Genomic DNA, 56693 nt, shown 5'->3' with positions numbered 1-56693 from the left:
CGTCCTGCCCGGCACGGCCGACACGGCCGGTCCGCGGAGGGCCGCGTCGTTCGCGGACGGATTCGCCGAGCGCGCACGCGAAGTGAACCGCAGGTTCGGGACGAGCGAGGCACGTGTCGGAGTGTCGATCGTGCACCTGGGACTCGCGGCCCGGCTGTGGTCACCACTCCTGGCATGCACCGTCCTGCACGGCATCGTGCCCGACCTGAGGAACCTGGAATGGGTCGACGACACCTCCGCCATCCGGTTGCAGAGGTCTCCCGAAGGACGCCCGGCAGGCGAACTCCCTGACATGGTGACCGCCGTGTACGAGCAAGTGGCGGCGCCCTTGCAGGAGTTGGAGGATACCTTCGAGGTGAAGGTCGCGCAGCGGCTCCTGGACGGGAACGCCGCCTCCGCGCTCGTGGGGTCCGCCGCCGTGCTGCTGCGGGCCCGCCCCGAGGCGCGCTCGGCGGTGATCCGCCTGACCCGCGACCTGTTGAACGTGGGTCGACTCGTGGGCACGGGCAGCATCACCGGCCCGGACCTGACGTTCCGGCGGCGCAGCTGCTGCCTGCTCTACCGCGCACCGAACGGCGGCATGTGCGGTGACTGCTGTCTGTCAGGTCGGTGACCCCACGAGGTCGACCGCGAGGGACGCCGACGCGGTGGACGGCAGTGAGGGAATGACGGGCGACAGATGCCCGTCGCTTCCGAAGGAATGCGGCAGCTGGAATGCCGTAGGACGGACGCCGCTCCACCGGATGGGGATCAGCCGCACTTGGTGCGAAGCTCCGCGATGGCGTTCTCGAAATCGGTGAGCGATTCAAAGGCGCGGTATACGGAGGCGAACCGCATGTATGCCACTGGGTCCAGTTCGCTCAGCGGCTCGAGAACGGCCAATCCCACTTCGTGAGTGGACAGTTGCGCGCTCCCGGTGGCCCGCACGTTCTCCTCGACCTGCTGACCGAGACGGTCGAGCATGTCCTCGGTGATGGGGCGGCCTTGGCACGCCTTGCGGACGCTGCTGACGATCTTGGTGCGACTGAACGGCTCGGTGACTCCACTGCGCTTCACCACGAGCAGGGAGTAGGTCTCCAGAGTGGTGAAGCGCCGCTGGCACGTGGGGCACTGCCGCCGTCGACGGATCGACGTCCCGTCGTCGGTCGCCCGGCTGTCGATGACGCGACTGTCGGGGAGCCTGCAGAAGGGGCAGTACACCGTTTGTTGTTTCCTCTCGGGATGCAGGAAACGGCCGGTGCATCTTCTGCTGTCCGGCCGATCGCGCGACGGCGTCGATCATATCCGAACTGACCTGGGCTTATTCATCAGATCTACAAATCCTGACGACCCCTTCGGCCCGGAGTGCGGGAGAAGCACCGACGGGTGTGGAAGGGGGTCCGAGAAGCGGAGGGCCGAGCCGATTGCCTCTTCAGCCGAATTCCTCCTGGTGGGCAATTTCGCGCCCGCTCCAAGCGAGGGGCGACGGCCCTCCCTCCGCTCCCCGGCGGCACCGTCAGAGAGGGCGTACGCGAGTCTTGAGCAGGCAGAACGCATTGCCCTCGGGGTCGGCGAGGACGTGCCAGGACTCCTCGCCGGTCTGCCCGACGTCGGCCGGGCGGGCCCCGAGCTTCAGGAGACGTTCGAGTTCGGCGTCCTGATCGCGATCCGTGGCGTTGACGTCGATGTGCAGCCGGGGCTTGGTCTCGTCCGCCGGCTCCTCGGGGCTGAGGATGATCGTCGGCTGCGGGCCGCCGAACCCTTCGCGCGGCCCGATCTCCAGGCTGCCGTCCTCCTCGCGGTCGAGCACGACGAAGTCCAGGACCTCGCACCAGAACCGGGCCAGCGCCTCCGGGTCCCGGCAACCGAGCACGAGTTCAGTGATACGACATGCCATGGACGAACCTGCTCTCAGCGTCGGGACTGCCGGGGCGGCCGCTCGCGGAATCCTGGGCTCGCCGCCGTGAGGACACGCTCGAGACGCTACCGGGCGGGGCGACCAGGCGCGACGCGCTTTCGGGGCTGCCCCCTGGAGGCGTACGTGGTGGGGCGCCACGGCCGCGTACTGCACGGGCCCGGTCCGGAGTCCTGGGTGCCGGCCTCGCCGGGTGGTCCACCGGGCCGGGGCGCGGTGTGCCCCGGCCCGGCGGGGTGTCAGGACGCGGGAGTGTCCAGCTCGGCGCGGACGGTGCGGGCGGCGGCGACGAGGTTCTCCAGCGACGCTCGCGTCTCGGGCCAGCCACGCGTCTTCAGCCCGCAGTCCGGGTTGACCCAGAGCCGCTCGGCGGGGATGGCCTCAAGTCCCGTACGCAGCAGGGCGGATGCCTCGTCGCGGCTGGGGACGCGGGGGGAGTGGATGTCGTAGACGCCGGGCCCTGCCTCGCGCGGGTAACCGTGCTCGGCCAGTTCGTGGGCGACCTGCATGTGCGAGCGCGCCGCCTCCAGGCTGATCACGTCCGCGTCGAGATCGTCGATCGCCTGCACGATGTCGCCGAACTCCGCGTAGCACATGTGCGTGTGGATCTGCGTCTCCGGCCGCACGCCGGCGGTCGTGACCCGGAACGCCTCGGTGGCCCAGGCCAGGTAGTCGGCGTGGTCCGCGGCGCGCAGCGGGAGGGTCTCACGCAGTGCCGGCTCGTCGACCTGGATGACGGAAGTGCCGTTCGCCTCAAGGTCGTTGACCTCGTCGCGCAGGGCGAGGGCGACCTGGCGCGCGGTGTCGCCGAGGGGCTGGTCGTCACGGACGAACGACCAGGCGAGCATGGTGACCGGGCCGGTGAGCATGCCCTTGACGGGGCGGCCCGTCAGGGACTGCGCGTATGCGGTCCAGCGCACCGTCATCGGCTCGGGCCGGGAAATGTCGCCGGCCAGGACCGGCGGGCGGACGTAGCGGGTGCCGTAGGACTGGACCCAGCCGGCCTGCAGGGCGAGGTAGCCGGTGAGCTGCTCGGCGAAGTACTGCACCATGTCGTTGCGTTCGGGTTCACCGTGCACGAGGACGTCGATGCCGGTCTTCTCCTGGAAGGAGATGACGTCGCGGATCTCGGTCCTGATGCGCTCCTCGTAGCCCGCGGTGTCGATGCGCCCGGACTTCAGGTCGGCGCGCGCGGTGCGCAGTTCGGTGGTCTGCGGGAAGGAGCCGATCGTGGTGGTCGGCAGCAGCGGCAGATCGAGGTGGGCGCGCTGGGCGGCGGCCCGCTCCGGGTAGGCCTGGGCGCGCCGGGTGTCGGCGTCGGTGACGGCCGCGGCGCGGGCGCGGACGGCCGGGTCGCGGGTGATCGGGGAGGTGGCGCGGGAGGACAGGGCGGCCCGGTTGACGGCGAGTTCGGCGGTGATGGCGTCGGTGCCCTGGGAGAGGCCCTTGGCGAGCGTGGCGATCTCGGCGGTCTTCTGCCGGGCGAAGGCGAGCCAGCGCAGGATCTGCGGATCGATGTCGCGCTCCAGCGACGCGTCCAGGGGGACGTGCAGGAGCGAGGAGGAGGCGGCCACGTCGACGCGGTCGGCGAGGCCCAGCAGGGTGCCGAGCGTGGTGAGGGACTGCTCCAGGTCGTTGACCCAGATGTTGCGGCCGTTGACGACCCCGGCGACCAGGCGCTTGCCGGGCAGTCCGCCGACGGCGGCGAGAGCGTCGAGGTTGGCGGCGGCCGCTTCGGTGAAGTCGAGGGCGAGTCCTTCGACGGGGGCCTTGGCGAGGACGGGCAGGGCGTCGCCGAGACGGTCGAAGTAGCTGGCGACGAGGAGCTTGGGCCGGTCGGTGAGGGCGCCGAGATCGCGGTAGGCGCGGGTGGTGGCGCCGAGCTCCGCCGGGGTGCGGTCCTGGACCAGGGTGGGCTCGTCGAGCTGCACCCACTCGGCGCCCGCCGCGCGCAGGTCGGCGAGGACCTCGGCGTAGACGGGCAGCAGCCGGTCCAGGAGGGTCAGCGGGTCGAAGTCGGCGGCGACGCCGGGTGCGGGCTTGGCGAGGAGGAGGTAGGTGACCGGGCCGACCAGGACCGGCCGGGCGGTCAGTCCGAGGGCCAGGGCCTCCTTGAGTTCCGCGACCTGCTTGGTGGAGTCGGCGGTGAAGACGGTGCCGGGCCCCAACTCGGGCACCAGGTAGTGGTAGTTGGTGTCGAACCACTTGGTCATCTCCAGCGGCGCGACGTCCTGGGTGCCGCGGGCCATCGCGAAGTAGCCGTCCAGGGCGTCGGCGTCCACGGCGGCCCGGTGGCGCTCGGGGATCGCGCCGACCATCACGGTCGTGTCGAGGACGTGGTCGTAGGAGGAGAAGTCGCCGGTGGGGACTTCGGTGATTCCGGCGGCGGCCAGTTCCTGCCAGTTGGTGCGGCGCAGGTCGGCGGCGGTGGCCCGGACGGCGTCGGAGGTGACGCGGCCCTTCCAGTAGCCCTCGATGGCCTTCTTGAGTTCGCGGTGCCGGCCCTGGCGGGGGTAGCCGTACACGGTGGCCCGTGCTGCCGCGGTTGCGGTCCTGGTGGTCACGGAGATCTCCTTCGAGAGACGTATCCCTGGGATCCCGAGGACCTGTACGCACGAAGGAGTGACACGGACGGCGGTGCGCTCTCGCACCGGATGGCGCGGTCGTCCGCCGTATGTGTACGCCGACCCGCCCACGAGGTCACCGAGATGCCCGTGCGCGCGTCGTACGTACACGGGCAGGTGGCAGGTCTTCGGACTCGTGAGCACGTCCATCCGGACCGGACGGACCCCTACTGGCCGTCGCTTCCCAGATCCCTTTGCCGGGATCCAGTGCGTATGACGGCGGTCGTTCTCACTCACCGCTGCGGGGCAGTCCCGGATTCCCACCGGGTTCCCTCTTGCGACGCCCTGTCCGGCTGACAGGACGAACCAGCTGCGGGAGCCACCTTATGGGTTCGCGGTCGAGGATCGCTGGGTCGTCCGGAACCGGGAGGGTGAAGTGAGACACGTCGACGCGTGGCGGCGGGGGAGGACTGGGTGCGGGACGGGCTGATCGAGCCTGCACAATGCAGGGATGGATCATGCAGTCATGAAGGTCGTCGCGGCGGCCGTGGTCGAGGACGGGAAGCTGCTCGTCGTCAGCAAGCAGGCAGCGCCGGACGTCTTCTACATTCCGGGCGGCAAGCCCGAGGCCGGCGAACAGCCCGAAGAGACCCTGGAACGGGAGCTGCGGGAAGAACTGGGTGTCGTGCCGGACGCACTCGAACACCTCGCCGTGGTGGAGGAGACGGCGGCTCTGGAAGGCGTGCCCATGCACCTGACCGTGTTCTCCGCGACGCTGATCGGTGACCCGGTCCCCGCGGCCGAGCTGGCGGCCCTTCGCTGGACCGACGGCCGGGACGAGGGCCTGCGGCTGGCCCCGGCCGTCGAGCACCATCTGCTGCCGTTGCTGCGCCGTAAGGGAGTGCTCGGGACGTCCAGCGGCGGGTGACGCGGGCCGAGGACGGGCCGCGGTGGAAGCGGAACAACGCCAAGAGCCGTCGTGACCTCCGCCAGACTGGAGCGGCGCACGAGGTCGTCGACCGAGAGGCGCACCGACGGCACGAGGCGCGACAGAGGGTTTCGATCATGGCTGACTTCATCCGCACGGGGAGACTGTTCCGGATCGTCCGGTTCGATCCGTCCCACCGGCAGCTCTTCCTGCAGAGCGAAGCGACGACGGCGGACCGGACCACCACGCGCATCGAGATCTACATCGGCCACGTGGAGCTGATGCTCCTCCAGCCCGTCTACGGCAACGGGCTCCACATCCGGCGCGCCGCCGCAGAGGAGTTCGCCGTACTGCGGGAGCGGCACGGGCTGGATCCGGCCGACGCCGAATACACCTGGATGCTGGAGCCTGACGGTGACAGCTTCGTCATCGGAGGCATCCCGAGCTGGCGTGAGGCGGAGTACGAGCTGATGGGCGACCGGGAGTTCCTGTTCGACTGGTCCAAGCCGTGGCCGCCGGACTTCCCGGTGGAGACGGGCCACGTCCTCTGACTCGCCCACCACCGGGCCTGAGCACCCGGCCTGCGGGGCTCTCTCCGTCTGCCGGTGTTCGGCGTCCACCGGTCGGGCCTACTCGTACCGGTACTTGAGCGACTCCGCCTCCGCCCGCTCGATGTCGGCGATCGTCAGCCCCGGCCGGCGCAGTTGGGCCAGCGTCACCTCGGCCGAGGCCGGCTGGGCGTCCGCGGGCAGCCACTGCTCCGGCTTCCAGGCCGCGCTGCGCAGCAGCGACTTGGGGCAGTGCGGGTAGACCTCCTCGATCCCCACCACGAGCGCGCTGGCGGGCGGCTTGCCCACGGCGGTCAGCTGCGACAGCAGGTCCGGGCGGGTGGAGACGCAGGCGCGGCCGTTGACTCTGAGCGTCGTGGTGCGCCCCGGGATGACGAACAGCAGCCCGGCCCGTCCGGTGGTGATCACGTTCTGCAGGGTGTCCAGGCGCTTGTTGCCGGTGGCGTCCGGTATCGCCACCGTCCGTGCGTCGAGGACGCAGACGAACCCGGCGGGGCCACCGCGCGGGGAGACGTCGCAGTTGCCCTCGGCGTCCGTGCTGGCGATCAGGACCAGCGAGGAGCAGTTGATCAACTTCTCGGTCTGGTCGGTGAGTTCGGTCATCTGCTTGCGCACGGCCGCGTCGCCGGGAGCCGCGTAGGTCTGCCGCAGCGTCTCGTGGTCGGGCACCGCGTCGAGGAGGAGCGAGTCGAAGGCGCTGTGGGTCAGGGAGGTCGTCATGCCTCTGACAGTAGGGTGGGGCCGATGGCTCCTGGCCGGGTGGGTGGTCCCGGGTGGGAAGACCGGAACCGGGGGCTCTGGAACCGGATCAGCATTCCTCCGCGGGGCAAGTCCGTTGATCCCTACAGTTGTTCGCATGACCGACGAGCCGCTGACGCCGCGCAGGATCGCCGACCTCCACCTCGATCGGGTGGCGGCACACAACCCCCTGACGGCCGCGTGGCTCGGGCTGGACCACGGGGACGGCCGCCTGCCCGACCTGTCACCGGACGGCTTCGCGGCGGACGCCGACCTCGCGCGCTCCACTCTCCGCACACTCGATGCCGCCGCCCCCTCGCACGACCCGGCAGAGCGGATCTGCGCCAGGCTGCTGCGGGAACGGCTCACGGCGGAGCTCGCCCTGCACGACACCGGGGAGAACTACCGCCAGTTGCGGACCGTCGGCGCGCACGTCGAGCAAGTACGGACGATCTTCAGCTTCATGCCGACCGCCACCGACGCCGACTGGGCGGCGGTGGCCGGCCGGATGCGCGCCATCGAGGGCGCACTCGACGGCTACCGGACCACCCTCACCGAGGGCATGAACCGTGGACTGCTCGCCGCTCCCCGCCAGGTCAGCGGTGTCATCAGCCAGCTCACCGACTGGACCGGCGAGGCCACCGGACCGCACGCGGGCGGTGGTGCGGGCTGGTTCGCCGGCTTCGTGACGGGCGGCGCGGACGCACGGATGCAGCCCGAACTGGACGAGGCGGCCCGCCAGGCCACGCGCGCCGTGGCCGGGTTCCGCGACTGGCTGCGCGGCACCTATCTGCCTGCCGCGGCCGGCACCCCGGACGCGGTGGGCCGGGAACGCTACCTGCACGCGGCCCGCCACAGCACGGGAGCCCAGCTCGACCTGGACGACGTCTACGGATGGGCCTGGGAGGAGTTCCACCGGACACTGGGGGAGATGCGGGCCGAAGCGGAGCGCGTACTGCCCGGAGCCCCGCTTTTGGAGACCCTGCACCACCTGGAGAAGCACGGACACGCGGTGACGGGCGAGACCGCCGTCCGCGACTGGCTGCAACAGCTGATGGACGAGGCGATCACCGCCCTCGACGGCAGCCACTTCGACCTGTCCGGCCCCCTCCGGAAGATCGAATCGCACATCGCGCCCGCCGGCAGCACCTCCGGCCCCTACTACCAGAGCCCGAGCCTCGACTTCAGCCGTCCCGGACGCACCTACTTCCCGACGCTCGGTCAGGACACCTTCCCCACCTGGCAGTTGGTGAGCATCTGGTACCACGAGGGCGTGCCCGGCCATCACCTCCAACTGGCCCGGTGGGCCGCCGTGGCCGATCACCTCAGCCGCTACCAGGTGAGCGAGGGAACGGTGAGCGCCAACATCGAGGGCTGGGCCCTGTACGCCGAGCGGTTCATGGACGAGCTGGGCTTCTTCGCCGACCCCGAGCGGCGCCTCGGCTTCCTGGACGGACAGATGCTGCGCACCATCCGCGTGATCGTGGACATCGGCATGCACCTCGAACTGCCCGTGCCCGCCGACTCCGGATTCCATCCCGGCGAGCGCTGGACCCCGGCGCTCGCCACCGAATTCCTGGCCACCTACAACGGCAGCCCGGCAGCGCGCCGCACCAACGAGATCAACCGGTACCTCGGGTGGCCGGGCCAGGCCATCGGATACAAGCTCGGCGAGCGGGCCTGGCTCGCGGGCCGTGCCGCCGCGAAGCGACGTCACGGTGCCGCGTTCGACCTCAAGGCCTGGCACATGAAGGCCCTCTCCCAAGGCTCGCTCGGGCTCGACGACCTGCTCGACCAGCTCGCCGCCCTCTAGGTTCGGCCTGGCCCGGCGCCTGCGCCTCGGCTACCCGGCGATGTAGCCGATCTCGGGATGGCGCGACGACGCCCCCCACAGCACGTGCCCGGTGTCCGGGCGGCCGCGCAGGTGCAGATCGAAGAAGGCCCGCACGGTCGCCCGAACGCCGGCCACCGCCCGGTCGGCGGGGATCGGGCCGACCTGCAGTGTGTCGCGGACCGGCTCGGGAACCTGCGGGGCGATGGCCACGATGTCGGTGAAGCAGTTGTGGTCGGCGTCCGCGAGGCGAAGGCAGCGGTGCCAGTCGCTCAGGTGCGCCCAGAACGGCGGCCAGGACCCGTCCTCGTTGAGCCCGTCGTGGACGACCGTGTCCATCAGCAGGAACGGCCGGTCGAGCCCGTGCTCGACCACCGGCCCGTACAGGGCGCCGTCCAGATCGATGCCGACGCGCACCCGCTCGTCCAGGTGCATCACCGACGCGGACGCCGCGCCGCCCCGGGAGTGCCCGAACGCACCGATGCGCCGGAGGTCCAGCGCCCTGTGCAGTCCGCGGGGGAGGGGGCGTCGCTCTGCGTCGGGGTTGCCGCCTCGCTCCAGTACGGCCAGTTGGTCGAGGACGAACCGCAGATCGGCGGCCCGAACGGCGACCGCGGCGGTGCGGGCCCGGTCGCTCGCGTCGTCGGGGCGGTTCACGACCACACGGCCGTCGGGGAACTCGACCTCACCCGAGTCGTAGGGATGGTCGACAGCGACCACGACGTATCCCCAGGAGGCCAGTTCCTCGATGACCAGCGTGTTGAACGTGCGGTCCGCGTTGTATCCCGGCGAGTGGATCAGCACCGGACGGCGCCCGGGCCGCGCCGGGGCGCCGACCGAACTGTGGGTCGTCGGGAGGGCGTAGCCGTCCACGGCGCCCCCGAAGCGGGCCTTCAGGGCCCGCTCGGCGCCGGACGGCAGCCAGGGCATCATGCTGCGGCCTCGCACGTCGGCGGCCGGGTACGTCACGGTCACCATCACCTCGCGCGGCTGCCCCGACCAGGGGTCGGTTCGCGAGGGGTCCACGAGGTGCAGTTCTACGGCGCCCACCGGTGAGGGGCCGGTCGGTCCGGCCAGCCGGAGGGGCGTGAGACCGGCTGCCACGGCCGGCGTGGACGCCGACAGGGGAACGGCGGCTGCGGCGGCCACTGCGAGACCACCGGCGATGAGGGAACGGCGATTCGGGCGTACGGGAGGCACTGCGCTCCTTCCGCGGCCGGACCCGAGGCGCACAGCGAAACAGCAAAGGGAACGCCGTCGTCCGGCCTGCTGATCGTCAAGTCCCTTGCAGAGTAGATCATTTGGTGCGGGGAGAGCGCAGGACGAGCAGGGTGATCTCGCTGGGCGCGAAGACACGGAACGGGGGTCCCCAGAAGCCGGTGCCGCGGCTGGTGTAGAGGAGGGTGCGCGCGCCGTGGCGGCTGAGGCCCGCGAGGGCGGGCTGATCGAGGCGGACCAGGTGGTGGAAGGGCCAGATCTGGCCGCCGTGGGTGTGGCCCGAGAGCTGGAGGTCGACGCCGCCGGCCGCGGCCCGGTCGACGAACTTGGGCTGGTGGGCGAGGAGCAGCACGGGCAGGTCGGGGTCGGCGCCGTCCAGGGCTCCGGCGAGGTGGGCGCGGTGGCCGGCCAGCCCGGAGGACTCGGCGGTGACGTCGTCCACGCCCGCGACCACGAGGGTGTCGCCGCCGCGTTCGAGCAGCAGGTGGCGGTTGCGCAGCGGCTCCCAGCCCAGCTCGCCCATCAGGTCGACCCAGCCCTGCGCCTCGCTGTAGTACTCGTGATTCCCGGTGACGTAGACCCGGGCGTGGGCGGCCTGCACGGTGCCCAGCGGGGTGGCCTGCGCGCGGCGGCGTGCGGCCGTGCCGTCGGCGATGTCGCCGGTGTGGCAGACGAGGTCCGCCTCCAGGGTGTTGACCGTCTCGCAGACCCGCCTCGACCAGCGGGCCCGGTCGAGCGGCCCGTAGTGGGTGTCGGTGATGAGGACGACGCGGGTGCCGTCCAACCCGGCTCCCAGACGGGGGAGTTGCACGTCGAGGCGGCGCACCCGCGGTACCCGGCGGGCCTCGAAGGTCCCCCAGGCCAGCAGCACGGCCGCTACGCCGACGACCGCCCAGGTGACGATTCGCGCCCGCTCCTGGCCGTCGCCGACGCCGGCCACGCTCAGGGCCAGGCGCAGCAGGACGCCGAGCAGCACGGACCAGGTGAACAGGATCCAGCTCCCGCCCAGCAGCGTGTCACCGACGATCGCCGCCCGGTCCTGCTGCCGTCGGCCGTGCCCGCGCACCATCGCGAGCGGCATCGTGATCAGTCCGGCGACGAACAGCGCGGTGCCGCCCAGCGTGACGGGGAGCGGCCAGTGCTGGCCCGCGTACAGCAGGACCCAGCAGGGCACGGCCCACAGCAGGACGGGCGCGATGAGGGGGATGAAGCGCATCAGGCGGCGCAGTGTGCTCTGTTCGGTCGCCTGTCCTGCGCCGTCGGCGGGCCGGGCCTCGCTGGTGTCGGTCACGCTTCCCCTCCATGAGTAACCGCTGCCGTCGCGCGCACTTTATCGGGTCGGCCCGAAGCCGACCGGACGCCCCTGGACGCCCAGGGGCCCTTATCGCCTGCGCGGTCCGTGGTCCGTGGTCCTGCGAGGAGCAGGGGAGGGTCAGGCGGTGAGGACCAGTCCCACCGTCGCCAGCGTGCCCGCCGCGAAGGACAGGACCGCCATCCGCTTCGCGTTGCGCACGTAGCCCACGCGGCGTGCGCGCTCCCTGCGGACCGACGCCTTCGTTCCCAGGTGGACGCGCTTCGTGTTCTGCGGATCGAAGACCATCGGGTACCGCTCGCCGACCACGTGCGCGGGGCCGACCTCGGCGCCCTTCTCGTGCCGAGCGGGGCCCTGCGGTGACGGGAACTCGTAGCGGGCGTGTGCATAGCCCCTGTTGCCGAACGGCACGAGACTCACCAGTTGTGCCTGCACCTCGACGCCGGATTCGTACAGCTCCGTCATCTTCTTGAGCTCGGCTCCCTCGCCCTTCATCAGCATCAGCCCGAAGGCGCAGGCAGGCACGGAAGCGACGAGGGACAGGACGAGTACTGCGATCACCAGAGTTGGGGGCGACGATGTCATGGCGGGAGTGGTACCTGCCCCGGTACGGCATCACCGTGTACGGGCAGCAGGTCTTCCGGGACGGCGAGACTCCCCACGCCTTCACCGCCACCGACGGCGTGACCCGCTACCGGGATCTATGCGCAGTGCTCCGGCCTTCAGGCCGGGGGTGAAGCGAATCTGTCGGTGTGACGCGGAGCGTCACCGCTACTGGTCCGGCGGAGCCGGACGGAGGTACGTCGCCTGCGGCGTGGAGCGTTGCGAGGCTTGTCCCGGCGGAGCCGGGCGCGGCTCACCCCGGCCGGTTCTGCTGCTCGATGTACTGCCTGACCACGGACAGCGGGGCGCCGCCGACGGTTCCGGCGAAGTAGGACCCGGACCAGAGCTTGTTGGCCCGCCGGTAATGGCGCACCAGGCCGGGAAACTCCTGGCGCAGGCGGCGGGAGGAGACGCCCTTGAGGGAGTTGACCAGTTTGGTCACGGCGACCTTGGGCGGGAAGTTCACCAGCAGGTGGACGTGATTGGCCTCACCGTTGAACTCCATCAGCTCGCACTCGAAGTCCGAGTGGGCATCGGTGAACACCCTGTGTCGGAACTTGGTGACGACCAAGTGGACATGCATCGCGAACATGCAGTGCCGACCAGTTCCTATCTTCTGCATCTCACCGATAACCCAAATATGTAGCGTGGTCGGCATGCAACTCCGGTACAGCTTCCGCCTGTACCCGAACGCCGTCCAGCAAGCCGCGTTGGCGAAGGCGTTCGGGTGCGCCCGCGTCGTGTTCAACGACGCGGTCCACGCCCGCGAGGGCGCCCGCCGGGCGGGGCAGCCGTTCCCCACGGCCGGACAGCTGTCCCGGGAGCTGATCACCGAAGCGAAGCGGACAGCCGGGCGTGCCTGGCTGGGCGAGGTCTGCGCTGTCGTCCTGCAGCAGTCACTGCGGGACGCCGAGGCCGCCTACCGCAACTTCTTCGCCTCCCTGAAGGGCACCCGCAACGGCCCCCAGCTGGGTGCGCCGCGTTGCAAGTCCCGCAAGGATCACCGGCAGTCGATCCGGTTCACCGCGAATGCCCGCTGGAAGATCACCGACGCGGGCCGTCTGGACCTGCCGAAGATCGGTGCGGTGAAGGTGAAATGGTCCCGTGCCCTGCCCGTCACACCGTCCTCGGTGACCGTGATCAAGGACGCGGCGGGACGGTTCTTCGCCTCCTTCGTCATCGACACCGATCCCGCCGCCGACGCGGAACGTATGCCACAGACCGAGAGCACTATCGGCATCGACCTCGGCCTGACCCACTTCGCCGTCCTGTCCGACGGCACGAAGATCGACTCCCCGCGCTTTCTGCGGCGCGCGGAGAAGAAGCTGAAGAAGGCCCAAAAGGAGCTGTCCCGCAAGCAGAAGGGATCGAAGAACCGGGCCAAGGCCCGCCTGAAGGTCGCCCGTGCTCACGCCAAAGTTGCTGACGCGCGCCGTGAGTTCCACCACCAGCTCTCCACCAAGCTGATCTCCGAGAACCAAGGGATCGCCGTGGAGGACCTGTCAGTGGCGGGACTGGCGCGCACCAGGCTGGCCAAGTCCGTCCATGACGCGGGCTGGTCGTCGTTCGTGAACATGTTGAAGTACAAAGCCGGGCGATACGCCCGCACCCTGGTCATCATCGGCCGGTTCGAGCCCACCAGCCAGACCTGCTCCACCTGCGGCACCAAAGACGGACCCAAACCCCTCAACGTCCGGGAGTGGACCTGCAGCGCCTGCGGCACCGTCCACGACCGGGACATCAACGCAGCGATCAACGTCAAGACGGCCGCCGGACTGGCGGCATCGGCCTGCGGAGCGCCGGTAAGACCAGGAGCGATCCCGGCACAGCGCGAAGAAACAGGAAGCCATGGATTCCCGACCGGAAACCGTGCCGCGTAGCGGCACGGCAACCCGTCAGAGAAGGCCAGAATCCTCGCCCTTCAGGGCGAGGAGCATGTCAAATCACTGGCCACAACAAGGGCAGGCCGGTCCGGGTCGCCTACCGTCCGCGGAACCCCGCGAACGCCGTCGTCTGCACCGGGGTGGGCGAACGGCTCGGCATCCTCGCCGTGTTCGTGGTCGTGGGCGTGATCGCGGGGCTCGTCGACTACGGGACGTACCGGCTCGTGCTCCCCGCGTTCGGCGGATGACGCCGGCCTCACGACCACCTTCACGAACTCACTCGGAGCCGAGCCGACGTACCCAGTCGTCCGCCTTGAGGACTTCTGCCCATTGCGGGAACAGCCGCTCAGTGAGGACCCGGTGCAGTTCGGGGTCGGGGTCCAGGCAGGCGTCCTCGAGGACCGTGAGACCGAAGTCGAGGTCGTTGGCCTGGCAGAGGGTGGACAGGACGACGGCGCTGGTGGCGATGCCGGCGAGGACGAGACTGTCGATGCCGCCCGACCTGAGCACCATGTCGAGGTCACTGCCCGAGAAGGCGCTCGCCCGCCTCTTGGTGACGACCACCTCCCCGGGCTCCGGGGCGACCTCGGGATGGATCGCGGTGCCGGTGTCACCTTCGACGTAGAGCCCGGCCCCGGCGATGGCGGCGAGTGGCTTGTTGCGCGTGCCGACCTCTGGATGGCCCGGGCGAAAGGCGATGACCACGTAGATGACGGGGATCTCCGCGGACCTGGCCGCCTCGATGGCCCGCCGCAGGCGCGGCAGGTACCCCGAATCGGCGTCGTCCACGGCGTCGACGATGTCACGTTGAACGTCCATCACCAGCAGCGCCGGTCTCATGCGGAACCTCCCTGTTCATCGCGCTCAAGTTGTCAGCCGTGCCGTGCTGTTGGCAACCGGGTTCTCGGGCCCGGTGCGCAGTCCCTGGCTCACCCGCCGTGGCGGGCCACCGCGTGCTCGCGAGCCGCCGCGGCAGCCGCCCGGACCGGGCCGCGGTGGACGGGCCCGTGCCCCGGAAGCAGCACGTCCGCGTCGACGCCCTCGATCAGATCCAGGGACTCCAGGGCCTCGGCCCGGCTGGTGTGGAACATGGTCGGCAGTAGTTGCGGTCCCTGGATGCGCGACGTGGGGTGAGCCGTCACCAGGGCGTCGCCCGTGACGAGGATTCCGTGGGCGGGCAGGTGGTAGGCGCAGTGGCCACGCGTGTGTCCCGGCGTGTGCACGGGAACGGGGGAGCCGGGCAGGTCGAGGGGTCCCACGGTGGGGAAGGCCTCGGGATTGGCGACCGGGACGTGACGGGTCCCGCCGGAACGCAGCGCGTGCACGGCCCAGGGAAGGACCCCGGGACGCCACGCCCTCGCGAGGATCTTCCCGACGGACACCTGGTCGAGGAAGTCGCGGCGGGCATGCGGCACTTCGGCCTCGTGCATGAGGACAGGAACGCCGTACGCGGTGCTCAACCGCTCGGCGGCACCGATGTGATCGTTGTGCGCATGCGTGACCAGGACGGCGGACACGTCCTTCGGGTCCAGCCCGACCTTCTCCAAGGAGGTCAGGACCGCCTCCTGGTCGCCGGGATAGCCGGTGTCGATCAGCGTCCCGCTGTCGCCGTCCTTGACGATCACCCAGTTGGTGTTGCTGCCCGTGACGGCGTAGACGTCATTCGCCACGCGTACGACGGCGTCATCGTGAAGGGCTCTCGGCATGGAAGTGCGGGTCCTCTCGTGCAGGGTGCCACGTGTGTGGACACCGCAGGTGACGTCGGAGCTTATCCACTCCGACGCGTGGCCGGGGTGTGGGGCCGCCTCCCACCAACTCCTGTGCTCCGCAGCCGGGGTGGGGCATTCCCCACCCCGGCCCAGGGGGCTTGTCGGAGTGCCCGCGTCCGGCGCCACATGATCGGCTGTCCGTACGGCGATCACGACGGAAGGCGGACAGGTGAAGGCGCGGATGGGGTACGCGGCATGGATCGTGGGCGTGGTGCAGTTCTTCGTGGTGCACACGATGGTGGAGTCGGCGTGGACGAGACCGTACAGCTGGGCCCGGAACAACATCAGTGACTTGGGAAACGCCCGCTGTGCCCTTCAGTCCGACCCTGAACCGCGCTACGTCTGCTCCCCGGAGCACGGCATGATGAACGCTTCGTTCGTCGTCCTGGGCGTGCTGCTCGTCGTCGGCGTCGTGCTGACCGGGAGTGCCGTGTGGCGCAGGGGCAAGGTCGCCGTAGCGGCCCGGATCCTGCTGGCCGGTGCCGGCGCGGGATTCGTGTTGGCGGGACTGGCCCCTGCGGACGTCAACGAGAACCAGCACGTCCTGGGCGCTCTCCTCATCATGGGAACGGGCAACATCGGCCTCGTCCTTGCGGGATTCGGCCTGGCGGAGCGGGTGGGGCCGCCGCTGCGGTGGGGCACCGGCCTGCTGGGCGTCACCGCGATCACGGCTCTGGCGCTGTTCCTCGCGCACCACTATCTAGGCCTCGGCATGGGAGGCATGGAGAGGGTTGCCGCGTTCCCTCTCCTGCTGTGGGCTTTGGTCGCAGGCGCCCGGGGCCTTGTCGGGGCGATCGTCCGCATGCCTGTCCGGGTCATACCCCAGGGTCCGACGTCACGGGCAGGCACTCGGTGAGCAGGTCGACGACGTCGCGCCAGGCTCGCTGCGCGTGCTGCGGGTGGTAGCCGACGCCGGGGACCATGGGGTGGTCGACCGGGGGGTGGTGGAAGGCGTGCAAGGCACCCCCGTAGACGGTGAGGCGCCAGTCGACGCCCGCGGCCTGCATCTCGGCAGTGAACGCGTTCCGTTGCGCGGGCGGCATGATCGGGTCCTCCGACCCGACCCCGGCCCACACGGGGCAGCGAATGCGCTCCGCCTCGCCCGGTCGGCCCGTGGTCAGCGCGTTGACCGTCCCGATCGCGCGCAGGTCGACGCCGTCGCGTCCGAGCTCCAGCCCGATGGCACCCCCGGTGCCGTAGCCGACGGCGGCGATCCGGTCGGGGTCGGTCCGCGGCTCGCTGCGCAACACGTCGAGCGCAGCATGACCGATGCCCCTCATCCGCTCGGGATCAGCGAGCAAGGGCATGCAACGGGCCAGCATCTCCTCGGGGTCACCCAGATAGCGTCCACCGTGAAGGTCGAAGGCCAGCGCTACATAGCCCAGTTCGGCGAGAGCATCGGCACGGCGGCGCTCGACGTCACTGAGCCCCGTTCCCTCTGGGCCGACCAGCACCGCGGGCCGGCGATCGACACCGGCCGGGAGTGCGAGGTGCCCGATCATCGTCAGACCGTCGGCGGGATACTCGACCGTACGCGTCGTCATCGTCGTCATGAGTCGGGACTGTAGTGATCGTCGGGCCGGGTCCGGCCGTTGTTCTGCCGCGGGCAGAGCGCGATCACCGGCCAACGGTCACCGGTCAAAGACTCAACGGCCCACGCACGCCGGACAAATGGGTACTCGAGACTCGGCACTCGATAGGACCGTGTCCCGTGTGGGAGGCTCCCCCATGGATCTGGAGCCCGAGCCTCCAGGCCCGACCTCGTGCACGCATGAAAGCGACTGGAGCCCACCTGTGAGCAGCAACCAACCCGCCCTCCGCCTGATCGTGACCGGCGGCGGGACCGGTGGCCACACCTACCCCGCGCTGACCGCGGTGCGCACGCTCCAGGCGCGCCTGGCCGCGGAGGGGCGGGAGCTGGAGACGCTGTGGGTGGGCAAGGCCGACAGTCTGGAGGAGCGGGTCGCGGCGGGGGAGGGGATCGCGTTCACCCCGGTCGCCGTGGGCAAGATCCGCCGCTCGAAGAACCCGATCAAGATGGCGTCGCCCGCGAACGTCGCGGACATGGGCCGGGTCCCGCTCGGCGTCCTCCAGGCCCGCCGGGCGATCAACTCCTTCGGACCCGACGTGGTGTTGGCGACCGGAGGGTACGTCGCGGTGCCGGTCGGCGTCGCGGCGACCCGGCTGTGCCGCGTCCCGCTGGTCGTCCACGAGCAGACGGTGCGCCTGGGCCTGGCCAACAAGACCCTCGCCGGCGCCGCCAGCGGTGTCGCGGTGTCCTCGGAGTCGACGCTGCCGCTGCTGCCCGAATCCGTCCGCAGGTCGGCGGTCGTCACCGGAAACCCGGTCCGCCCCGAGGTCCTGACCGGGCAGGGCGACAAGGCCATCGAGGCGTTGGGCCTGGCCGGCTTCGACCGGCGGCTGCCGACCGTGTACGTGACCGGCGGCGCACAGGGCTCGCTGCAGATCAACCACCTCGTCCGTGACCTGCTGCCCTGGCTGCTGGGCCACGCGAACATGATCCACCAGTGCGGGCCCGACCACGTCGAGGACCTGCGCCGCGCCGCGACCGCCCTCCCGCCGGAGCTCGCCGCGCGCCACCACCTGACCGCATACGTCGGGTCCGAGCTGCCCGACGTGCTCGCCCTGGCCGATGTCGTGCTCTCACGCAGCGGCGCGGGCACCATCGCCGAACTGACCGCGCTGGGCAAGGCCTCGGTACTGGTGCCGCTCGCCACGTCGGCCGGCAACGAGCAGGCCCACAACGCCGCACATCTGGAGAAGGCGGGAGCGGCCGTCGCGCTGATCGGCGAGGTGACGGCGGAGCGGCTGCGCGAAGCGATCGCCCCGCTGCTGGCTGATCCCGACCGGCGCGCCGCGATGGCCACACAGGCCCGCACGTACGGCCGCCCGGATGCGGCCGAGCGACTGGTGGATCTGGTGCTGTCCGTGGCTCGGCGTTAGGGGGCCGGGGGCTATGGATCGATGGGCGGAAGCCTGCGAGCGGTTGTCGCCGGGCGCCTCGTGACCGGATGAACCTCCCTGTGCACAGGTGCTCACCTTGGGGCTGCCGGGTCCTACCGGCGGACCGCTGAGATCAGTCCGCCGGGCTGCTCCTCGGGCTGCGGCGTGGTGGTGAGCGGGCGGCCGTAGGCGGCGGCGCGTTCGCGCAGGGTGTGGCTGGAGGCCTCCCAGCCGTGTCCGGCCAGCCAGGCGACCGGGTCGTCGGGCATCTCCCAGACCCACATGGACGCCGCCGAACCCGGCTCGGCGCGCGTGCCGAAGCGCTCGATCACGCCGCGCGAGCCCAACGTCAGTCCCATCCGGCTCCCTGGCGCCGACTGCGCGCTGATCCGGGCCAGCAGCAGTTCCACCGCGTCCTCGGACAGGTAGATCAGCAGCCCCTCGGCGATCCACACGGTCGGCGCCGCCGGGTCGTGCCCAGCGGCGATCAGCGCGCCCGGCCAGTCTTCCCGCAGATCCACCGCGACGGTGATCCGCTCGCAACGCGCCTCGGCCCGCTCCCGGCGCAGCACCGAAGCCTTGAACTCCAGCGGCTCGGCGGTGTCGACCTCGAACAGTCGGGTGCCCTCGGGCCAGTCCAACCGGAAGGCCCGGCTGTCCATACCGGCGCCGAGCAGCACCACCTGTCGGATCCCGGACGCGGCGGCCTGCCGCAACAGGTCGTCGAGGAACTTCGTCCTGATGACGATGGAGGTGGCCACGCCGAGGCGGCGGCGTCGCTCGACCTCGTCGCCGGGCTGCGGCGGCGGTGAGGAGGTTCCCAGGCCACCGGCGGTGGCGAAGGCCCGTGCCAGTGGGTCGCGGAACAGTGCGTTCTCGCGCTCGGTCTCCCGCGCGCGCACCCGGGCCACCCCCACCGCCGTGGCCCACACGCCCGACGGCTGCACCTGCTCCGGCTCCTGCCCCTGCTCATCAGTCACCGAGCCAGCCTAGATGACCCCTGTATGACCCGGGTCCGGCGACTTCCCCGGCCCGCAGCTCCCCCCACCATCGGGCACATGGCGGAGGAAAGATCGTTCCTGCGTGTCCATCAGGGTGACCGCGGCGCGGACTGCCCCTGCCTCCCGCCGTACCGGGACAGGCTTGCCCGGTACCGCACACTGATCAATGGAGCTCTGCATGCGTCTTCGTTCCACTGTGGCCGCCGCCTTCGGCGCGCTGGCCCTGGCCATCGCCCTGCCGACGTCCGCGAGCGCCGCGACCGGCGACTTCTCCTACTGGTTCGTGGGCATGGACGGGGAGCCCCAGTCGGTCACCCTCCACGACCCGGCCGGCCCCGGTTGTGTTCCCGTGGCCGAGGCCGCCGACCCGGCCTCCTCCGAACCGGCCTTCGCCCCGCACAACGACACGGACGAATGGGTGATGGTGTTCACGGAGCCCGACTGCACGGGCGATTCCTGGACCCTGCGCCCGCACGGCAACCCCACCACCGAGGACCTCAAGCTGCGCTCCGTCTACTTCACCGGCAAACAGCAGCGGTCGTAAGCTCGCGGGTCCGCGCGGGATGGCTGAGCGTCGTAGTTGGCGAACGACTTCAAGTACGACGCTCAGCAGCCCCGGGCAGCGGCTTCTGGCGGAGGCTGAGCACTTCGCCGGCGTCGGCGAGTAACGCGCTCCCGAGTACCCGCCGGGACTCCAGCCGGCGGCCACGACCCCTTTCGATGCTCAGGGCGTCGCGCCGAAATCGCTCGATGTGCCGCCCAAGGGGAACCAGCGTTCCGCCCCATGACAGCTTCCGATCTTCCTCCTCGCCTCGGCAGTCCGACCTTCCACGGCCCACTCTCCGAGGCCCGCGCCTCACCCGCCGCGGTCCTCGACATCGGCTGCGGCTGGGGCGAACTGCTGCTCCGCGTGGTCGAGTCCGTCCGGCCAGGCACTGTGCGACCCCGAGCAGCCGTACGATCCCGGCGTCGTCCTGCGCGAGCTGCGCGGTCTCGTGCGCCCGGGCGGACGTGTCGTCCTCGGCGAGGGCTTCTGGGAGCGCACTCCGACGGACGAGGAACTCGCGGCGATGTGGCCCGGGGCGCACGAAGGCGACCACCGCGACCACCTGCGCCTGGGAGGACTCGTCGACCCAGGCCCTGAGCTACCGGCCGATCGCGCTCTGACCGGAGGCCGGTGCTCTGCCCGTTCTCGCGGGTTCCCCACTGTGCCCGCTCCGGAAGCGAGGTCGTTGCCGCGCGGGCGTACGGCGGCTGCGGACGTTCAGGTTCGAGGTGATCCAGAGCGCCTGAGGGTCAGTTGCTCAGCGCCAACCTGATGCCGAAGACCCCGATGACGGTCCCGGTGATCCGGTCCAGGAGCCGGCGAGCCTGTGGCTTGCGGAGCCATCCCTGCACGACGCGTGCGAAGCCGATGAGGACGGCGGACCAGAGCAGGCCGATCAGGACATGCACCGCGGTGAGCAGGAGGCCCATGGTGAAGTGTCCAGTGCCCGGCGGGATGAACTGCGGCAGAACGGCGACGTAGAAGGCGCCCATCTTCGGGTTGAGGAGGTTGGTGAGTGTTCCCTGTCGCCAGCCGCCGGTGATCGAGTCGGCGCCGGGGGAGGGGACCTGGACGGCATCGTCCGTGTCTGTCGTGGGCTGTCCCCGGAAGGTGTCCCGCAGCATGCGGGCCGCCATCCAGATCAGGTAGGCGGCACCGATCCAGCGCAACGCGGTGTAGGCGAGATGGGAGGCAGTGAGAAGGGCGGTCACCCCGAGGGAGGTGAACGCACCCCACACCAGGGTGCCGGTCTGGATTCCGAGGACCACTCCCGAGGCTCTCCTGCGCCGGCCGAGGGCCGACGTGCGCAGGATCAGCGCCGTGTCGAGTCCGGGAGTCAGAGTGAGAAGCCCTACTACCAGGGCGAAGGACCAGAGGGCGGAGCTTATTGCCATGGAATGCCAGGCTACCTCGCCTGATCGCCTGCCTGGTGGGCGGGTGTGGATTCGACGCAAGGCCCCCCAGCCGGCCACGTAGTCGTCGCCGAGCCTGCCGCGTCCGCTTGCTCGCGCGGCACCACGAGGGTCAGACCCTCGCGTTCAGCGACCGTGACCACCGGGGCGACGCCGGACGGCACACCGCCTTCTGTCGCCGACACGGGCAAGGGCACTCCGCTGCTCCTGCTCACGCCGGTGGAAGTGGTTCAGAGCCGTCCGGCCGACGTCGTGTCCTCCTCGGGGAAGGCGAGCCGGAACAGTGCCCCGCCGCCCGGCGCCGCCTCCGCCGTGAGGCGGGCCCCGTGGGCCTGGGCGATCTGGCGGGCCATCGCCAGGCCCAGGCCCGATCCGGGCAGCGCGCGGGATGCCTCGGCGCGGTAGAAGCGGTCGAAGACGTGGGGGAGGTCCTCGGGGGCGATGCCCGGGCCGTGATCGCGGACCGTCACGTCCCGGGTGGACAGGGCGACTTCGACGTTCGCGCCGGGCGGGCTGAACTTCGCCGCGTTGCCGAGGAGGTTGGCCAGGAGCCGGGAGAGACGGGACGGGACCCCGGGGAGCGTCGTCGTCATCGCCTGCGGGGCCACGGTCAGGGTGAAGCCGACCTGGGGCCAGTGGGCCCGCGCCGCTTCCACCGCGTGCGTGACCAGGGGGGCGAGCGCCACGTCCTCGACCAGCGCCTGGGGCTCCTCGTCGCGGGCCAGCTCGATCAGGTCGTTGACGAGGGAGGTGACCTCGTGGATCTGGCGGCGCAGTGCCGTGGAGGCGCGGTCGCGCTGGGCGGGGGTCAGGCGTTCGGCGCGGGCGAGGAGCTCGGCGTTGGTGCGCAGCGCGGTGAGCGGTGTGCGGAGCTCGTGGGAGGCGTCCGCGACGAGGCGGCGGCGGGCCGTCACCGAGTCCTCCAGTTCGCCCAGCATCGTGTTGAACGAGGCTGTCAGGCGGGTGACTTCGTCGCGTCGGCCCTGCGGCAGGTCGATGCGCAGCCGGGCGTCGTGCGTCGCCGCGATCTGCTCCGCCGTGGCCGTGAGGTGTTCGACCGGGGCGAGGCCGCGACGTGCCACCCAGTACCCGCCGGCCAGGGCGAGCGCGACGCCTGCCGTGCTGATCACGGCGAGCATCACGGTCGCCTGCCGCAGCGACTTCGTCGTGGTGTCCGAGCGCAGCGCCACCTGGAGCGCCTTGTCCTGGCCCGCCGTGTACGGGGTGGTGAGCATCCGTACCGCGTGTCCTTGGAGGGTGAGGTTCGTGTAGTACGGGGCGTGGCTGCCCGCGGCGACCTCGCGGGTGGTGTCCGTGACGGGCAGCAGATACGGCTGCGGGGGATCGTCGGCCGCGTCGGCCGGGACGAGCTGGGCGCAGGCGGGGGCGGCGAGATAGCGGCACTCGGCGGCCAGCACGCCGGGCGGCTCGTCGCGGTTCTGCTGGGTGGCCAGGGTCGCGGCCTGGGTCAGCTGGAGGTCGAGCTGGTGGCCGAGCTCGTAGCGGATGACGGCGTACGCGGCGGCGCACACGCCCAGGGTGATCAGCGCGACGGTGGCGCAGGCGAGCAGCGCGAGGCGGGTCCGCAGTGGTAGGCGGTTCACGGCGTGCCGAGCCGGTAGCCGACACCGTGGACGGTGTGCACGAGGCGTGCCTCGCCGGGCGTCTCCAGCTTGCGCCGCAGATAACCCACGTACACGGCGAGGGAGTTGGAGTCGGGACCGAAGTCGCGGCCCCACACGGCTTCCTGGATGACGCCGCGCGGCAGCACCTGTCCGGCGTTGCGCACGAGGACCTCCAGGACCGCGAACTCGGTGCGGCTGAAGTCGAGGGGGCGCCCGGCGCGCTGCCCCGTCCGCGTCGCCGGGTCCAGGACCAGATCGCCGTACGTGAGGGTGGTGGGGGAGCCGCCGGCTTCCGGCCCGGGAGCGGCGCGGCGCAGCAGGGCCCGCACCCGGGCCGCCAGCTCGTCCAGCGCGAACGGTTTCACCAGGTAGTCGTCGGCCCCCGCGTCCAGGCCGTCCACGCGCTCGGTCACCGAGTCCAGTGCGGTGAGGACGAGGACGGGGGTGCGGTCTCCTATGGCGCGCATCCGGCGGCAGACCGCGAGTCCGTCGAGGACCGGCATCATCACGTCGAGGACCACCGCGTCCGGCTCCGAGCGGGCCAGTGCGGACAGTGCCTGCTGCCCGTCGGCCGCGGCCGTGACCCGGTAGCCCTCGACGGTCAGCGCGTCCGCGACCGCCGAGCGGACGTCCGGGTCGTCGTCCACGACCAGGATCCGGGCCGCCTCGTCCTGCGCACTTCCTGTTGTCATGGCACAAAGGCTGCCAAACCCGGCTCTTAAAAGTCTCTTAGACCACTCCGTGACGCTCTCCTGCCATGAGAAGCGTCCTACGAACCGCCTCGCGAACACCGCTGTCCGTCGTCATCGGCGCGGGCGGCACCGGCGGCCACATCTATCCGGGCCTCGCCCTCGCCGACGCGCTGCGCCGGGCCGTCCCGGCTGCGGTGATCTCGTTCGTCGGCACCGAACGCGGTCTGGAGACCCGGCTGATACCGCAGGCCGGGTACCGGCTGCACACCGTCGACATGATCCCCTTCGATCCCGCGCTCGGGGCCCGCCGCTATCTGCTTCCGGCGGCGCTGATGAAGTCCGGCGCACAGTGCCGGGCCATCCTGCGCGAGCAGGGCGCACACATCGCCGTCGGCATGGGCGGCTACCCCAGCGCCCCCGCCATCGTCGGTGCCCGCATGGCCGGCCTGCCCAGCCTCATCCACGAGTCCAACGCGGTCCCCGGCCGGGCCAACCGGTTCGCCGCGCGCCTCACCCCGCACATCGCGGTCGCCTTCGACCGCAGCCGTGCCCATCTCCCGGGCGGGGACGGGGCGTTGACGACGGGCATGCCGATCGCGGCGTCCCTCGCCACCCTCGACAGGACGGCCCTGCGGGCGTCGGCGCGGGCCGCACTCGGCGTTCCCGACGGCGCCCGGCTCGTCCTCGTCAACGGCGGCAGTCTGGGCGCGGCACGCCTCACCGAGGCGTCGGTGGGCCTGGCGGCACGCTGGCGCGGACGTGACGACGTGCACCTGCTCATCAAGACGGGCCCGGCCGCCCTGGCGGACACACGCCGCCGCCTCCTCGGCACCCCGGCCGTCGCCGTCCCCTATCTCGACCGGATGGACCTCGCCTACGCCGCCGCCGACCTGGTGGTGTGCCGGGCCGGGTCCGCGACGGTCGCCGAACTCGCCACCACGGGGGTGCCCGCGGTCCTCGTCCCCTATCCGCACGCGCCCGGCGACCACCAGACCCACAACGCCCGGGTGCTGTCCGACGCGGGGGCCGGGCTGCTGCTCGCCGACGCGGACACCACCGCGGAGACGCTCGCCGCCCTCGCCGAACCCCTGCTCGCCGATCCGGTGCGACTCGCGGCCATGTCGGCAGCGGCGCCCGCAGGACCGCACGCCAGGGCAGCCGACCTCCTGGCCCGTCACGTCATCGAACTCGCAGGAAAACAGAGGGAGTTGCAGTACTCATGAGCACCACGTCCAACTGGGCAGGCCGCACCGTTCTCGTCACCGGAGCGGAGGGGTTCATCGGCTCGACGCTGGTCGACCTGCTCCTCGCGCAAGGCGCGGACGTGCGGGCCTTCGTCCACTACAAGCCGTACGCCGAGAAGGGCCATCTGGCCCATCTGCTCGACGACCCCCGTGTTCAGCTCCTCGCGGGCGACGTCCGTGACCCCGGCCGGGTGTCGGACGCCGTCGAGGGCTGCGACACGGTCTTCCACCTCGCGGCGCTGATCGGCATCCCGTACTCGTACGACTCACCGGGCGCGTACGTGCAGACGAACGTGGTCGGTACGGAGAACGTGGCGGAGGCCTGCCGCCGCCATGCGGTGCGCCGCATGGTTCACACGTCGACCAGCGAGGTCTACGGCACCGCGCGCACGGCCCCGATCGACGAGTCCCACCCGCTGCAGCCGCAGTCCCCGTACTCCGCCTCCAAGATCGGCGCGGACATGACGGCACTGTCCCACTGGCACGCCTTCGAGTTGCCGGTGACCGTGGTGCGGCCCTTCAACACCTACGGACCCCGGCAGTCGGCGCGGGCCGTCATCCCGACCATCCTGGCCCAACTGCACGCGGGCGCACGGGAGATCAAGCTCGGCTCCCTCACACCGACGCGCGACTTCACCTACGTGACCGACACAGCGCGCGGCTTCATGGCCGCCGCCGACTGCGACCGGGCCCTGGGCCAGGTCCTCAACCTCGGCACCGGCCGGGAGATCTCGATCGGCGACCTGGCCCTCGCGCTGATCGCCGCCTCCGGGCGCGACGCGCAGCTGGTGGCGGACCCGTCCCGGCTGCGCCCCTCGGGCAGTGAGGTCCACAGGCTGCTGTCGGACAACACGCGGGCGCGGGAGTGGACGGGCTGGGAGCCGCAGGTGTCGCTGGAGGACGGTCTCAAGCAGACGTCGGAGTGGGTGGCGGCGCACTTGAACCTCTTCGCCCCGGACCGCTACCAGGTCTGACGGAGACTCAACTTCCATCTGCGTGACGTCGGTTCGGATACGGCGGATGGCCGGATTCGAACCGGCGTCCTCGCGATTTTGGAGACCGCGCGCGTCGACCGCTGCGCTACACCCGCCACCCATGAGGTTACCCGCCGACACCCGCACGCGCTGCCCCTCGCGCCTGGGCGATGATGTCCCGTCAGTACAACTCCCGTGGCGGGACGGGATGTCCGTGGCGGTTCGACGGGCGCGGCCCGGTCGGCGGAAGTGCCGATCGGGCCGCGGTGCGTGGTGGCGCGCTTCAGGCGGCCACTGCGGTCTTCGCGGTGCGCGTCATGCGGAGCGCGGAGACCAGGAAGAAGACGCCGCCGAGGAAGGCGTAGCCCGCGAGGCTGCTCAGCGAGGCGTTGTCGCCGCCGGCCTGGGCGATGAACGAGGCGCCGGCGAGCGTGGAGATGGCGCCGCTGGCGATCATCGCCCACTGGCCGCCCAGCCCGCGACGGAGAGCACCGACGACGAGCTGGACGAGCCCTGCCGTGATGGCCCAGGCGCCCCAGACCCGCAGGACGGCGGATGTGCCGGAGGTGGCGGCGAGGGCCAGGCCGATGCCGGTCAGCGTGCTCAGCGCGATGTTCAGGTACAGGCCCTGGAGCGGGCCCCCGTTCGCCCTGGCGGACCGTACGTCGACGATCGCCGCCGCCACGTCGAACAGCGGGTAGATCACCAGCAAGGTCACGCTCAGCGGGCCCAGTTCCGAGGCGCTCGCGAAGAGGAGCCCGGCCCACACCACGGCGAACGCGAAGCGCAGGAAGTACAGCTTGCGCAGGGGTGCCGCAGCGCCGGGCGTGGTGGAGACGGGGTCGATGACGGTGTCCATGGGAGTGCCTTCCTGGGGTGGGGCGAGGATCCGGCTCGGCAGCACGCAACCGTCGCAACCCTTGCTAGGGAGAACGTTCTGTCTCTCTAAGATGATGCGCCGCCGAGTCGCTCCCCGTCAAGACCGAACGTTCTCCCTCGCATTGCGTAGAGTGGGGTCATGGCGCGGACCACCCCCAGTAACGGCAGCGGCGGCAAGACCTCGGAAGCGCGCACGCGGCTGGTCGGCACGGCGACCCGGATCTTCTACGCGGAGGGCATCCACTCCGTGGGCGTCGACCGGATCATCGCCGAGGCGCAGGTGACCCGCGCGACGCTCTACCGGCACTTCTCCGGCAAGGAAGACCTCGTCCTGGCCTACCTCGACCACGCCGACCGGATGATGCGCGGGCAGATCTCCGGCGTCCTGGCGGACGCCGGGTCGGCGGTCGACGCGGTGCGGGCCGTCGCGAGGGCGATCACCGACGGCATCCAGTCCGAGGGGTTCCGGGGGTGCGCGTTCCTCAACGCGGTGTCCGAGTATCCGGATCCGGCCCATCCGGTCCACCGGGCCGTACTGCGGCACCGGCAGTGGTTCCTCGACACCGTCACGGAGCTGCTGGCGCGCATCGGTGACGCTCCCGCGGACGCCGATGGGCGCCACCTGGTCATGCTGAGGGACGGTGCCATGGCGGCGGGCTGCCTGTTCGACCCGGCGCTGATCTCCGGGACGTTCCTGCGGGGGATCGAAGGCATCGTGCGGAGCCGGGTGGAGGCGGCGGCGCCGGTCGGCTGAGCGTGCGGGGTGAGGGTGTCGGCTTGGTGCTCAAGCCGTTGTCGTCCGCAGTCTTTCGTCAGCTGACCCGGCTCGGCGCTGCGGCGCCGGTGAGGCGCTCGGCCTCTGCCCACAGGCGGGCCGCGACGGACTTGTCCCGGGCACTGCGAGGCGCGGGGACGGTCTTGGTCGGGCCGACCATGGCCCAGCGCGGGCCGTAGTAGCCGCCGGGCGTGGTGTCGGGGCTGGTCGCCGCGTAGAGCAGGGGTTCCGCGCCCTGCTCCGGACCCTGGGACGGCACGATCTTGTAGAGGACCGACTCGAGGAGGCCGGGGCGGCCGCCGTTCAGGGTCGGGCCGGACGTCATGAGGTTGGTGCGGGTGTAGCCGGGGTGCGCGCCGGCCGACAGCAGGGGCCAGCCGCGGTCGGCGGCGAGGTCGGACAGGTGCAGCATCATCAGCATGTCGGCGAGTTTCGACTGGGCGTAGGCGCGCGTGGGGCTGTAGGCGCGGGTGGACTGCAGGTCGTCGAAGTCGATGCGGGCCCGGTTCGCGGTGCCGCTGCTCATGGTGGCCACCCGCGGGGCGGGCGCGGCGAGCAGCAGGGGCAGGAGCTGCACGGTGAGGGCGAACGGCCCGAGGAAGTTGCTGCCCAGCTGGAGTTCGAAGCCGTCGGCGGTCTCCGTGCGCTGGGGCACGTTCATGACTCCGGCGTTGTTCAGGAGCAGGTCGAGCGGCCGGCCCTCGGCGACGAGGCCGTCGGCGAACGAGCGGACCGAGGTCAGGTCGGCCAGGTCGAGGCGGCGGACCTCGACCTGGGCGCCGGGGTGCGCGGCGAGGATGTCGGCGCGGGCCTGCTCGCCCTTGGCCGGGGTGCGCACGGCGAGGACGACATGGGCTCCGGCTCCGGCCAGCCGCTTGGCGGCCTCCTTGCCCGTGCCGCTGTTCGCGCCGGTGACGACAGCGAGCTTTCCGTGCTGGTCAGGGACCTGATACATGGCGAACCTCTTTAAGTACTGGCGGTATCTTGTCTCGTTCCACGGTAACGTACCACCGGTCGCTTATCAAAGTACCGCCAGTCTGTAATATGGCTGCGTGACCTTCCAGCGCGCTCGCACCGACGAACAACGCAGTCAGCGGCGGCGTCAGATCCTGGACACCGCGGCCGCGATGCTCAGGGAGATGCCGGTCGCGAAGCTGAGCCTGAACGAGCTGAGCCGACGCGTCGGCCTGGCCAAGGCCAACGTGCTGCGCTACTTCGAATCGCGCGAAGCGGTGCTCCTCGACCTCCTCGACGCCGAGATCCGGGACTGGATCACCGAACTGGAGACGTTGCGGGTCGACGACGGCGACGGCGGCGGCGACGGCGGTACGGCACGGGAACGCGGAGACCGGCTGGCCGACACGCTGGCCACCTCCATGGCGCGCCGGCCGGTCCTGTGCGACCTGCTCAGCGCCCAGGGCGCGGTCCTGGAGCACAACATCTCCACCGAGATCGCCATCCGGCACAAGCGCGCGGCCCGGGACGCCCTGCGGTCCCTGATCCGGATCGTGCTGCGCCACGTACCCGAACTCGGCGCACAGGGCGCTGTCGCACTCGTGGAATCGACCCTGCTGATGGCCATGACGGCCTGGCAGTGCACCCGCCCGTCGGACGCCATGCTCGCCGCCTACGCCACGGACCCGGAACTGGCGAGCATGCGCCTGGACTTCACCGACCTGGTCCGCCGGACGACGGCAGTCACCACCTCGGGCCTGCTCGCCCGGCAGGAACCTTCGGCCTGAGCCTGCTCCTGACAGGCGATGCCCGGACGACGCGCCGGTCGGCGGGGCCCTGGCCCGCGCGTCTCCACGGGACGGCGGGCGTCCTTGAACAGGGGCTACAGGTGCGGATGTTGAGACACTATCGCCATGTGGAACCCGAGCGGTCGATCTCTGCGTCACACTGACCGCACGCAGAGATTCCGGCATACGGGGGTATCGCTGTGCCTGAAGGTACGGGGGAAGTGCACCGGCTGCGGGAGGAAGTCTTCCGCATCCACCGGGCGGGCGGGGACGCGGACCCCGCCCTGCTGTTTCAACTGGCCTGGGACTGCTGGGCGCACCAGCTCGGCGCCGAGACGGCCTATCTGGCGCAGTACACCATCCGGCAGGACGCGGTCGACGGCGGCGACCGCGACCGGCGCGTGTACGCCAGGGCGCTGTGGATCGCGGCCCTGACCGTCGACCAACGGCTCGCGGAAGCGGCGGAAGTCGTCGACGAGGGGGAAGCGCCACCCCCGGGAAGCGATCCATCCGCCTGCTTCCAACTGCACCTCAACGAGGGTGTGGTGATGGTCGAGTCGAACCGCTACGAAGAGGCACTCGACCGGTTCCGGCTCGCCGACGCGAACGCGCACCACGTCGACAACGACGAACTCCACGGTGTGCTGGAACTGAACCGGGGGGCGGCACTGAACTCCCTGGCCCGCTACGACGAGGCGGTCACCGCACACTCCCGTGCCCTGGCTTTCCTTCCGCCACAACGCCACGCGGACGCGCTGCTCAACCTCGCCAACGCGCTGAAGGGCTCCGGGCGCACGGCCGAAGCCGAGCAGCGCTACCACGAGGCCTTCGAACTGGCCCGCGGCAACCCCCGGGTCCAGGGGAGCGTCCTGAGCAATCTCGCCGCACTCCTCATGGGGCAGAAGCGCCTCGACGCAGCAGAGCCGCTGCTGCGCGACGCCCTGGAACTCCGGGCCGAGGCGGGGGACGCCATCGGTCAGGCGCGCTCGCACCAGTTGATGAGCGGGCTGCTCGCCGGGCGTGGGGACTTCCGGGGCGCACTGCACCACGTGGCGCGTTCCCTTGAGCTGAGCCGTGGGGCAGGGGTACCGGACGACCCTGAACTGGTCGACCGCGCCCGCGTGTTGGCGGAGGTCCAGCGGCGCCTGGACGCCTCACCCGTGGACGAGGCGGAGATGCTGGTCGAGCGGATGCGCCGGACGAGGAAGGTCGCGGAGCTGGGGGAGCTGCTCGGTTCGGCTTCGCGGGAGGTGCTGGTGGAGGTCGGCGCGGTGCTGGAGCGGGAGCAGCGGCAAGGACGGGGTGGCGGAGCGATCGAGGCGCTGGCCGGGCTGGTCCGACGGGCCCTGGAGCAGGGCACGCAGATGGCGATCGCCGAGTTCACCGCCGAACAGACTCAGCGGAACCGGCAGGTCAAGATCGCCAAGGAGTTCCTCGGCAGCGCTACCTGGCTGGAACGCAAGCGCTACTACGAGTCCGAGCGGAAGACCTTGGAGAGCGAGGAGCTGAGGCGGATGCTGCCGGGCCTCGCCCAGCAGCCGGAGCCCTTGTACGTCCCGCCGGAGAAGGGCGAAGCGCTGCGGCGACTGGTCGAGGCATGTCGTGACGAGGGCGTGGACATGGGGTTCGCCCGGCTCCCGGCCGAGTACTCCTCGGATCTGATCGACCGGTTCGTGCAGGTGGGGACCTGGCGCGAAAGCCTGGCCCTCCTGCAGGCGCACCCTGCCTACTTGCTCAGCGATGAGGTACTGCGGCTGGTGGAGCAGGGGATGGAAACACCGAACCCGATGCGCCGCAGTCGCCTGCAGACGCACCTGGACGTCCTGCGGCAGTGCCGGGAAGTGGGACCGGAGGCGGCCTGCGCCGCCGCCCCCTGCGGGGCGGACGGACCACTGGGCACCAAACAGGTCATCGTCAGTTGGCACCTGGGCCATGCCGAGCCGGATTCCGACGAACCGTACCCGGACATGAAGAGAATGGCCGAGCAGGCGGCGGCCCACGGCGACGGCGAGTCCGAGCTGCTGGCGCTCGCCTTCCTCGGAAAGGCATATCTGGACCGGACCGACGGCGATCGGCTGCACAATCTCGAACAGGCGCGGCAGGCCCTGTCGCGACTGGTGGAGCTCTCCCGGTCCAAGATCCTCTCCCTGACCTTCTCCGGCGCGTGCGTCAACCTCGGGACGACACTGCTGGAACTGAGCAGGCTGCAGCCCTTCGACGGGGACCTTCTGGAACAGGCCAGGGCCGCCTTCGGGGAAGTGCTCGGACCCTCGGACATCCGTTTCCCGGCCACGACAGCCCGCAATGCCGCCCGCGGCATGTACGACACCCTCGCGGCGCTCGAAGCGGCAGATCCGACGCTGGGCCGCCGCGCGGGGTTCCGGGCCGAGCGCACCAGCAGCTGCCAGGTCGCGATGGACTCCTCGGACGCACTCGTACGATCGGGCTCGGTCGAGGACTGCCGCGAGGAGTTCGTCAGGATGTTCTGGGCCTGCGAGCGATTGGTGGAGGACCGCTTCGCCCAGCACCGTTTCGCTGACGCGCTGCTCGCTTCCGAGCGCGGCCGGGGACGCGGATTCCTGGCGGAGGTCGGCGGAACGGGCCCGCTGCCCGACTTCGTGCCCGCGGACCTGGCCCGCCGAGAGGAGCAGGCGCGGTCCCGGCTCGCCAGGCTGCGGGAACGCCCCACGCAGGAGGACCGGGTGGACACGCTCGTGGCGGAGCAGACCCTGGTGGACATCCACCGGGAACTCGCCCGGATCTCGCCCGAGTTGGCCCGCCTGCGCACGGGGGACGCACCGACCCTGGAAGAACTCCTCGAACTCAGGGACTCTCTCGCACCCGGCACGGTGCTCCTGTCCTGGTTCTCGATGCGTGACGCCTGCATCGCCTTCGCCCTCTTCGACGACGGGCAGGTACTGGCCGAGAAGTCACCTCTGTCGTGGGCGGATCTGGAGTCGTACTCCAGGCTGGCCGCGGCAGACATCTGGCGCCGCCCCACGAGCCCCGGCCAGCCGCTCTCGCCGGCCTGGGCGAACCTCACCGACGCCCTGGTGCCACGGGCCTGGTGCCCGCGCCTCGCACAGGCGACCGCCACCGTCCTCGTCCCGCACGGCCTGCTCCACGAACTGCCGTTGCACGTCCTTCCGGTGGCAGGGCTCGACGGCCGATCGCTGACCGAGATCGCCCCCGTCCACTACCTGCCGGGGCTGGTGCTGGGGCGACGCCTCGACAACCGCCGCCCCGACGAAGGAAACGCCCTCGTGCTCGCCCACTCCGGGACGGACTCGGCCGCGGAGCAGGACGAGTTCCTCCAGGAGGCCCACGAGGCCGCGGCGCTCCTGGACGCGGCAGCAGAACGCGTCGCCACTGGTACGGACGCGAGGATCGACCGCATCACGGAACTGGCGCCCACCCTGTCCACCCTGCACATCGCCGCGCACGGATTCTTCGACCCGGACGATCCGCTCGGCTCCGGCCTGCTCCTGTCCGACGGCACACAGGAGGGGACCGAAGTACTGTCCGCGCGCACGGTGATCTCCCGGATGAGGCTCAACGGTGCCGTGGTCGTCCTCAGCGGATGCGAGTCCAACCGCCGGGACCTGGGACCGACCGATGAGGGCGAAGGGCTCGTCCGGGCCTTCCTGGTGGCCGGCGCAGGCCAGGTCGTCGCCAGCCAGTGGAAGGTCGACTCCGCTACGACGCGCCGTCTGATGAGGAGCTACTACTCCCGGGTGCAGCACGGCACCGATGTACCGGGGGCCCTGCAAGGCGCGGCGCTCGAACTGCGCGCCGCACCGGACACCGCACACCCCTATTACTGGGGACCGTTCGTAGCTGTGGGAGCGTGACAGGCAATGTCCCTGGAAGAGATCGGCGCACAGACCGCCTTTCCCGAGTGGCGGCCGGATGCCGTTCACCTCTGGCTGGAACCTGCTGACGAAGGAAGCGGTGTGCGGGGGCCGGCCACGCTGCCCGCGATCGCCGGCAGGCCGCAGATCGAGCTGCCCCGTTCGGTGTTCGACTGCATCTCCCTCGACGGTCTGCGCGACCACCCGTCGGTGGATCCGATCGTCAGGGCCCAACTGGACGCGGGCGTCACCTTCCGGCTCCTGCGGTTCCCCTTCTCGCTGCGCCGCCCGGCCGACGGCTGTGTCCGCGAGATCGTCTTCTCCGTACGGCTCGACGGCCGAGAGGGGAGTGGACCCCCGCGAGTGCACAGCATCCACCCCGCACGCGAGGAGACGCACGACGAGGTCGCGACCGACGTCGCCCTGCAGCCGCAACTGACTCTCGGATCGCTCGGGCAGGTGGGAGTGGGCCGGGTCGGGCGCACGGTCACGGCGCGACGCAGCCGCGCGGCGGTGGTGGGGCTGTGGGGCGAACTCGGCGCGGACTGGGTGCTGCAGGCGCCGGACCGCTCGGCGGAGGGACTCCACGGCACTTGGGAGTTCCTCTCGGTCGTCCGCTGGGACGGGCCGCCGGGTCCGTTGAGCGCTGTGCTGGCGGTGTCGGCGACGGTGGAGACCTCGCGGAGGCTGTGGACGACCAAGCGGGTGGAGCACGCGTACGGGCCGTTCGAACTCATGGAGAGCCAGGCCGTCGTCTGACCTCTCGGCGCGCAAGGCGGAGCGCCGGGTGATGCGGAGCCGACCGCGCTAAAAGTCAGCCGGAGAACGCCTTCGCGTAGGCGCCCGCGCTCTGGGTCACGCCGCTGCAGTTCGTTGCCGCGTCGTCCGTCGAGGTCCCCTCTTCGCACTGCACGTCGCGGAAGGTCGCCCACGCCGACACCCACGCGATGCTCTTCTCCTCGGCGAAGGCGCGGACCTGGGCCGCGTCGGACAGGGTGAAGGTCTCGCCGTCGACGTCGTTCACGCCGAGCATCGAGGTGAGCGCCATCGCCTGCCAAGTGGCCGCCGCTGAGGAGCCGAAGACCTTCGTCAGCTGGGCATGGGCGGCCTTGGCCGCGGTGATCGCGTACCCGCCCATGTCGCCGTCGTAGGACTCGCCGTAGTTCATCGTCATCAGATTCACGGTGGAGACCTGCACGCCCTGATTGTTGGCTGCTTCGAGGAGGGCGAGGCTGTCCGCGTCCAGCCCGGCCGGCATGACCGGCAGGGTGAAGGTGACGTCGAGGTCGCGCTCCTTCTGCAGCAGGGCGATCGCCTTGGCGCGGAGGGTGACGGAGGCGGAGTCGGTCAAGGTGTCGCCCTCGATGTCGAAGTCGGCGTGGGTCGCGCCGCCCGCGGCGTCGAGTGCCGTCGCGTACGCGGCCGCGAGGCCGGCGGCGCTGTCGCAGGTGGTGGCGAGTTCCTTGTCGGTGGCCCCGCCGAAGGAGACGCGGACCGTCGAGTCCGAGGAACTCAGTTCGGCTATACGGGACTTGACCGTCGCGTTGCCGATCGCCGTGTGACCGCCCCAGGTGGGGGTGCAGGTGTCGCCGTCCGCGACGACGAAGGCGAGGTTGTACGCGGACGGGGACCCGGCGGCGTCCGTGGTGTGGGCCGTCGAAGCGCTGACGTAAGGGGCGTACGCAGTGGACTGCTCGGCCCGGCCGGCGTGCGTCGCCGTCGGCGAAGTGGCGGAGGGCGCTGACGTCTGCGCGCCGGACGAACGGGAGCACCCCGTGGCCGCGAGCAGAAGCAGCGCCAATGTCAGTGCCAGGGTCAGGGTCGGAGTCAGGGGCAGTGTCAGTGTTTCTGCGGTGTTCTTCAGCTTCGTCGGCACTGAGCTCGTCCCTCTTGTCTCTCGTATGTCGCAGCCTCGTTACAAGCGGCCTTCCGTCGAAAGGAATCTCGCACAAGCGGCTGTGACCGTAATGCACGGGCAATAGCAAGGCTGAGCACAGGGTAGGGGGTTGAGGTGGGGTTCTTTACCGCGCATTGAGGTGCAAAGTGGGCGTGGTGTCGGTGGTGACCTCAAGGCCGCACGCCCGCAATTCATAGGCGACCGAAAGGTGCCTGAGAGGTTCATGGCCTGCTCATAAAAAGCGCTCAGCATGCGTCACATAAGGCCGCCGTACGCTCCCTCGAATGAATTCCGAGCCTGCTTTCGAAACCCGCGCCGCAGCGCGCGGGCGCCGTCGCAAACGCGGCAAGACCCCGGACGCGGGGCCCGTGTTCGTCGACTCCTCAGGCCGCAGGGCGCGGCTGCTGCGCCGCCTGGGTCTCGTCCTCGGTGCCACGTGCGCGGGGTACGTGGTGCTGCTCGCTCTGGCGTTCATGGGCGTGGGCATCCCGCTCAGCTCGTCGGACCTCCTGCCCTTCGGCGGGTCCCAGGCGGGAGTACCGGGCGGCGCCCCCGGCGATGGAGGCGGTCCGGCGCCCGGCGCGGCCCCCACCGGAGCGGCGAGCGCGATCCCGTCCGGTACTCCGCCCTCCGGCCTGCCCGCCGGGCCGCAAGGCAGGCGGCACGCCTCCCCGAGCCGCATCGCCCGCGCGAGCCGCCGCGCCGCGGCCCTCCAACGCCCCCGCATCCTCATGGCGTTGACCCTGTTGATGGCCCTGACCTGCGCGATGATGCTCGACGGGTACGTACGCGGCGAAGTGTTCAACGACAAGCGGGTCCGCACCGACGCCGCCTATGACAAGGTGCCCGAGAAGATCCTCGACGCCGGGCCGATCTTCTCCTCCCGCAACGGGACGATCGACGCCGAGTCCGTCCCGGACAAGACCATCGTGCTCACCTTCGACGACGGCCCGAACCCCGAGTACACCGCGAAGGTCCTCAAGATCCTGCGGAACAACGACGTGCCCGGCACGTTCTTCCTCGTCGGATCGATGGCCGCCCGCTACCCGGACCTGGTCCAGGACATGGTCGACGACGGCCATGAGATCGGCATCCACACGTTCTCGCACGTGGACCTCTCCTACCAGTCGTACGGTCGCGTGCAACGGGAGCTCAAGCAGACCCAGTTGGCGATCGCGGGTGCCGCGGGGGTCACGACGACCCTGTTCCGCGCCCCGTACTCGGCCGAGACCGACGCCATCGACAACTACAGCTGGCCCGTCTACAGGAAGATCGCCAAGCTCGGGTACACGAGTGTCTTCATCGACACCGACAGCGACGACTGGAAGCAGCCGGGCGTCGCCAGCATCGTGCGGACGGCCACGCCCAAGGGCACCAAGGGTGCCTCTGTGCTCTTCCACGACGCGGGCGGCAACCGTGACCAGACGCTGGCCGCGTTGCCCGAGTACATCAAGAAGATGAAGGCCAAGGGCTACACCTTCACCACCGTCAGTGGCGCCCAGTCCATGAACAGGAAGCAGGAGCAGCCGGCTCAGGGGCAGGCTCGTGGCGTGGGACATGGTGCGGCCGCCGACACGAGCACCGCACCCGCCGCGAACTCGGTGGCCGACGAGCAGTCCGCCCTGCACGAGGCGAGCGGCTCCACCCTCTGGCTCGGGCGGTCCCTCGTGGCCGCGGTCACGGTCGCCGAGTGGACGATGCCCGTGCTCGCCGTCCTCCTGGCAGTGGTCGGGTTCGCCGTCATGGGCCGGTTCGCGCTCATGCTCGTCCTGGCCCGCCGGCACTACCGGCAACGCAATAAACGCAGCTTCGGCTGGGGGTCACCGGTCGTCCGGCCGGTGAGCGTGATCGTGCCCGCGTACAACGAGCGCGAGTGCATCGCCAACACGGTCGACTCCCTTGCCGCGAGCACCCACCCCATCGAGATCATCGTCGTGGACGACGGGTCGTCCGACGGCACGGCGGACATCGTCGAGGGCCTCGGCCACCCGAACGTCCGCGTCGTGCGCCAGGAGAACGCCGGAAAGCCCGCCGCGCTCAACAACGGTGTGCGCCACGCCCGTTACGACCTCGTCGTGATGATGGACGGCGACACCGTCTTCGAACCGGACACGGTGGCCCGACTCGTACAGCCCTTCGCCGACCCACAGGTCGGCGCCGTCGCCGGCAACGCCAAGGTCGGCAACCGCAACACCCTGATCGGCGCGTGGCAGCACATCGAGTACGTGATGGGCTTCAACCTCGACCGCCGCATGTACGACCTGCTGCGCTGCATGCCCACCATCCCGGGTGCCATCGGCGCGTTCCGACGCGACGACGTGCTCGCGGTCGGCGGGATGAGCGAGGACACCCTCGCCGAGGACACGGACATCACCATCGCACTACACCGGGCGGGCCGGCGGGTCGTGTACGAGGAGCGCGCGCGGGCCTGGACGGAGGCTCCCGGCTCGTTCCGGCAGCTGTGGTCGCAGCGGTACCGCTGGTCGTACGGCACGATGCAGGCGCTGTGGAAGCACCGCCGGTCTCTGGTGGACAGCGGACCGTCGGGTCGCTTCGGGCGGATCGGCATGCCGCTGGTGGTTCTCTTCCAGATCGTGACGCCGGTCTTCGCCCCGCTCATCGACGTCTTCACCGTCTACTCGATGGTCTTCATCGACTTCCGGGCGTCCCTGCTCGCCTGGCTGGCCGTCCTCGGTGTCCAACTGGTCTGCGCCGCCTACGCGTTCCGCCTCGACGGCGAGAAGTACCGGTACCTGCTGATGCTGCCCCTCCAGCAGCTCGCGTACCGGCAGATGATGTACCTCGTCCTCATCCACTCCTGCGTCACCGCCCTGACCGGCGGCCGCCTGCGCTGGCAGAAGCTCAAGCGCACCGGCGAGGTCGGCACGCCTCGCGCGACGGCGGGGACGGGGGGTGGCCGGTGAGCACGCCGCACGCTCCGTACGGCCAACCGGCGCGGGACCCCAACCCGTGCGCCCACCTCTACCGACCCGTGCCGCGGGACGAGCCGACCCGGCAACTGGCGCTGCGTGGCCGTGACCGCTACTTCGACACCCTGCGGGCCGTCGCGCTGATCCGTGTCGTCGCGTACCACACCTTCGGATGGGCCTGGGCGGGCCTGGTCTTCCCGTCCATGGGCGTGATGTTCGCGCTCGCCGGGTCGCTGATGGCCCGGTCCCTGCGGCGGCCCGCGCTGTCCGTGATCCGCAGCCGGGTGCGACGGCTGCTCGTGCCGTTCTGGGCGTGGGGGAGCGTCGTGGTCCTGGCGATGCTGATCCACGGGTGGATGCCCGACTGGAGGCTGGTCCTCTGGGTGGTGCCGCTGGGCGACCCGCCGGGCAACTCGTGGGCCGCGCAGGCCTGGGAGATCCTCTGGTACCTGCGCTGCTACCTGTGGTTCGTCCTGCTGTCACCGCTCCTGCTGCGCGTGTTCCGGCGCGCTCCCGTACCCGTCCTGCTGCTGTCGCTCGTACCGATCACGCTCTTCGAGACGGGCACGCTGCCCTACCCGGGCGCGGGTGGCCGACTGGGCGCCGCGATCTGTGACTTCTCGATCTTCCTGTTCTGCTGGTTGCTCGGATTCGCGCACCGCGACGGGCTCTTGGCGAAGTGGAGGGCGCGACCGGTGGTTCTGCTGTCGCTGTCGGCGCTGGCCGTAGGCGGCTGGTACGCGTTCGGTCACCAGGGCGAGTACGGCACGTACGACCTGGACGACGTGCCCCTTGCGCAGGCCCTGTGGTCGGCCGGGTTCGTGACGCTGCTGATGTACGCGAAGGTCGCCCGGCGCATCGACTTCGCCCGGCTGGCCCGGCACCGGCGCCTCGACCGCGTCGTCACCGTCTTCAACGCCCGCGCCGTCACGATCTACCTCTGGCACGAGATCGCTCTGATCCTCGCCGTCCCCGTGATCGACCAGTTCTGGAACGTGCCGGCCTTCGAGAGATGGCTGCCGCTGGAGAGCCAGTGGTTCCTGTTCGCCGTCGGATGGGTTCTGATCGCGATCGCGGTGCCCTTGTTCGGCTGGGTCGAGGACGTCGCGGCCGGGCGACGGCCGCGGCTGCTGCCCGGGGCGGGGACGAAGGCCACGACCGGGGCCTGAACCCGTACAAGAGCGGGTCCCGCCGCCGCTTGCGCGGAACGGCGGGACCCGATCTGAGGGGAGCACTGCCGTGGTGTGCACCCGAGTGAGGACCGGCCTCACGGGGTTCACGGCCGTACGTCTGCTGTAACGACGCAGGAAATGCCACGTTCTGCCAAGAGGCGGCCTGGTTGACGGTGTCCACGACATGGTTTCGTCGTGCTCACAGGAACCCCATGTTCCGGGCGGCCGCGGATTGTTTTGAGGGCGGTGCATCCATGGACGGGCCACGGCCGGTAGTAACCGACAACAGGCGGTTGGCCCAGACCCTGCTGACCGCCTTGCATGGCTCCCGCCGCGCCCCGGCTCTGTTCACGGGCTCCCCCTGCAAGGGGCGTGGCGGGCCAGACGGCCCTTTCCCCGGGGATCTGAGGACACGACAGACACCCGGGGGAGGGGCTCAGTTGCACCCCGAGCCATGGACCCGGGCCGCCCCCTACAGGTCATGCGGTGCTGGTGGCTGGCGTGTCGCGTTGATGGGCGAAGGGCAGGTCGTCCCAGGGCAGCTCGGGTGACAGGGGTTCGACGGCGCGCTGTCCCGGGTCGCGCGGCGCGGCCGCAGTCACCGTCGGGGGCTTCTCGCCGACCCGTTCGAGCCAGGTCAGGAGAGCCTCGCGGAGAGAGTCGGCCACCGGCCGGTGCGAGGTGAGACCCGCGAGGTTGTCGAGTTCGTACGGGTCCGCGGCCAGGTCGTACAGCTCGGTCTCGACGTAGTGGACGGCCGCCGCGTCGTGCCACGGATCGGCGTCCGGCGCCGTGACGACGTACTTCCAGCGGTCCGTGCGCACGGCCCTGGCCACCTGGTCCTCGCTGATCTGGACGAGGACCTCGGGTCGTCGGCCGGGGTCCGTGCCGCCGCCGGTGAGCGGCAGGAAGGAGCGGCCCTGGACGCCGGGCGGCACTTCGACACCTGCCGCGTCGAGGAGCGTGGGCATGAGGTCCGCCGTGCTGACCGGATGCCGGACCAGTCCGCCGCCGGTGAACCCGGGGCCCGTCAGGGCGAGCGGTACCCGGACCGAGGCGTCGTGGCCCGAGCGCTTGTACTCGCCGTTGCGGGTGCGGAAGTGCGAGCCGTGGTCGGCTGTCCACGCGAGGACCGTGTCGTCCGTGAGGCCGAGACTGCGCAGGGCGTCGCGGAGCCGGCCGACGCCCTCGTCCACCCGCTTGATCTGGCCCAGGTATCCGGCCAGGTGCCGGTGGGCGCCGCCCTGGGGTGCGGACGGACTGAGCGCCGCGAGATCGGGCGGCAGCCAACTGGCTTGCTGGTGCGCCGTGTTGCCGTCCGGTGCGGGGTAGTCGTCGGTGGCGTTCTGGTGGTGCGGTTCGATGAGCGAGACGAACAGGAGGAAGGGACGGTCGTAGTGGTCGGCGAGGAACCGGATCGCCGCGTCGATCAGTGCGTCGGAGCGGTAGCCGGGCAGCCGCACCGGCCGGTCCGACGTGTCGTACAGGACGGTGTGGTACGCGTCCGAGGTGAATTCGAGGGCCTCGGACGCGAGCCACTCCTGGTAGCCGCCCCGCGCCCTCGCCGGAACCGGGCCAGGCCCGTTCGGCGCTCCGGCCAGATGCCACTTGCCGATGTAGCCGGTCGCGTAACCGGCCGCCGCGAACGAGCCCGCGAGCGTGGGCAGGTCGGCGGGCAGCGGCAGCCCGTTGCGGTGCACTCCGGCGGCGGTCGGCCAGCGGCCCGTCTGCAGCGCCGAACGGGCGGGCGCGCAGACCGGGTTGGGCGTGATCGCCTGCTCGATGAGGGTGCCTTCGCGGGCGATCCGGTCGAACTGTGGCGTCAGTCCGGTGGGTCCGCCGTGCACGCCGGTCGTGTCCCACCGCTGCTGGTCGGTGAGGATGACGACGACGTTCGGGCGGCGCGGGGCGGCGGGGCTCACGCGGCGGCCGTCGGGACGGTCGTCGGGGTGCCGGTCGCCGCGGTGGAGGCGCCGGACGCGATGCCGTGCTCCGGCTCGGGCACCGACTCCGGGGACAGGAGCGTGGACGTACGGCCGTCGACGCCGACCGGTACATCCCCGTCGATGGTGACCCGGGCCAGCTTGCGCTCGTGGTCGTCGGAGTCGTCGACGCCGTAGTGCTGGGTGGCGCGGTTGTCCCAGATGGCGACGTCGCCGACGCGCCACTGCCAGCGGACGGTGTTCTCGGGGCGCTCGACGTGCCGCTGGAACAGCTCCAGGAGGTCGCGGGAGTCGCGCCCCGTGAGCCCCTGGATCCGCTGCACGAAGTTGCCGAGGAGCAGCGTGCGCTCACCGGTCTCGGGGTGGACGCGGACGACGGGGTGCTCGGTCAGGAACTTGATCTTGGCGAAGACGTCGCGGAAGCGGGCGAGCTGCTCCGGTACGGCGTCGGGGCGCAGGGCCGCGTAGTCGTAGTCGTTGGAGTGCACGGCGCGCAGGCCCTCGGCGAGGGTCCGCAGCGGTTCCGGCAGGTTCTCGTACGCCGTCGCGGTGTTGGCCCACAGGGTGTTGCCGCCGTACGGCGGGATCGTGCGGGCGTGCAGGATCGAGAACGCGGGGTAGGCCGGGACGAACGTCACGTCGCTGTGCCACTGGTTGGCGCGGCCGCCGTAGTCCGAGTTGATGGGGAACGAGTAGCGGCCGTCCGCGGACGGGACGGTGGGATGGGCGACCGGGGTGCCCAGCAGGCGGCCGAACGCCTCGTGGGAGTCGGTGTCGAGGTGGTCCTGGCCGCGGAAGAAGACGACCTTGTGGGCGAGGAGGGTGGTGCGGATCTCGGTGACGGTTTCGGGGGAGAGATCCCCGCCGAGGCGGACGCCTTCGATGACGGCGCCCAGCCGGCCGCCGAGTTTGGTGACCGTGAGGGAGGTGTGGGTGGGTGCGGTGGTGGTCATGGAGGTGCCCTTTCGAGGGTCGGTACCGATTCGTTTCTGAGGGGAAGCAATTCGTGTACGCGTTGTCCGCGGTGGCGGGAGCGCTGATGGAGTGGATGCCGCCGACGTGTGCGGGGGAGCCGCTGAAGGACGCGGTCCCGCGCCCTTGGGAGCCGGCTGGAGCGACTCAGGGACAGACGGGGCGGGGACACGTCGTCATGGGCATGGGTCGGAGCGTGGCAATCGGTGCGGGACAGCGTCAACCGTCGACCAGACCGGCTCCGACGGCCGGTTGCGACGTCAACGAGGTAGCTGAGCTGGGGAGTTGCCGGCCGGAGGGCTGCGCGTCGGTGGTCCGGTGAATTCACGGCGCCGCAATGTTGGCGGCCCGTGGCCCGCCGGGGACGCGTAGGCTGCGTGACCGCTCAGCCGCCCCGCCCCGCCGTCAGCCAGGGACCCCACGATGACGCAAGCCGACGAGACCACGGCCCCGCCGCCGCATCCCCCGCGCATGGCGGGGGACGGCCGACGGGACGCCAACGCCGCGACGGTGCTGCGGACCGTCCTCGACCACGGGCCCGTGGCGCGCGGCGGCGTCGCCCGGCTCAGTGGTCTCAGCCCCGCCGCCGTCTCCCGGCAGTGCACCGACCTGAGCCGGCGCGGCCTCCTGCGCGATCTGCCGGAACTGGCCTCCGGCGGCACCGTCGGCCGCCCTCAGATACCCGTCGACCTGCACACCGGCGAGGTCGGCGGACCGCTGGCGGCGGGCGTGCACATCGGGGTGCCGGCCTCCACGTTCGGCCTGGTGGATCTGCGCGGCCGCATCGTGGCCCGGCGCACCTTCCGGCACGACGGCATCGACCGGAGGACGGAGCTGCCCGGCCGGGTCGCCCATGAGCTGGGGGAGTTCCTCGCCGGACGGCCCCGGGGCAGGCCGCTGCTCGGGGTCGGCGCGATGCTCGGCGGCTGGGTCGATCCCGGGACCGGGACCGTCGTGCGGCACGACGCGCTCGGCTGGCACCAGCGGACGCTGGCCGCGGATCTGTCCCGCGCACTCGACCTGCCCGTACGTCTGGACAACCACGCCCGGGCCATCGCGCAGTCGGAGATCCTCTTCGGTCTGCCCGCCGCGCGGCGCAGCCTCGTCCACCTCTTCGTCGGCAACGTCGTCGACGCCGCCCTCGGGATCGCCGGGGTCGTGCACAGGGGGCCGCGCTCCGGTGCCGGTGACGTGGCGCACCTTCCGGTGCCCGACTCCACCGTGCCGTGTGCGTGCGGACGCACCGGATGCCTGGAGGCGACGGCGTCCGACACGGCGCTGGCCGCCGTGGCCGTGCGGCGCGGCATCATCCCCGAACCGGACTCGATGCTGCTCTGGGACGCGGCGGCCACCGGCGATCCGCGCGCCGACCGGCTGCTGCGCAGCAGGGCCCGCGCCGTGGGCCGGGCCGCCGCGCTCCTGCTCGACGTGCTCAACCCCGACCTCGTGGTGATCACCGAGCAGTCGAGCATCCTCAACTCCGCCTACCTGGAGGAGATCCGGGGCGCCGCCGTCGATCACTCGCACGTCTGTGACGACCCCGAGCGACTCGTCAGTCCGCATGCCGGTCCGGGCGTGCTGCCGGTCGCGGCCGGGACGGTCCTGCTGAATCCGCTGTTCAGGAACCCGTTGCAGGGGTGAGCTGCTCACGATGCGGACAGGCTCTGTTGACCGCTGCCGATCGCCGCTGCCATATTGCTCGCGTGAATCCGGACAAGCGCCTCGTCTCCCGCAGGCACGTCGACCTCTGTCGACAGGCCAGCGCGGTCTGTGCCGCCGTCCGTCTCTGATTCCCCTGGCCTTCGCGCATCACCGCTGATCCCGGCTCGTTGAACTTCCCTGCTGCTTCCTGTCGTTGACGCCGCCTCCGGCTGCTCCCCGGCAGGTCGCTCGCGGCTGCTGCCGGGTGTTCGGCTCGCGCCTTCATTCCTGTCGCAGCGGAACAAATCTCCGAGGACTCCTCCTCGACGGCTCCGCTCGCGCCCTTCCCTTCCGAGGCAGGCCCCACGATGACCGACCCCTCTCCCCGTCCCTCGCTCCCCGACGCCCCGACCCGCCGCACCACCCTCCGGGCCGCCGGAGGAGGCGCCGCGCTCCTCGGGCTCGGTCTGGCCGGCTGCCGCTCGGCCGTGTCCGACAGCAAGTCCGCAGGCGCGGGCGGCACGTCCGACGCACCGCGGCGCGGCGGGACCCTCGACATCGCGATCAACGCGGACTTCACACCCGCCCTGCTGTTCACCCAGACCGGCCAGTCGCTCCAGAACCGTCTCGTCTTCAACACCCTGACCCGCTACGACGACTCCCTGCGCCCACAGCCGGAACTGGCCACCTCCTGGACGTACGCGAAGGACGGCCGCAGCATCACGCTCAGGCTGCGCGACGACGTCACGTACCACGACGGCCGGAAGTTCACCGCGGACGATGTCGTCTTCGCCGTGAGGAACCTTCAGAACCCGCTCAGAGCAGCCCAGTTGAGGGCCACGGCCCTCGCGGTCAGCGGGTTCGAGAAGCGCGGCGACCACGAACTGGTGCTCAAGCTGAAGCACCCCGTCGCCAACCTCTTCGACCTCTTCGAATTCATGATCATCACCGACCCGGACTCCGTCGAACAGGCCGTCACGGGAAAGAAGCTGAACGGCACCGGACCGTTCAAGCTCGCCAAGTGGAGCCCCGGCACCGGCCTCAGCCTCACCCGCAACGCCGACTACTGGCAGCCCGGCCGCCCCTACCTCGACCGCGTCGAACTCCGCGTCGTCGCCCAGGCCGAGGCGCTCCTCTCCTCGCTGCGCACCGGCCAGTCGCAGCTGTCCTACGACGTGCCCGGCAAGACCCTCGCCTCCCTCACATCCGACGGCACCCTGCGCACCAAGGAGTACGCGGTCGGCGGCGGCGCCGCCTACCTCGGCGTCAACACCACCGTGAAACCGCTCGACGACCCCACCGTCCGGCACGCCCTCGCCTGGGCCGTCGACCGCGAACGACTCGTCAAGCAGACCCTCGGCGGCTACGGATTCGCCTCCGCCGCCCCGTGGCCCAAGTCGTCGCCCGCCTACACCGAGGCCAACCGCACGCACTACACCTACGACCCGGGCAAGGCCCGCGAGCTCCTCAAGTCGGCCGGACACAGCAGGCTCGACCTGCCGCTCCTGCACGTCAACACCCCCGGCGAGACGGCCAATGCCGAGTCCGTCCAGTACGACCTGAAGCAGATCGGCGTCCACACCACCCTGGAGCCGACCGACCCCGCCGTCTCCCAGAAGAAGCTCATCTCGCAGGGGATGCCTGCCCTGTGGGTCCAGGGACACGGCTTCGCCCAGGTCCAGCCCTCGACGCTCGCCGTCAGCGCCTACCCCTTCAACGAGGCCAAGAACACCTCGAAGTACCGCTCCGAGGAGTACACCGCCATCGTGCGGAAGGCGTGGACCGGCACCGGCCTGAGCGGTTCCGCGAGCCGCGCCCTCTACCAGGAGATCTCCGACGTCCTCCTCGACGCGGCGTTCGTCATCGACCTCGCGGTTCGCGGCCGGGTCGAGACGGCGAGCACGAAGCTGCACGGCGTCACCATCAACAAGTTCGCCTACCTCAACCTCGACAACGCCTATCTGGCGAGCGGGAGTTGACGTGACGCGCTACCTCCTCAAACGCCTGCCGTCCGCACTTCTCGTGCTGGCCCTCGCCTCCTTCGTCGTCTTCTCGATCCTGCGGCTCATCCCCGGCGACCCGGCGAGCTCGCTGGCCGGACCCGACGCGAGCGCCGAGACCGTCGCCGCGATCCGCGCCCGACTCGGCCTGGACGAACCGCTGTTCACCCAGTACGCGCACTGGGTCGGCGATCTCGTACGGGGTGACCTCGGCCCCTCCTACGCGATCGGCGGCGACACCGCGTCCCTCATCGGCGACGGACTCGCCGCCACCGCCCAACTCACCCTGGGTGCTCTGGTGCTGGTCGTCCTGATCGGCGGCGCCCTCGGCATCGCCGGAGCGACCGCGCGCCGCGGCTGGGTGCGCGGCGCCGTGCGTGCCGTGACCACAGGCGCGCTCGCCGTGCCGCCCTACGTCACCGGTGTGCTCCTGGTCCTCGTCTTCGCCGTCGCCCTCGGCGTGCTGCCGCCCGGCGGCCACGCCTCCTTCCTCGACGCCCCCGACCTCGCCGTCCAGTACCTCCTGCTGCCCGCCCTGTGCCTGGCGCTGCCCAGCGCCGCGGTCCTCGGCCGCTACCTCAAGGACGGCATCGAGCACGCACTCGCCGAGGACTACGTCCGCACCGCCAAGGCCGCCGGCGTCGCACCCCGGCGACTCCTGTGGCGGCACGCCGTCCCCAACGCGCTGCCGCCCGTGGTCACCCTGCTCGGCATGCAGACCGGCCACCTCCTCGGCGGCGCCGTCCTGGTCGAGGCCATCTTCGCCTGGCCCGGCCTCGGCCGGCTCGCCGAGCAGGGCCTCACCCGCCGCGACTACCCCGTCGTCCAGGACCTGTTGCTCCTCCTCGTCGCGGTCTTCGTGGTCGTCCAGCTCCTCACCGACCTCGTGTACGCCTGGCTCGACCCACGGATCCGCTGGGAGTGACCACCACCATGACCCTCACCACACCAACTCCCCACCAGAACAAGGGACGTACGCGCAAGAGCCGGCGCTCCCCGTACCTGACGGCACTCACCACCGCGCGCGGCCGCACCGGCCTGCTGCTCGTCCTGCTGGTCGCCCTCGCCGGAGTCCTCGCACCCGTCCTGTCCGGGCACGCCCCCACCGACCAGAGCGGAGACACCCTGCTCCCGCCGCTCAGCGCGGGGCATCCGCTCGGCACCGACGACCTGGGGCGCGATCTGCTCAGCCGCGTCCTCTACGGCATCCGGGCCGACCTCGGCATCATCGCCGTCGCCGTGCCGCTGGGCGCCGCGGCGGGCTGCGCCTGCGCCCTGCTCGCCGCCGTCCACCCCGTCGTCGACACGGTCGTCCAGCGCGCCTTCGACCTGGTGCTCGCCTTCCCCGGCCTCATCCTCGCCCTCGCCGTTACGGCCGTGCTCGGCCCCGGCCGAACGCCCGTGATCGTCGTGATAGCGGTGGCCGAGATCCCGGTGTTCGGGCGGCAGCTGCGCGCCGGGATCCTCGTCCAGCGAGGCCGCGAGTACGTCGCCGCCGCGCGCGTGGGCGGCACCGGCCGGGCCCGGCTGCTGACCCGCCACATCCTGCCGAACGCCACCGACCCGCTCATCGTGCAGCTCGCGGTCTCCCTCACCGTCGCCGTGTTCATCGAGGGCGCCATGAGCTTCCTCGGCGTCGGTGTCCGGCCGCCCACGCCGACCCTCGGCGGCGTCCTGAGCCAGTCCATGCCGTACCTGTCCCAGCATCCCAACTACGCCGCGGGCCCTCTGCTCGCGGTGACCGCCCTCGTCCTCGGCCTCTCCCTCCTCGCCGAGGCCCTCAACCGGGAGGTGCGCCGATGACGGCCGAGCCCGCCCTGCTCCACGTCCGGGACCTGAACGTCGAGTTCACCTCGCCCGACGGCACACCCCTGCGCGCCGTACGGGACGTCTCCTTCACCCTGCGCCGCGGCGAAACCCTCGCGGTGGTCGGCGAGTCCGGCTCCGGCAAGTCCACCACGGCCCTCGCCCTGACCCGGATGCTGCCCGGCAACGGCCGGATCGCCGGCGGCGAAGTCCGCCTCGACGGAGCGGAGTTGACATCCGCCCCGGAGGAGACGCTCCGCGCGGTGCGGGGCAGCCGCATCGGCATGATCTTCCAGGACCCGATGACCTCCTTGAATCCGGTCCTCACGATCGGCCGCCAACTGGACGAGGTCCTGCGCGCCCACGCGCCCCGCAAGGAGCGCGGGGAAGCCGGTGAGCAGCCACACCGAGGCGACAGCCACCCACGCGGCACCGAGCGCCGACGACGGGAGGGCGGAACGACCCGAGCCGCCCGCCGCGCTCGATCCGTCGAACTCCTGTCCCTGGTCGGCATACCCGAACCGGAGCGCCGCCTGGACGACCACCCGCACCAGTTCTCCGGCGGCCAGCGCCAGCGCATCCTCATCGCCCTGGCGCTCGCCGGGGAACCGGATCTGCTCGTGGCCGACGAGCCGACCACCGCGCTCGACGCCACCGTGCAGGAACAGATCCTCGACCTGCTCGCCGACCTCGGCCGCACCACCGGCGTCGCCGTCCTCCTCATCACCCACAACATGGGCGTCGTCGCCCGCTCCTGCGAACGCGTCCTCGTCATGTACGGCGGAACCGTGGTGGAGGAGGGGGCCACCCGCGACGTCCTGACCCGGCCCCGGCATCCGTACACCGCCGGACTGCTCGCCGCCGTGCCACGCCTGACCTCGCCGTCCGGCACCCGTCTCACCGGGATCCCCGGCAGCCCGCCCGGCCTGGAACTCCTCGGCACGGCCGGGCACCGGGGCTGCGCGTTCGCGGCACGCTGCACCGTGGCTCAGGAGCGGTGCCGCACCGAGGTGCCCGTGCTCGTGGCGGCGGGGGCGGGACGCGTCGCCTGCGGACCCGCCACCGACGGAACGTACACCCCGGTCGCCCTGCCCGAAGCCGAGCGGATCGAACGCCCCGCGCCCGGAGCCGTCGTCCTGTCCGCCGACGGCATCCGCAAGACCTACCGGCGCGGACGGCGCACCTTCACCGCCCTCGACGACGTGTCGCTCACCCTCCGCGCGGGCGAGACCCTCGGCATCGTGGGGGAGTCCGGATCGGGCAAGTCGACGCTCGCCCGGGTCCTCGCCCACGCCCACCCCGCCGACGCGGGCACCCTGCGCCTGCGTGGCGACGACGTGACCCGGCCGCGACGCCGCGCCCTGCACGACGTGCGCCGCGAGGTGCAGATGGTCTTCCAGGACCCGTACGCCTCCCTCAATCCGCGCCTGACCGTCGGCGAGATCATCGCCGAGCCGCTCATCGCCTTCGGCCTCGCCGCGGACCGGGACGAGCGCGAACGCCGCGTCGCCGCCCTGCTCGGCCAGGTCGGCCTCGACCCGTCCGCGGCGGACCGCCGGCCCCGCTCCTTCTCCGGCGGCCAGCGCCAACGCATCGGCATCGCAAGGGCGTTGGCACCGCAACCCGCCGTCCTCATCTGCGACGAACCCGTCTCCGCGCTCGACGTCTCCGTCCAGGCCCAGATCGTCAACCTGCTCACGGACCTCCAGCGCGACCTCGGCCTCGCCCTCGTCTTCATCGCCCACGACCTCGCCGTCGTACGCCAGGTCAGCCATCGCATCGCGGTGATGCACCACGGCCGCATCGTGGAGACCGGCCCCGCCGACGCGCTCTGCGAATCCCCGGAGAACCCCTACACCCGAGCCCTCCTGTCCGCCGCCCCCGACCCCGCCGTACTCGTTGCCGCCTGAGCCGGACTCCGTCGTCCCCCGCCGTCCCTGGCGTCCAGTCAGTCGGCTTCCCTCAGGTGGGTCAGGGCTGCACGGAAGTCGTCGAGGGCGGGGCCGAACTCGCGAAGGGCATCAAGCCTGTCGAAGTAGCGGCGCCTGACGTCGGGCGGCCAATGGCAGGGCGTCGCTCCCGACGGCGGGCGGGGCTCACCGGGCGTGGGCCGGTCGCTGTCGGTGCGGGAGAACATCAGCAGCACGGCCCAGAAGGACCTCTGACAGCCGCTCCAGGACTTCCCCTCACCGGAAGCGGCCAACTTCGTCAGCAGGGCCAGCGCCTCCTGCCGCACCGCGGCCGCCTGTTCCGTCCGGCCCTGGGTGTCGAGCACCTGCGCGTACCCGAGGACCGAGTTCGGATCGACCGACGTCATGGAGGTTGGCGATCCACTGCAGGAGCGTCCAGGCCAGAGCTCCCTCGCGGGGCCCATCGGACTGCTCCACCGTGACCGACGAAGATCCGACCGAACGCCTCCCGGGCGCCGTCGACGGCCCGCGCCCACAGCTCGCGATCCGAGGTCCCTCCGACCGGTACGTCGGGACCGGCGTCGTTCAGTTCCATGCTCTCTACGTGTCCGGCACCCGGCCCGAGGTTCCCGCTGATCCCAACAAATTCCGGCGGAAGGAGTGGGCCTTCATGGCCGCACCGTTCCACGGCCGCTCAGCAGGAGTCGGCTCTGGTTCAGCAGCCGGCGGCTGGCTTCCATCCGCTCACGGCTCGACTGGACCAGGAGACGGCTTCGTTCGACCGCACTGCGTGACCTCCACAGACGTTCCAGAAAGTCGTACCCGATCACGTGTACTGCCCGCTTCTCGACCCCCTGTTGCGCTGACACCAGGCTCCACCCCTTCACGACCTGGAACTCCACTCCGGAACTTCACTATCGAGGCAGTCGTCCGTGACGGGTATGGGAAATCGTAGAACTTCTGACATTCCGACGGACGTGCATGCCGTGCCACGCGCTCCCCGGCGGGGGAGGTGCAGGTGCGGCGGACCCCGGGGGTCCGCTGGGCAGCGGCGGGGCGCGGGCCGAGACCGGGAGGTGCGTACTTCCTGTGCGGCGTTCAGGTGACCTTGGGCTGGGCGAGCCGGGCGATGCGTGCGGACAGGACAAGAGTGGGAGAGGTAAGGCCCGTACCGGGGCCCCCGTTCTCCGGGGCTCCAGCTCCAGCCCCAGCTCCAGCGAAGGATTCGTCAGATGCGCATCTCTGCTCGCGTTGCAGTGGCCGTGCTGTCACTCGCCGCCGTCGTCGTCCCCTGCACCGCGCAGGCCACCGAGCGGCCGACAGCCCCGCCGACCCCTTCCTCCGTCACGGCTGACACCCGCCCGGCCGACGTGGTGCGCGGCGGCAGTCCCGCGTCCACGGTGGACCGGGTCGCCGACTTCTACGGCGCGTACATCGACGCCGTCTACGACGGCACCGACCGTCTCCCGGACCAGCTGCGCGCCCACTACCTCACCCGCGACCTGCAGCGGCGGCTCGCGGGCTGGGAGCAGGCGAACCACGCCGACGGGGTGCTGCGCGCCCAGGACGTGCCCCGGCACTGGGAGGTGCGAAACCAAGGCGCGGGCGCCGGCCACGTCTTCTCGATCGTCACCCTGACCTGGGGCAGCCCCCAGCACCCGACGTACACCCGGATCGCGGTCCGAAGCGACCTGCGGACCAAGCTGATCTCCGACATCAAGCAGGCCTGACCGACCGCGCGCGACGAGCGGTTGCGCACCTCGGCATCGGCGATGGCCCGCGCGTCGGCAGAATCGGCGCAGCAGGTCAACGCCGACGGTGGTTCGGGCGGCCGGTGGGATCGGTGGGCGGGACCGTCGGCGGCTGGAAGGTGCCGAACTGTTCGCCGGAGAAGGTGAATCGGCCACCACTGGTGGGCGCTTCCACGTCGGCCAGGCGCTCGCGTTGGGCGAGGAAGGGGACGTCCACGCTCAGCCGCTCGGGGGCTGAACGACCACGGTTCGTGGACTGCATGACCATGAGCGGGTCGAACATCACGATGGTTCCGGCGATGACGAGGAAGGCCAGGGGTCCCACCAGCATGGGCACCAGCATGCCGAAGGACGAACCGGTGGCGTAGACGGGGGTGCTCTGCGCATGCAGGTGGACGTGGAGGGCCGCCATGCCGGTGTAGTGCATGCCGGTCACGGCGACGCCCATGACGAGACTGGCCCCCAGGCTCCAGGCGAGGCCCCGGTCCTGAACTGCGCACCACAGCGCGGCGGTTGCCGCCACGATGGCGATGACGAGGGACAGTGCCACGGTGGAGGTGTCGTAGTCGAACGAGGAGTTCCGTACGGTCATGGCGGACATGCCCAGGTAGTGCATGCCCGCGACACCCAGGCCGGTGACGATGCCGCTGATCACGAGTGCCGGTACGGTCGCTCCCCGGTATCCGACGATGAACACGCCCACGCTCACCACGGCGATGGCCACGGCCAGGCTCGCGTACGTCATCGGCCAGTCGAAGCCGACCGGCGCCTCCGCCACGCTGAAGCCCATCATGGCGATGAAGTGCATCGCCCAGATGCCCGAGCCGATGGTCGCCGCACCGAGGGCGAGCCAGGCCGGGCGGCGCCGCGCGTCACCGGACTTCAGGGAACGGGTGGTGCAGCGCAGCCCCAGTGCGCTGCCGAAGTACGCCATGACGTACCCGACGGCGGGTGTCACTGCCCCGTACGTGAACCCGTCGATGGTGCCTTCCATGACAAGAGCAGCCTTCCTCGCCGGTGTGTGCGGCCGGGTGGTCAGTTCCGGTCTCGAATGCGGTAACTGCCGCAGGATTCCATGCAGTTGGTGATCGCCGAGGAGTATTACAGGACAGTGTCCAGTATTCGGTCACGAATCGGCGGTTAGCGCGTTGCTCCGCCGTACACGCACAACTCGCCACCTGCTCAGAAGTCGGTGACCGGCCCGAGGATCGAACCGTGGCCGCGGCCGGCGCGGGTGCTAGTTTCCTTGCCGTGTTGAATCATCAGGACGAGACCAGGGCGGCCTACGACGGGGTCGTCGACCTGTATGCGTCGATGTTCGCCGATCGGCTGGAGACGCAGCCGTTCGCACGGAACATGATCGCCACCTTCGCCGAGCTCGTGCGCGCCACGGGGAACGTGCGGGTGGCCGACGTCGGGTGCGGACCTGGCCATCTGACCGCCATGCTGCACGAGTTGGGGCTGGACGCCGTCGGACTCGACCTCTCGCCGGCCATGGTCGATCACGCCCGCCGGGCGCACCCCGCGCTCCGATTCGACGAAGCGCGGATGGAGGCCCTGCCGGTCGAGGACGGCTCGCTCGGCGGAGTGCTGGCCCACTACTCGATGATCCACACCCCACCCGCGGAACTGCCCGCGCTGCTCGCGGAACAGGTGCGTGTCCTGGCGCCGGGAGGACTGCTCATGGCGTCCTTCTTCGGGACCGACGGGCCGGAGCCCGTCCGCTTCGACCACAAGGTGGCCCCCGCCTACAGCTGGCCGGCGGAGCAGTTCGCCGAGCTGCTGACCGGAGCGGGACTCGTCACGGTGTCGCGGTTGCTCCACGACCCCATGTCCGAACGAGGTTTCCTCGACACCCACTTGATCGCCCGCCGACCGTAGAGCGCGCCCCACGGGTACGAATGTGGCGTCTGGTATGGGAACTCGGCACCCTCTCCCTAGGCATCGCCTTTCATCGCGCTCGTGGTCGCCGCATGGTCGTAGACGGGGGCCGGGCTCACGTCAGGTCTTCTCACCGGCCGGCAGTCGATCGTGGTCCTGACGAGGGTGCGGCTGGGCTTCCGCTCGGGAGCGCAGCCGGGCCGCCTTGCCGTAGGTGACCCGCCGTACCAGCACCTCGAACGGGCCGCGTCGGCCCCGCCGTTGCATCTGGTGGGCCAGCAGTACGGTCGCGAGCCAGGTGGCCGTGGCCAGGAGAGCCGTCGTGGTGACCGTCAGGGTTCCGGAGAGGTCCAGCAGGAACGGGGTGAACGTCACGGCCCAGACCACCGACTGCGCGAGGTAGCAGGTCATCGACCGCTGGCCGACAGCAGCGATCGCGCTCACCACGCCGCCCTGTCGTGACGCGACCCTTGTCGCCACCAGGGCCACCAGCGCCGCGTACCCGAACCCGCCGAGGACACCCGTCGCATCGTGCAGCGGCCCGATCATCTCCAGCGCCTCCCGGCCGGGGACGTCGACAACCCCGGCAGCCATCAGTGCGGCGGGCTGAGCTCCGAGCACCGCGATCGTGATCCCGACCGCGGCCGTGATCCGAAGCAGGGTCCGGAACCGCTCGGGCTCCTCCAGGATGCGGCGCCGCCCCGCCCACAGCCCGACGGCCAGCGGGCACAGGAACCCGATCGGCCCCAGAAGCGCCACCACGGGCGCCACCTCCAGGCGGGCGGTGAACATGGTGCCCAGGTTCGGAGGCAGCATCGACGGGTCCGGCGGATCGGCGCTCACGGCCGACGAGCCGTCGCTCGGCAGCGACACCAGCACGAGGAACAGCAAGGCGGTCAGGAGCAGCCAGCGGTCCTTCCAGCGCACCATCCACGCCCCGGCGAGCAGCAGCACTCCATAGGCGGCCAGGATGTCGCCGACGTACAGCAACATCGCGTGGGCCGTGCCGATGACGATGAGGGCCAGGCCGCGCCGCCACAGCAGCCGCCGTACGTCCCGCGGCCGGGACGCGGCCTGCCGGCGCACGATGTGTGCCACCCCGTAGCCGAAGAGCAGGCCGAACATCGGGAACGCCCGACCGTCGACGAACGTGGAGATCGTCCACGTGGCGGCCGAGTCGACCACGGTCCCGCCCTGCGGGAAGCCCCCGAGGATGTGCGAACCCTGAATGAAGTAGTGGGAGTTGGCCAGCGCGATGAACAGCAGCATGAAGCCGCGCGCCAGGTCGGGAGCGAGCGCCCGCCCCGCCGGAGCCGTCGGTCCGGATCTTTCCGTCGTCATGACCCCAGTCAAGGACGCGCCCCACCCGCACGGCATCGGCCGATGGTCGAGCGCGCACCGACTTTCGTCTACGAGCCGCAGGTGCCGCGACCACAGCTCGGCGTGGCCGTGACCGGCGCTGAGGTCGAGCACCGCTGGGGAGGGTCTGGCGAGACGTCGTTGCCGTGCTGCTCAGGCAGGCTGTGGAGGCCGTCACGCAGCACCCCGATGGGCAGCACGACTGACAGGTCGGCGGCCGCTCTTTGACGGGATGTCAGGAAAGCGCATCTGAGAGAGGGACGCCGGCGGAGCCGAATGGGCGAAAGCCGGGCGCCGCGAAGAGTGTCGCTGCTTGACCGTATCGCGCCTTCTTATGGTGACCATATGAATCTGAAGCCATCTCGCGCCCGAAGCAGGAGACGTGGACGCCGTCCTGCGGGGTGGCTGGCGGCGACAGGCGTAGGCCTCCTCGGCATGGCGGCGGTGGGGCTGGGCCTTCCCGGCCAGGCGGCGTCGGCGCAGCCGGTGGGAGTGCCGCTGGTCGACGAGACGTTCACCGGGGCCGACGCGATGGCAGGGTTCGAAGCGTTCGGTCCGGCATGTCTGACCGGTGCACCCGAGGCGGCGGGGGCGCCGGGCACCGGAACCCACCCGCTGACCGGGTGCCCGGCCGGTGCCACCGGGCCGGTGCCGCCCAACGACGCGGCGCCGCACGGCTATCTGCGGCTGACCGACGCGTCGAACGACCAGTCCGCCGCGGTTCTCTACAACCACGCGCTGCCGGCCAACCAGGGACTGGTCACCACCTTCGACCAGTGGCAGTACGGCGGCACCAGCCCCAACCCGGCGGACGGGATCTCGTTCTTCCTGATCGACGGCGCGGCGTCCCTGACCGCTCCGGGAGCCTTCGGTGGCAGCCTCGGCTACGCGCAGAAGCTGCCCGACGACGACCCCGCCGCGACGCTGCTGCCGGGCGTCAACCGCGGCTATGTGGGGGTCGGCCTGGACGTCCTGGGCAACTACTTCGGCGACTGGGAACATCGCGGGAACGGCTGCGCGACCCGTTCTCCGGCCGGCACCTCCTTCCGGATCCCCGGGCCGGGCGCCAACATGGTGACGCTGCGCGGTCCCGGCGACGGCAACGAGGGCTACTGCTTCCTCGACGCCACCACCAGCAACAAGACGACGACCGCGCCCTGGCCCTCCACCCTGCCGGGACAGCTGCACGGGCCCACCACGTCCGTACCGCCGGGTTCCACCCCGCAGGAGGCCGAGACCCTCCTCGAGCCGTCGCGCCGCACGGTGACCGTCGAGGTCTCGCCGTCGCCGAACCCGGTGATCACCGTCTCGATCGACTTCCACGACGGCAAGGGCACCCAGCAGGTGCTCTCGCAGCCGGCGCCCCAGCCCGTGCCGAGCACGTACAAGTTCGGCTTCGGCGCGTCGACGGGCCTGTTCACGGACGTCCACCTCATCCGGAACCTCACGGTGCATCCCGCCGCGCAACTGCCCCAGCTCAACCTCGTCAAGCAGGTCTCGCAGGAGCCTCCGCTGGAGACCCCGCTGAAGCCCGGCATGAAGGTTCCGTTCGAGTACGTGGCGACCAACAGCGGCAACGTCCCGCTGACCGGCGTGAACGTGACCGACGACCGCGTCGACGCCATCCAGTGCCCCAAGACCATGCTCGCCGTGGGCGAGACGATGACGTGCACCGGCACCTACACCGTCACCGAGGCCGACGGTACGGCCGGTTCGGTCACCAACACCGCGACCGCGCAGGGAGAGGCGAACGGCACCCCCGTCGTCTCACCGCCCGACGACGTCACCCTGCCCGTCCAGCCGGGTCCCGGCGTGCGGCTGGAGAAGAAGGCGGACGACACCAAGGTGTACCGGGCGGGTGACGAGGTCTCCTACACGTACACCGTCACCAACACCGGTCCGCAGCAACTGACCGGGATCCGGATCACGGACGACCGCGTGTCCGACGTGACCTGCGAGGAGACCACGCTCGCACCGGCGGGTGAGTCCGGTGACAGCACCACCTGTACGGGCACCTACACGGTCACCGAACAGGACGCGAGCAAGGGCGCCGTCACCAACGTCGCCACCGCCCACGGGCTCGACGGCTCCAACCCCGTCGACTCGCAGCCCGACGAGGTGACGCTGGTCGTCGACTCCGGCCTCGGACTGCATCTGGAGAAGTCGGCCGACGACACCACGACGTACCAGCCCGGCGACAAGGTGACCTACACCTACACCCTCACCAACACCGGCGAACACCCGCTGACCGGCATCACCGTCACCGACAACCTCGTGTCCGACGTGACCTGCGAGGCCACCACGCTCGCGCCGGGCGCCCACACGACCTGCACCGGCACCTACACCATCACCGAGGAAGACGCGGAGCGCGGCACGGTCACCAACGAGGCCGCCGGGAGCGGGCAGTCCGGCAGCA

General features: G+C 71.0%; 49 protein-coding genes, 1 tRNA gene, 1 pseudogene and 1 riboswitch (1 of these 52 running past the window's edge). Of the genes and pseudogenes, 26 read left to right on the top strand and 25 right to left on the bottom strand.

Features of this window, described 5'->3' with window-relative positions; translation table 11 throughout:
* Positions 1-613: the 3' portion of a (2Fe-2S)-binding protein gene (locus M4J07_RS05655; RefSeq protein WP_374214998.1), read on the top strand. It extends 77 nt beyond the left edge of the window; 613 of the gene's 690 nt are visible here — the last part of the coding sequence; the start codon falls outside the window, past its left edge; the stop codon is at positions 611-613.
* Between the two features lie 137 nt (positions 614-750).
* Here M4J07_RS05655 and nrdR read toward each other — a convergent pair whose 3' ends face one another.
* The 3 genes from nrdR to metE form a co-directional block, all read right to left on the bottom strand.
* A complete protein-coding gene (gene nrdR / locus M4J07_RS05650) occupies positions 751-1200 on the bottom strand; it encodes a transcriptional regulator NrdR (RefSeq protein ID WP_255967855.1) in 450 nt (149 codons plus the stop codon).
* Positions 1201-1495: 295 nt separating this feature from the next.
* Positions 1496-1876 carry a VOC family protein gene (locus M4J07_RS05645; protein ID WP_255967853.1) on the bottom strand — a complete coding sequence of 127 codons (381 nt, stop codon included), beginning with the start codon at positions 1874-1876 and terminating at the stop codon, positions 1496-1498.
* A 257-nt stretch (positions 1877-2133) separates the two neighbouring features.
* Positions 2134-4458 (bottom strand): 5-methyltetrahydropteroyltriglutamate--homocysteine S-methyltransferase, encoded by a 2325-nt coding sequence (gene metE / locus M4J07_RS05640; protein ID WP_255967850.1) that lies wholly within the window; start codon positions 4456-4458, stop codon positions 2134-2136.
* A 162-nt stretch (positions 4459-4620) separates the two neighbouring features.
* Positions 4621-4844: riboswitch (cobalamin riboswitch) on the bottom strand.
* Between the two features lie 125 nt (positions 4845-4969).
* Here metE and M4J07_RS05635 point away from each other — a divergent pair.
* Positions 4970-5386, top strand: coding sequence for an NUDIX domain-containing protein (locus M4J07_RS05635; RefSeq protein WP_255967847.1), 417 nt, complete (start codon positions 4970-4972; stop codon positions 5384-5386).
* A gap of 137 nt (positions 5387-5523) precedes the next feature.
* Positions 5524-5937 (top strand): hypothetical protein, encoded by a 414-nt coding sequence (locus M4J07_RS05630; RefSeq protein WP_255967845.1) that lies wholly within the window; start codon positions 5524-5526, stop codon positions 5935-5937.
* 78 nt (positions 5938-6015) lie between these two features.
* Here the strand turns inward: M4J07_RS05630 and M4J07_RS05625 are convergent, their stop codons facing one another.
* A complete protein-coding gene (locus M4J07_RS05625; protein WP_255967843.1) occupies positions 6016-6675 on the bottom strand; it encodes an MSMEG_1061 family FMN-dependent PPOX-type flavoprotein in 660 nt (219 codons plus the stop codon).
* 136 nt (positions 6676-6811) lie between these two features.
* Here M4J07_RS05625 and M4J07_RS05620 point away from each other — a divergent pair, with 136 nt between their 5' ends.
* Positions 6812-8506 (top strand): DUF885 domain-containing protein, encoded by a 1695-nt coding sequence (locus tag M4J07_RS05620; RefSeq protein ID WP_255967841.1) that lies wholly within the window; start codon positions 6812-6814, stop codon positions 8504-8506.
* 30 nt (positions 8507-8536) lie between these two features.
* On the opposite strand, the gene M4J07_RS05615 is transcribed toward M4J07_RS05620, so the two are convergent.
* From M4J07_RS05615 to tnpA, 4 genes are all read right to left on the bottom strand, one after another.
* Entirely contained in the window at positions 8537-9550 is a 1014-nt protein-coding gene (locus M4J07_RS05615; RefSeq protein WP_255967839.1) for an alpha/beta hydrolase family protein, read from the bottom strand.
* A 271-nt stretch (positions 9551-9821) separates the two neighbouring features.
* On the bottom strand, positions 9822-11033 hold the full coding sequence (locus tag M4J07_RS05610) for a metallophosphoesterase (RefSeq protein WP_255967837.1): 1212 nt from the start codon (positions 11031-11033) through the stop codon (positions 9822-9824).
* 141 nt (positions 11034-11174) lie between these two features.
* Positions 11175-11639, bottom strand: a complete 465-nt coding sequence (locus M4J07_RS05605; protein ID WP_255967835.1) for a DUF3592 domain-containing protein — start codon at positions 11637-11639, stop codon at positions 11175-11177.
* Between the two features lie 271 nt (positions 11640-11910).
* Positions 11911-12315: an IS200/IS605 family transposase gene (gene tnpA / locus M4J07_RS05600; RefSeq protein WP_374214997.1), complete on the bottom strand. Its 405-nt coding sequence runs from the start codon at positions 12313-12315 to the stop codon at positions 11911-11913.
* On the opposite strand from tnpA, the gene M4J07_RS05595 reads away from it, so the two are divergent.
* Positions 12314-13537, top strand: a complete 1224-nt coding sequence (locus tag M4J07_RS05595) for an RNA-guided endonuclease InsQ/TnpB family protein (protein ID WP_255967930.1) — start codon at positions 12314-12316, stop codon at positions 13535-13537. The genes tnpA and M4J07_RS05595 overlap by 2 nt on opposite strands.
* 279 nt (positions 13538-13816) lie before the next feature.
* Here M4J07_RS05595 and M4J07_RS05590 read toward each other — a convergent pair whose 3' ends face one another.
* A complete protein-coding gene (locus M4J07_RS05590; protein ID WP_255967831.1) occupies positions 13817-14380 on the bottom strand; it encodes a cysteine hydrolase family protein in 564 nt (187 codons plus the stop codon).
* A gap of 89 nt (positions 14381-14469) precedes the next feature.
* On the bottom strand, positions 14470-15246 hold the full coding sequence (locus tag M4J07_RS05585; protein ID WP_255967829.1) for an MBL fold metallo-hydrolase: 777 nt from the start codon (positions 15244-15246) through the stop codon (positions 14470-14472).
* Positions 15247-15490: 244 nt separating this feature from the next.
* Here M4J07_RS05585 and M4J07_RS05580 point away from each other — a divergent pair, with 244 nt between their 5' ends.
* Positions 15491-16165 carry a DUF998 domain-containing protein gene (locus M4J07_RS05580; RefSeq protein ID WP_255967827.1) on the top strand — a complete coding sequence of 225 codons (675 nt, stop codon included), beginning with the start codon at positions 15491-15493 and terminating at the stop codon, positions 16163-16165.
* Here M4J07_RS05580 and M4J07_RS05575 read toward each other — a convergent pair.
* A complete protein-coding gene (locus M4J07_RS05575; RefSeq protein ID WP_255967825.1) occupies positions 16125-16862 on the bottom strand; it encodes a dienelactone hydrolase family protein in 738 nt (245 codons plus the stop codon). The two genes, M4J07_RS05580 and M4J07_RS05575, sit on opposite strands and share 41 nt — an antisense overlap.
* A gap of 241 nt (positions 16863-17103) precedes the next feature.
* Between M4J07_RS05575 and M4J07_RS05570 the strand changes: the two genes are divergently transcribed.
* On the top strand, positions 17104-18273 hold the full coding sequence (locus M4J07_RS05570; RefSeq protein ID WP_255967823.1) for a UDP-N-acetylglucosamine--N-acetylmuramyl-(pentapeptide) pyrophosphoryl-undecaprenol N-acetylglucosamine transferase: 1170 nt from the start codon (positions 17104-17106) through the stop codon (positions 18271-18273).
* 113 nt (positions 18274-18386) lie between these two features.
* On the opposite strand, the gene M4J07_RS05565 is transcribed toward M4J07_RS05570, so the two are convergent.
* The gene (locus tag M4J07_RS05565) at positions 18387-19205 is read right to left on the bottom strand and encodes a class I SAM-dependent methyltransferase (protein ID WP_255967928.1); all 819 of its coding nucleotides are present in this window, start codon (positions 19203-19205) and stop codon (positions 18387-18389) included.
* Between the two features lie 247 nt (positions 19206-19452).
* On the opposite strand from M4J07_RS05565, the gene M4J07_RS05560 reads away from it, so the two are divergent.
* Together M4J07_RS05560 and M4J07_RS05555 are read left to right on the top strand one after the other, a co-directional pair.
* Positions 19453-19818, top strand: a complete 366-nt coding sequence (locus tag M4J07_RS05560) for a hypothetical protein (protein ID WP_255967821.1) — start codon at positions 19453-19455, stop codon at positions 19816-19818.
* 240 nt (positions 19819-20058) lie between these two features.
* Positions 20059-20407: pseudogene (locus tag M4J07_RS05555) on the top strand (SAM-dependent methyltransferase); the annotation flags it as partial.
* Between the two features lie 163 nt (positions 20408-20570).
* On the opposite strand, the gene M4J07_RS05550 reads toward M4J07_RS05555, so the two are convergent.
* From M4J07_RS05550 to M4J07_RS05535, 4 genes are all read right to left on the bottom strand, one after another.
* Positions 20571-21215 carry a LysE family translocator gene (locus tag M4J07_RS05550; protein WP_255967925.1) on the bottom strand — a complete coding sequence of 215 codons (645 nt, stop codon included), beginning with the start codon at positions 21213-21215 and terminating at the stop codon, positions 20571-20573.
* An 11-nt stretch (positions 21216-21226) separates the two neighbouring features.
* Entirely contained in the window at positions 21227-21376 is a 150-nt protein-coding gene (locus M4J07_RS05545) for an ACT domain-containing protein (RefSeq protein ID WP_374215000.1), read from the bottom strand.
* Between the two features lie 87 nt (positions 21377-21463).
* Positions 21464-22837 (bottom strand): sensor histidine kinase, encoded by a 1374-nt coding sequence (locus M4J07_RS05540; protein ID WP_255967819.1) that lies wholly within the window; start codon positions 22835-22837, stop codon positions 21464-21466.
* Positions 22834-23550: a response regulator transcription factor gene (locus M4J07_RS05535; protein ID WP_255967817.1), complete on the bottom strand. Its 717-nt coding sequence runs from the start codon at positions 23548-23550 to the stop codon at positions 22834-22836. Before M4J07_RS05535 ends, M4J07_RS05540 begins: the two co-directional genes overlap by 4 nt.
* A 65-nt stretch (positions 23551-23615) precedes the next feature.
* Between M4J07_RS05535 and M4J07_RS05530 the strand changes: the two genes are divergently transcribed.
* Together M4J07_RS05530 and M4J07_RS05525 are read left to right on the top strand one after the other, a co-directional pair.
* Complete coding sequence (locus M4J07_RS05530) at positions 23616-24773, top strand: UDP-N-acetylglucosamine--N-acetylmuramyl-(pentapeptide) pyrophosphoryl-undecaprenol N-acetylglucosamine transferase (protein WP_255967815.1); 1158 nt, start codon at positions 23616-23618, stop codon at positions 24771-24773.
* Positions 24770-25768 carry a GDP-mannose 4,6-dehydratase gene (locus M4J07_RS05525; protein ID WP_255967813.1) on the top strand — a complete coding sequence of 333 codons (999 nt, stop codon included), beginning with the start codon at positions 24770-24772 and terminating at the stop codon, positions 25766-25768. Before M4J07_RS05530 ends, M4J07_RS05525 begins: the two co-directional genes overlap by 4 nt.
* Positions 25769-25809: 41 nt before the next feature.
* Here the strand turns inward: M4J07_RS05525 and M4J07_RS05520 are convergent.
* Positions 25810-25884, bottom strand: a tRNA-Trp gene (locus M4J07_RS05520).
* A 167-nt stretch (positions 25885-26051) separates the two neighbouring features.
* Positions 26052-26627 (bottom strand): hypothetical protein, encoded by a 576-nt coding sequence (locus tag M4J07_RS05515; protein WP_255967811.1) that lies wholly within the window; start codon positions 26625-26627, stop codon positions 26052-26054.
* A 159-nt stretch (positions 26628-26786) separates the two neighbouring features.
* On the opposite strand from M4J07_RS05515, the gene M4J07_RS05510 reads away from it, so the two are divergent.
* Positions 26787-27401 (top strand): TetR/AcrR family transcriptional regulator, encoded by a 615-nt coding sequence (locus tag M4J07_RS05510; RefSeq protein WP_255967809.1) that lies wholly within the window; start codon positions 26787-26789, stop codon positions 27399-27401.
* A gap of 58 nt (positions 27402-27459) precedes the next feature.
* On the opposite strand, the gene M4J07_RS05505 is transcribed toward M4J07_RS05510, so the two are convergent.
* Entirely contained in the window at positions 27460-28377 is a 918-nt protein-coding gene (locus M4J07_RS05505; protein ID WP_255967808.1) for an SDR family oxidoreductase, read from the bottom strand.
* A 97-nt stretch (positions 28378-28474) separates the two neighbouring features.
* Between M4J07_RS05505 and M4J07_RS05500 the strand changes: the two genes are divergently transcribed.
* The 3 genes from M4J07_RS05500 (at position 28475) to M4J07_RS05490 (ending at position 33774) form a co-directional block, all read left to right on the top strand.
* Positions 28475-29164, top strand: a complete 690-nt coding sequence (locus M4J07_RS05500) for a TetR/AcrR family transcriptional regulator (RefSeq protein ID WP_255967800.1) — start codon at positions 28475-28477, stop codon at positions 29162-29164.
* A gap of 200 nt (positions 29165-29364) precedes the next feature.
* Positions 29365-33015, top strand: a complete 3651-nt coding sequence (locus M4J07_RS05495) for a CHAT domain-containing protein (RefSeq protein WP_255967798.1) — start codon at positions 29365-29367, stop codon at positions 33013-33015.
* A gap of 102 nt (positions 33016-33117) precedes the next feature.
* Positions 33118-33774 carry a hypothetical protein gene (locus tag M4J07_RS05490; protein ID WP_255967796.1) on the top strand — a complete coding sequence of 219 codons (657 nt, stop codon included), beginning with the start codon at positions 33118-33120 and terminating at the stop codon, positions 33772-33774.
* Between the two features lie 55 nt (positions 33775-33829).
* Here the strand turns inward: M4J07_RS05490 and M4J07_RS05485 are convergent, their stop codons facing one another.
* The gene (locus M4J07_RS05485; RefSeq protein ID WP_255967923.1) at positions 33830-34846 is read right to left on the bottom strand and encodes a hydrolase; all 1017 of its coding nucleotides are present in this window, start codon (positions 34844-34846) and stop codon (positions 33830-33832) included.
* 350 nt (positions 34847-35196) lie between these two features.
* Between M4J07_RS05485 and M4J07_RS05480 the strand changes: the two genes are divergently transcribed.
* Together M4J07_RS05480 and M4J07_RS05475 are read left to right on the top strand one after the other, a co-directional pair.
* Complete coding sequence (locus tag M4J07_RS05480) at positions 35197-37836, top strand: bifunctional polysaccharide deacetylase/glycosyltransferase family 2 protein (RefSeq protein WP_255967794.1); 2640 nt, start codon at positions 35197-35199, stop codon at positions 37834-37836.
* 68 nt (positions 37837-37904) lie between these two features.
* Positions 37905-39011 carry an acyltransferase family protein gene (locus tag M4J07_RS05475; RefSeq protein ID WP_255967921.1) on the top strand — a complete coding sequence of 369 codons (1107 nt, stop codon included), beginning with the start codon at positions 37905-37907 and terminating at the stop codon, positions 39009-39011.
* Between the two features lie 482 nt (positions 39012-39493).
* On the opposite strand, the gene M4J07_RS05470 is transcribed toward M4J07_RS05475, so the two are convergent.
* Together M4J07_RS05470 and M4J07_RS05465 are read right to left on the bottom strand one after the other, a co-directional pair.
* A complete protein-coding gene (locus M4J07_RS05470) occupies positions 39494-40936 on the bottom strand; it encodes a sulfatase-like hydrolase/transferase (protein WP_255967792.1) in 1443 nt (480 codons plus the stop codon).
* Positions 40933-41910 carry a TauD/TfdA dioxygenase family protein gene (locus M4J07_RS05465; protein WP_255967790.1) on the bottom strand — a complete coding sequence of 326 codons (978 nt, stop codon included), beginning with the start codon at positions 41908-41910 and terminating at the stop codon, positions 40933-40935. Before M4J07_RS05465 ends, M4J07_RS05470 begins: the two co-directional genes overlap by 4 nt.
* Positions 41911-42352: 442 nt before the next feature.
* Here M4J07_RS05465 and M4J07_RS05460 point away from each other — a divergent pair, with 442 nt between their 5' ends.
* From M4J07_RS05460 to M4J07_RS05440, 6 genes are all read left to right on the top strand, one after another.
* Positions 42353-43570 carry an ROK family transcriptional regulator gene (locus M4J07_RS05460; protein WP_255967788.1) on the top strand — a complete coding sequence of 406 codons (1218 nt, stop codon included), beginning with the start codon at positions 42353-42355 and terminating at the stop codon, positions 43568-43570.
* Positions 43567-43719, top strand: coding sequence for a putative leader peptide (locus M4J07_RS48465; RefSeq protein ID WP_374214996.1), 153 nt, complete (start codon positions 43567-43569; stop codon positions 43717-43719). The genes M4J07_RS05460 and M4J07_RS48465 overlap by 4 nt, the downstream gene beginning before the upstream one ends.
* 219 nt (positions 43720-43938) lie before the next feature.
* Positions 43939-45549: an ABC transporter substrate-binding protein gene (locus M4J07_RS05455; RefSeq protein ID WP_255967786.1), complete on the top strand. Its 1611-nt coding sequence runs from the start codon at positions 43939-43941 to the stop codon at positions 45547-45549.
* Between the two features lies 1 nt (position 45550).
* The gene (locus tag M4J07_RS05450; RefSeq protein WP_255967784.1) at positions 45551-46495 is read left to right on the top strand and encodes an ABC transporter permease; all 945 of its coding nucleotides are present in this window, start codon (positions 45551-45553) and stop codon (positions 46493-46495) included.
* 8 nt (positions 46496-46503) lie between these two features.
* Positions 46504-47373 carry an ABC transporter permease gene (locus M4J07_RS05445; RefSeq protein WP_255967919.1) on the top strand — a complete coding sequence of 290 codons (870 nt, stop codon included), beginning with the start codon at positions 46504-46506 and terminating at the stop codon, positions 47371-47373.
* Positions 47370-49286 carry a dipeptide ABC transporter ATP-binding protein gene (locus tag M4J07_RS05440; protein ID WP_255967782.1) on the top strand — a complete coding sequence of 639 codons (1917 nt, stop codon included), beginning with the start codon at positions 47370-47372 and terminating at the stop codon, positions 49284-49286. The genes M4J07_RS05445 and M4J07_RS05440 overlap by 4 nt, the downstream gene beginning before the upstream one ends.
* A gap of 38 nt (positions 49287-49324) precedes the next feature.
* Here M4J07_RS05440 and M4J07_RS05435 read toward each other — a convergent pair whose 3' ends face one another.
* Positions 49325-49693: a hypothetical protein gene (locus M4J07_RS05435; protein ID WP_255967780.1), complete on the bottom strand. Its 369-nt coding sequence runs from the start codon at positions 49691-49693 to the stop codon at positions 49325-49327.
* 825 nt (positions 49694-50518) lie between these two features.
* On the opposite strand from M4J07_RS05435, the gene M4J07_RS05430 reads away from it, so the two are divergent.
* Positions 50519-51016 carry a hypothetical protein gene (locus M4J07_RS05430; protein WP_255967778.1) on the top strand — a complete coding sequence of 166 codons (498 nt, stop codon included), beginning with the start codon at positions 50519-50521 and terminating at the stop codon, positions 51014-51016.
* Positions 51017-51092: 76 nt separating this feature from the next.
* Here M4J07_RS05430 and M4J07_RS05425 read toward each other — a convergent pair whose 3' ends face one another.
* Positions 51093-52031 carry an MHYT domain-containing protein gene (locus M4J07_RS05425; protein WP_255967776.1) on the bottom strand — a complete coding sequence of 313 codons (939 nt, stop codon included), beginning with the start codon at positions 52029-52031 and terminating at the stop codon, positions 51093-51095.
* A 257-nt stretch (positions 52032-52288) separates the two neighbouring features.
* Between M4J07_RS05425 and M4J07_RS05420 the strand changes: the two genes are divergently transcribed.
* Positions 52289-52918: a class I SAM-dependent methyltransferase gene (locus M4J07_RS05420; protein ID WP_255967774.1), complete on the top strand. Its 630-nt coding sequence runs from the start codon at positions 52289-52291 to the stop codon at positions 52916-52918.
* A 120-nt stretch (positions 52919-53038) separates the two neighbouring features.
* Here the strand turns inward: M4J07_RS05420 and M4J07_RS05415 are convergent, their stop codons facing one another.
* The gene (locus M4J07_RS05415) at positions 53039-54259 is read right to left on the bottom strand and encodes a DUF418 domain-containing protein (protein WP_255967772.1); all 1221 of its coding nucleotides are present in this window, start codon (positions 54257-54259) and stop codon (positions 53039-53041) included.
* 453 nt (positions 54260-54712) lie between these two features.
* Here M4J07_RS05415 and M4J07_RS05410 point away from each other — a divergent pair.
* On the top strand, positions 54713-56693 hold a 1981-nt coding region (locus M4J07_RS05410), incomplete at its 3' end, for a DUF7507 domain-containing protein (RefSeq protein ID WP_255967770.1).

The sequence above is a fragment of the Streptomyces longispororuber genome, from assembly GCF_024448165.1.
In the GTDB taxonomy this organism is placed as follows: Bacteria; Actinomycetota; Actinomycetes; order Streptomycetales; family Streptomycetaceae; genus Streptomyces; species Streptomyces longispororuber_A.
The sequence above is the reverse complement of the archived record's forward strand: the minus strand, read 5'-3'. Positions and strand labels throughout refer to the sequence as shown.

Excerpts from the sequence above, each read along its gene's own strand:
- M4J07_RS05645 (WP_255967853.1), bottom strand. The coding sequence starts at position 1,876 with ATGGCATGTCGTATCACTGAACTCGTGCTCGGTTGCCGGGACCCGGAG.
- M4J07_RS05635 (WP_255967847.1), top strand. The coding sequence starts at position 4,970 with ATGGATCATGCAGTCATGAAGGTCGTCGCGGCGGCCGTGGTCGAGGAC.
- M4J07_RS05630 (WP_255967845.1), top strand. The coding sequence starts at position 5,524 with ATGGCTGACTTCATCCGCACGGGGAGACTGTTCCGGATCGTCCGGTTC.
- M4J07_RS05625 (WP_255967843.1), bottom strand. The coding sequence starts at position 6,675 with ATGACGACCTCCCTGACCCACAGCGCCTTCGACTCGCTCCTCCTCGAC.
- M4J07_RS05620 (WP_255967841.1), top strand. The coding sequence starts at position 6,812 with ATGACCGACGAGCCGCTGACGCCGCGCAGGATCGCCGACCTCCACCTC.
- M4J07_RS05605 (WP_255967835.1), bottom strand. The coding sequence starts at position 11,639 with ATGACATCGTCGCCCCCAACTCTGGTGATCGCAGTACTCGTCCTGTCC.
- M4J07_RS05595 (WP_255967930.1), top strand. The coding sequence starts at position 12,314 with ATGCAACTCCGGTACAGCTTCCGCCTGTACCCGAACGCCGTCCAGCAA.
- tnpA (WP_374214997.1), bottom strand. The coding sequence starts at position 12,315 with ATGCCGACCACGCTACATATTTGGGTTATCGGTGAGATGCAGAAGATA.
- M4J07_RS05590 (WP_255967831.1), bottom strand. The coding sequence starts at position 14,380 with ATGAGACCGGCGCTGCTGGTGATGGACGTTCAACGTGACATCGTCGAC.
- M4J07_RS05585 (WP_255967829.1), bottom strand. The coding sequence starts at position 15,246 with ATGCCGAGAGCCCTTCACGATGACGCCGTCGTACGCGTGGCGAATGAC.
- M4J07_RS05580 (WP_255967827.1), top strand. The coding sequence starts at position 15,491 with ATGGGGTACGCGGCATGGATCGTGGGCGTGGTGCAGTTCTTCGTGGTG.
- M4J07_RS05575 (WP_255967825.1), bottom strand. The coding sequence starts at position 16,862 with ATGACGACGATGACGACGCGTACGGTCGAGTATCCCGCCGACGGTCTG.
- M4J07_RS05560 (WP_255967821.1), top strand. The coding sequence starts at position 19,453 with ATGCGTCTTCGTTCCACTGTGGCCGCCGCCTTCGGCGCGCTGGCCCTG.
- M4J07_RS05550 (WP_255967925.1), bottom strand. The coding sequence starts at position 21,215 with ATGGCAATAAGCTCCGCCCTCTGGTCCTTCGCCCTGGTAGTAGGGCTT.
- M4J07_RS05535 (WP_255967817.1), bottom strand. The coding sequence starts at position 23,550 with ATGACAACAGGAAGTGCGCAGGACGAGGCGGCCCGGATCCTGGTCGTG.
- M4J07_RS05530 (WP_255967815.1), top strand. The coding sequence starts at position 23,616 with ATGAGAAGCGTCCTACGAACCGCCTCGCGAACACCGCTGTCCGTCGTC.
- M4J07_RS05525 (WP_255967813.1), top strand. The coding sequence starts at position 24,770 with ATGAGCACCACGTCCAACTGGGCAGGCCGCACCGTTCTCGTCACCGGA.
- M4J07_RS05515 (WP_255967811.1), bottom strand. The coding sequence starts at position 26,627 with ATGGACACCGTCATCGACCCCGTCTCCACCACGCCCGGCGCTGCGGCA.
- M4J07_RS05510 (WP_255967809.1), top strand. The coding sequence starts at position 26,787 with ATGGCGCGGACCACCCCCAGTAACGGCAGCGGCGGCAAGACCTCGGAA.
- M4J07_RS05505 (WP_255967808.1), bottom strand. The coding sequence starts at position 28,377 with ATGTATCAGGTCCCTGACCAGCACGGAAAGCTCGCTGTCGTCACCGGC.
- M4J07_RS05480 (WP_255967794.1), top strand. The coding sequence starts at position 35,197 with ATGAATTCCGAGCCTGCTTTCGAAACCCGCGCCGCAGCGCGCGGGCGC.
- M4J07_RS05465 (WP_255967790.1), bottom strand. The coding sequence starts at position 41,910 with ATGACCACCACCGCACCCACCCACACCTCCCTCACGGTCACCAAACTC.
- M4J07_RS05460 (WP_255967788.1), top strand. The coding sequence starts at position 42,353 with ATGACGCAAGCCGACGAGACCACGGCCCCGCCGCCGCATCCCCCGCGC.
- M4J07_RS05455 (WP_255967786.1), top strand. The coding sequence starts at position 43,939 with ATGACCGACCCCTCTCCCCGTCCCTCGCTCCCCGACGCCCCGACCCGC.
- M4J07_RS05445 (WP_255967919.1), top strand. The coding sequence starts at position 46,504 with ATGACCCTCACCACACCAACTCCCCACCAGAACAAGGGACGTACGCGC.
- M4J07_RS05440 (WP_255967782.1), top strand. The coding sequence starts at position 47,370 with ATGACGGCCGAGCCCGCCCTGCTCCACGTCCGGGACCTGAACGTCGAG.
- M4J07_RS05435 (WP_255967780.1), bottom strand. The coding sequence starts at position 49,693 with ATGACGTCGGTCGATCCGAACTCGGTCCTCGGGTACGCGCAGGTGCTC.
- M4J07_RS05430 (WP_255967778.1), top strand. The coding sequence starts at position 50,519 with ATGCGCATCTCTGCTCGCGTTGCAGTGGCCGTGCTGTCACTCGCCGCC.
- M4J07_RS05425 (WP_255967776.1), bottom strand. The coding sequence starts at position 52,031 with ATGGAAGGCACCATCGACGGGTTCACGTACGGGGCAGTGACACCCGCC.
- M4J07_RS05415 (WP_255967772.1), bottom strand. The coding sequence starts at position 54,259 with ATGACGACGGAAAGATCCGGACCGACGGCTCCGGCGGGGCGGGCGCTC.